A 56,328-nucleotide genomic window follows, 5' to 3' on the forward strand; every position below is an offset into this window, starting at 1 on the left:
TAGATACCGGATCGGTGTCCGGCATGACGGTGTGGGGAGATGCCTGCCTAAAGCGCCACTGAAATTGTATCATGAGCGTCGGCATGCGGCCAAACCGGCAGCAAACCCTTTAACTGCGGCGTCTGACTTCCTACATCTGGTTGAACGCGCGGCATTTGCCCGCATCCGACGACAGGAGAGACCCGTGAGCCAACCGTTCCCAGACAGCGCCCCAGAGCAGGCAACAGGCCGCTATGACGACATTGCGCTGTATGATGGTGTGCGCACCAAACGCATCATGGCTTTCTTCATTGATTACGCCATCGTGCTGGCGCTGTGCGTACCGATGGCAGTGCTGGTGTTCTTCATCGGCGTTTTCACGCTGGGTCTGGGGTTCTTTCTCTACCCGATCCTGTTCCTGCTGGTGGTCATTCCCTATGTCGGCATGACGATGGGTGGACCGAATCAGGCCACACCCGGCATGCGAATGATGGGCATTCGCGTCGTCAGGCTTGATGGCCGCCCGGTCGATTTCATGCTGGCAGTCGTCCACAGCATCTTGTTCTGGGCGCTCAACGCCGTTCTGACCCCGCTGATCCTGCTTGCCACCCTGGTGCTCGATCGCAAGCAGACGGTGCACGACTGGTTGCTCGGGACCGTAGTGGTGCGAGGCTAATTTTCGCCACCGCCCGAACCTTCGGGCCCTAATACCGCCTTTCGTCGTCATCTCGTCCGCGAGCCGACTGACTTCAGCTGTGGCGACGGCGGGGTGAGCCAGCATCCGATAAGATCGGCTGCTCTACCTCTCCGCCCGCGCCTCGCATCCCCTCCCCAGCTATCGCAAATCCGTTCCCCGATGCCATCCTCCCCTGCACCGGGCGTTTCGCCGCATCAGTTGAGCCGGAAATTTTTGCCCTATGCGGGGGAACCGGCATCGCGGTAAAGTGGCTGCAAGTCCGCAGCAACAGGTCACCACGCATTCATGCCCGATTTTCATCTCATTGCGACCTTTGTCATCATCGCGGCAACCATTATCGCCTATGCATCGGAACGCTGGGCCATGGAGGTGGTGTCGCTGGTGTCGCTGGCCGCGGTCCTGATCCTCTTCGGCATCGTGCCCTATTCCGGCATCGATGGCGCCGTGCTGCAGCCCGAGCGACTGCTGGCGGGATTTTCCAATCCTGCGCTGGCCACTGTCATCGCGCTGCTGATTGTCGGTCAGGGCCTGTTTGCCACCGACGCCATGGAGGTGCCTGCGCGCAAACTCGGTCGCATGGGCGGTTCAAGCACATTCCGGCCGATCCTGTTCATTCTGGTCGGTGCTGCGGTGATCTCCGCATTCCTGAACAACACACCGGTGGTGGTGATCTTCATCCCGATCCTGGTGGTGATTGCGGCGCAGCGCTCGATCTCGCCAAGCCGGGTGTTCATTCCTTTGTCCTTCATCACCATTCTGGGCGGCATGACCACGCTGATCGGCTCGTCGACCAATTTGCTGGTGGCCGGCGTGGTGCGCGATTATGGCTATGAGATCGGTTTTTTCGACATCACCGGCATGGGCGTGATTCTGGCGCTGGTCGGCGGCGCCTATGTGCTGGGCGTGCTGCCGCGATTGCTGCCCGAACGCGATGCGGAGCTCTCGGTGGGCGCCAAATCCGGTGCGCAGTTCATTGGCGAGATCACGTTGTCGCGCGACCACCCCTTTGTCGGGATATCGGCCAAGGCCGGCATGTTTCCGGGCCTTGGCGATCTGACCTTGCGGATGTTGCAGCGCCGCGACGTCCCGGTGTTGCCGCCATTCGAGGACATGACCCTGTCGTTCGGCGATACGCTGGTGGTGACCGGGACCCGCAAGGCTTTTTCCAAGGTGCTGTCACGAGGCCGCGCCGGACTAGAAGCCGATGACGGACCATCCGACGAGGTATCGCAGGATACGCCACCAGGACCGGATTACCATCTGGCCGAAGCGGTCATTGCACCGGGATCGCGCTATGCCGGACGCACCATCCAGTTGTCCGGACTGAGGCCTCGTTTCGGCATTTCGGTGCTGGGCGTTCAGCGCAAGAGCCGCATGGCACGCTCGGCGCTCTCCGACATCCGGATGGAACCGGGTGACACGTTGTTGATCGGCGGACCAGTGGAGGCAATCCAGTTGCTCAGGGGCAATCACGATCTGCTGCTGCTTGAGCATTCGGCCCAGGCCGTGCCGCAATCGCGCAAGGCCCGCATTGCAGTGTCGATATTCGCGGCCATCGTGCTGGTTTCGGCGTTTTCCCTGGTTCCGATTGTGGTGGCGGCAATCTGCGGCGCGGTGCTGATGCTGCTCACCGGCTGTCTGTCGTTCCTGCAGGCGGCGCGCGCCTTCGACCGGCAAATCTTTCTGCTGGTCGGGTCATCGGTGGCGATGGCCACAGCACTTGAAGCAACCGGCGGCGCGGCGCTGATCGCGTCAAGCTCGCTGGCGTTGCTGGATGGCGCCCCGCCCGGCGTGATTCTGTCCGGCCTGTTCCTGGTGATGGCGGCTCTGACCAACGTGCTGTCCAACAATGCCACCGCAGTGCTGTTCACGCCGATCGCGCTTGGAATCGCCAAGGGCATGGGCGTGTCGCCCGAACCGTTTATCGCTGCAGTCATTTTCGCGTCCAATGCATCCTTCGCCACACCGATCGGCTACCAGACGAATTTGCTGGTGATGGGTCCCGGCCACTACCGGTTCAGCGATTTTTTGCGCGCCGGCACCCCGCTTGTGATCATCATCTGGTTGACCTTTTCGTTACTTGCTCCATGGTATTACGGACTTTGAACCGTTTCGACACCAAGGCATGATGAACCAGAACGTCAACTCACCGCAGTTCTTTCTCACTGCACCCTCGCCCTGTCCCTACCTGGAAGGCGAGAGCGAGAGGAAGGTGTTTACGCATCTGGTTGGAGCCAAAGCGCCGGCGCTCAATGATCTTTTGACCCAGGGCGGGTTCCGGCGCTCGCAGAACATCGCCTATCGCCCGGCCTGCGAAGCTTGCCGCGCCTGCGTCTCGGTGCGTATTCTGGCCTCCGAATTCCAGCCGACCCGGTCGATGCGCCGCAACCTAGCCGCCAATGCCGATCTGGTCGCCACCGAGTATCATGCCGAACCATCAAGCGAGCAATACAAGCTTTTCCGCCGCTATCTCGACGACCGTCACCAGCACGGCGGCATGGCCGACATGAGCATTGGCGACTACGCCATGATGGTGGAAGATTCGCATGTCGATACCAAAATCATCGAATATCGCATCAAGACCGAGGGCGATGGGCTGCTGGAAGTTCCGGCCGGAGAACTGATCGGCGTGGCCTTGACCGACTATATGGGCGACGGGCTGTCGATGGTCTATTCGTTCTACAAGCCCGAAGAAACAGCGCGCTCACTGGGTACCTACATGATCCTCGATCATATTGCCCGCACGCAGGCGCTGGGGCTGCCTCATGTCTATCTTGGCTATTGGGTCAACGGATCGCGCAAGATGGAATACAAGACCCGGTTTCAGCCCCAGGAACACCTGATGGCCCAGGGCTGGCAGCGCTACGCACCATAGCCGGGCGCCCTTCGCTCACACTGACACGCAGGCAAACATCACCCGATGACTTGGAGCTTGACGGCAGCGGGCAATCCCTGCTCCACCGGACATCAGGCAACACTCCAAATTGCAAACCACCAAGGCCAGCCCCGTCATGCAAGATCCCCTCACCGCTGCGGCCAGCCATCGCAAGGGCCTTCTGATCACCGCCTTTGGCGGCTTGATGCTGACCATAGACATTCCACTGCTTCGCCTTTCACAAAGCGATGCGTGGTCGGCACTGGCAGTCCGCAGCTTGCTGACCTTTTTCGCAGCGGTGGTTGCCTGGAGTGTGCTCCGGCTTGTGTTCAAAAAACATGTGCCGATCATTCCGGGCAAGGCCGGGATTTTGGTGGTGTCACTGTACGGGTTTGCATCAATCACCTTCATGCTGGCGGTGTTCAACACCACCACCGCCAATCTGGTGTTCATCCTGGCGTTCAACCCGATGTTTTCGGCGCTGCTGGCATGGTGGCTGATTGGCGAACGACCGAAGCCCCAGACCTTCCTCGCCATGCTTGTCATGATCGTCGGCGTCCTGCTGATTGTCTTTGACGGCCTGAAGGCGGGAAACATTACCGGCGATCTGCTGGCGCTTGCCTCCAGCTTCATTCTTGCCGGCGCCATCACCGCCAGCCGGAAGGCGCGCACCGACATGGGGTTCGCGCCGCTGTTTGCAGCCGTGGTGCCGGCGATGATCGGGTTGACCATGGTGGGCGGTCCGGCCGGGCTGGTTGTCGACGAACCGGTCTGGCTGGTGCTCAACGGCTTGATCATCATCCCGATCGCGTTCTGGTGCCTGGCCACCGGTCCGCAGTTCATCTCCGGCCCCGAAGTGGCGATGTTCTATCTGCTCGAGACCATTCTCACCCCGATCTGGATCTGGATGATCTTCGCCGAAGCGCCAACACCCACCGGCCTGATTGGCGGTGCCATCATCGTGACCGCACTGGTGACGCATTCCGTGTGGCAATTGCTGCACCACCGGCGCAGGGCGCGGAGCCTGATGCCGCGGCATCCGGTGTAAAACACCTTCTTGCGGCGCGGGTTCTCCTCTTTGCCGCAGAAACGTCGCAAGGCCATGCTTGAACATGCCGGTCCGAAAACACCGGAGGCACACTTTCCCGCATGAAGAAACTCATCCTGTTTGTGGTGTTGTGCTTTGTCGTCCCGGCACTGGCATCGCTTGGCGTGCGCGCAGCCGGTTCGCAACCCGGCTCCTGGCGCAGCGCCGACTGGTCGTCAGCGGGCTTGTTTCCTGATGCAGATATCGATAAGCCAGCCGCGCTCTATGTGATGGCCGCCAGAACCGGTGGACTGAAGGGCGCGCTTGCGGTGCACAGCTGGATAGTCACCAAGGCTGAAAACGAGCGCTACACCCGCTACGACAAAGTCGGCTGGGGCAGCCCGATCCGCACCAATGCCTATCCTGCCGATGGCCGCTGGTATTCCAACGTTCCTGAAATCCTGATTGAGCTTCACGGCGAAGATGCGACGCGTCTGATCCCGAAGATCGAGGCAGCGGTGAAGGCCTACCCGTTTGCCGAGCGTGGTGATTACACCATATGGCCGGGCCCGAATTCCAATTCCTTCGTCTCCCATGTGCTCAGAAATGTACCCGAACTGGGCATAACACTGCCGCCCGAGGCGGTGGGCCGCGATTTCCGCCCCTTTGGCGATTTCGTCACGCTGTCACCTGACTGGCACAATCTCGAACTCTCGCTCGGCGGCTATGCCGGACTTGCGGTCGGAACTCTCTACGGCGTCGAACTGCGGCTCGGCGGACTGGTGTTCGGTTTCGACATCGCAAAACCGGGCATCAAGCTGCCGGGGTTTGGACGGATCGGTGTATGAGGCGGGAAGCGATCCGCCTTGCCTGATCAGCTGAACTTGCCGGACCTCGGGAAGCCCTTTGGCACCAGGCGGCCGGCCTGGGCCCGGTCGGCGATCCATTCGGTCAACTCGTCCTTCTTGCGATTGTGCATGCGGCCGGCGCTGTCTTCCCAGGTCAGCCCCTCCTCCATCGCAAAGCAGCGGATGTCGGCGGCACCACCATCCTTGTAGCGCTGCAGCCGGACGCCCTTGCCGCGGCTCATTTCCGGCAGTTGCGTCAAAGGGAAGATCAGCATCTTGCGATTTTCGCCGATGATGGCGACATGATCGCCGGTCACAGGAACGCACAGCCGGGCTTCGACCGGAAGACTGACATTCATGATCTGCTTGCCCTTGCGGGTGTTGGCCACCATGTCGCTTTCCGCCACGATGAAACCATTGCCGACGGTCGAGGCAATCAGCAGCTTGCGCGCCGGGTCATGAACGAAAGCGGTCAGCACCGCCTGATCATTGTCCATATCGACAATGATCCTGAGCGGTTCGCCATGGCCGCGACCGCCGGGCAGCTTGTCGGCGCCAAGCGTATAGGCCTTGCCGCCAGTGGTGACGATGACGACCTTGTCGGTGGTGTTGGCGTGGAAGGCGAGCTTGAGCTGATCGCCGTCCTTGAACTGCAGCCCGGCATAATCGGCCATGTGGCCTTTCATGCCGCGGATCCAGCCCTTTTCCGAAATCACCACGGTGATCGGTTCTTTCTCGATCATCGACTGCTCGATTGCCGCAAGATCAGCGACCGGTGCAGCGGCAAACTTGGTGCGGCGGGCACCCAGTGCAGTTTCCTTGGAGAAGGTCTCGCGAACCTTGCCGACTTCCCATGCCACCGTCTGCCATTGCTTGGAATCGGAGGCCAGCAATGCCTCGATTTCAGCTTTCTCACCGGTCAAGCCATCGAATTCCTTGCGGATTTCCATTTCCTCGAGCTTGCGCAACGAACGCAGCCGCATGTTGAGGATCGCCTCGGCCTGAATATCGTTGAGCTCGAAGGTCTTCATCAATTCGAGCTTCGGCTCATCTTCCTCGCGGATGATGCGGATCACCTCATCAAGGTTGAGATAGGCAATCAGGTAGCCTGCGAGCAGTTCCAGCCGGCGCTCGATCGCCGCCAGCCGGTGCCGCGACCGGCGTTGCAGCACATCGCGGCGGTGCGCCAGCCATTCGGTCAGCACCTCGGCCAGGTTCATCACCTTGGGCACCTTGCCCATCGACAGGACATTGAGGTTGAGCGGAATGCGGTTTTCCAGGTCCGAAAGCCGGAACAGCGATTCCATCAGCAAGGTGGGATCAACTGCGCGGCTTTTGGGAACCAGCACCAGACGCACGTCTTCTGCAGATTCATCGCGGACATCATCCAGCAAAGGCAGCCTGCGAGCGATCAGCAGTTCGGCGATTTTTTCGATCAACCGGGACTTCTGCACCTGATAGGGCATCTCGGTGATGACGATCTGGTAGCCGCCACGACCGGTGTCCTCGGTCTCCCACTTGGCGCGAACCCGGAAGCCGCCACGCCCGGTCCTGTAGGATTCCAGAATGGACTCACGACTGTCGATAACGACGCCGCCAGTGGGAAAATCCGGTCCTTCGACATATTGCAGAAGGTCTTCCACAGTGGCTTCCGGCTTGCGGATCAACGCCAGTGCTGCGTCGCAGAGTTCGGCTGCGTTGTGCGGCGGGATCGAGGTTGCCATGCCGACGGCAATGCCGGTCGAGCCATTGGCGAGCAGGTTTGGAAACGCGCCCGGCAGCACAACCGGCTCGCTGTTTTCCTCATCATAGGTGGTGCGGAAATCCACCGCGTCTTCGTTGATGCCCTCTATCAGCAATTCAGCGACGGCAGTCATCTTCGATTCGGTGTAGCGCATCGCAGCGGCGCTATCGCCGTCGATATTGCCGAAATTGCCCTGACCATTGGCCAGCGGATAGCGGACGGAAAAATCCTGCGCCAGCCGCACCAGCGCGTCATAGATCGACTGGTCGCCATGGGGATGGAAGTTACCCATCACCTCGCCGACGATCTTGGCGCATTTCTTGAATGACCCGGCTGACTTCAGACCCATCTCGCTCATCGCGTAGACGATGCGGCGATGCACCGGCTTCATGCCGTCACGCACATCGGGCAGCGCCCGGTGCATGATGGTCGACAAAGCATAGGCCAGATAGCGCTCTTCGAGCGCCTTCTTCAGGTCAACGGCTTGAATGTGGTCTCCACCACCGGGCGGAAGCAGGCTTTTTCCCATGGGCACGGGTTAACGGAAGCGCTGATTCGGGGCAAGAGGCGGCAGCGTCAAGCCCTGCCGTGCAGCCGCGTTCCCACACATTAATGCCATCCACGCCATTTTTCCGCCGTTTATAGAGGGATCATGGCTGGACGGTGTGGCGTGACCGATCTAACTTTTAACGCGAATTCGTGAATACCGCCCGGCAAGCCGGACCCGCTCGGCCCTTAAAAGGACAGTCAAATGAATTTCCATCCCCGCTTCATGCAAAAGCTTTTTGTTTCCTCAGTGCTGGGGTTCGCCCTGGCAAGTCCGGCGTTGGCGCTCGACGCAGATGATTTTGCCACCAAGGTCGCAGCCGTGGCCAGTCAGGGCGGCGTCAAGATGAGCTTTGCATCGGTGGAGCCCGATGGCGACACGATCGTGTTGAAATCTGCGCGTTTTGAGGCGCCGGGCGAACCGCCGGTCGACATCGGCAACATCACCTTCAATGGGGTCGAGGATGAAAATGACGGCAGCTATTATGTCGATCAGATGCAGTTTGATGACGTCAACATCACCAAGGACGGCGTCAGCGTCTCGGTTGTCGACATCGAGATGTCGGGACTGACGGTTCCGGCTGATCCGGTTTATGACACGATCGACAACATCATGTTCTACGAGGGATTTTCGACAGGCAAGATCAGAGTTCAAAAAGACCGCAAAGAGGTTTTTTCAATGGCTGGACTGAACCTGGAGGTTGATCGCGCCGATGATGATTCCAGCGTCAGCATGGTGATGGATGGTTCGGACATGGCAATTGATCTGAGCCAGATTGATGACGCCAAAGCCAAGGAAGCCCTGTCGGAGCTTGGCTATACAAAATTAACCGGCGATCTCAAGCTTGACGGCGTCTGGGAGGTAGAGCCCGGCACTTTCAGCCTTCGCGAGTATTCTCTCAGCCTTGACGACATCGGCCAGCTTGCGATGTCGCTGGAAATCTCCGGTTACACACTGGAATTCATCAAGGCAATGCAGCAGGCGCAGGCGGCAGCTGCCGCCAATCCCGACCCCGAAGCAGCGCAACAAGCCATGGGATTTGCCATGCTGGGCATGCTGCAGCAACTCAGCTTCAAATCCGCCGCCATCCGCTTTGATGATGCATCGGTGACTGAAAAGGCCCTTACATTCGCTGGCAAGAAACAGGGCATGAGCGGCGATCAGATGCGGATGGCGATCAAGGGCATGATGCCATTGATGCTGGGGCAACTGGGGCTTCCGGCGTTGCAGCAGCAGATCTTAGCCGCCACCAACATCTATCTCGACAATCCCGGCAACATCACCATCTCTGCCAAGCCAGCCAATCCGGTTGCGGTGCCGGTGATCATGGGCGCTGGCATGGGTGATCCCAAAACACTGGTGGATCTGCTCAATGTGCAGGTCACCGCCAACGACCCGGTCGTTCTCTGCTGCAAGGAATAAGCAAGGCTGATCGCCGCGGTCCCGGTCTTTGATCCGGGCTGCGGCGCTTCGCCGCCGCCTCAAAACGATGTATTGCGGCGCCGCCGATGTTGCTTGTTGGTCGTTGCAAGCGCAGGATGAACCCAGACAATGAGTGATTTGGCGCCCACTTCCCGCGCCAATCGCCGCCCTCGTACACGCATCGGATTGCCCGCATGATTCGCTATCAAGCCACACCGGAAAAAAAGACGGCAGAAACGCCTGCCGCCAAAACAACAAAGGCCGCGGCCAAGGCTCCAAGCAAGGCCAAGGCCGCTGCAGCTACGCCGAAGAAAGACCTGCTCGATATTGCGCCGGAGACCACCGACGACAAGGACTGAGCGAAACTTCGGACAGACCGAGACATCAAGAAAAAGCCCGGGAAACATCAGTTTACCCGGGCTTTTTGATGATTTGATTCCGGTGAAGCCCTATTCAGGCTTGGGCGGAATCGGGCGGATAGAGAGATCGCGCAATTGCGCCGGCGATGCCGGGCTTGGAGCGCCCATCAACAGGTCCTGGGCCTGCTGGTTCATCGGGAACAGCGCCACTTCGCGCAGGTTCTTGGCGCCGACGATCAGCATGATCACCCGATCGACACCGGCTGCCATGCCGCCATGCGGTGGCGCACCGTACTGGAATGCACGGTAGAGACCGCCGAAGCGTTCTTCCACATCGGCCTGGCTCAAGCCGACCTTTTCAAAGGCCTTGACCATCAGTTCGGGCGACTGGTTACGAATCGAACCCGAGGCAATTTCGAAGCCGTTGCAGACGAGATCGTACTGATAGGCCATGAGGCTCAGCGGATCCTGGGTCTCGAGCGCTTCCATGCCGCCCTGAGGCATCGAGAACGGGTTGTGTGCAAACTCGACCTTCTTGGCGTCCTCGTCCCATTCGTAGAACGGGAAGTCGACAATCCAGCACAGTTCGAAACGGTCTTCGTCGACGAGGTTGAGTTCCTCGCCAGCGCGGGTGCGGGCGTCGCCTGCAAAGCGGGCGAACTTCGCCGGATCGCCGGCTGCGAAGAAGCAGGCGTCACCGTCTTCAAGGCCCATCTGGATGCGGAGGGCTTCGGTGCGCTCCGGTCCGATGTTCTTGGCGATCGGGCCGGCACCTTCGATGGTGTCGCCTTCCTTGCGCCAGAAGATATAGCCCAGACCCGGCTGGCCCTGGCCTTGCGCCCAGGAGTTCATCCGGTCGCAGAATGCGCGGCTGCCGCCGGTCTTGGCGGGAATGGCCCAGACTTCAACCTTGGGGTTGTTGGCGATCATGCCGGCAAACACCTTGAAGCCGGAACCGGCGAAATGTTCGGTCACCGACTGCATCTCGATCGGGTTGCGCAGATCGGGCTTGTCGGAGCCGTATTTGCGGATCGATTCGGCATGCGGGATGCGGCGGAATTTCTGTGTCACCGGCTTGCCTTCGGCAAACTGTTCGAACACGCCGCGCATCACCGGCTCCATCGTGTCCCAGACATCTTCCTGGGTGACGAAGCTCATTTCCAAATCAAGCTGGTAGAATTCGCCCGGCAGACGGTCAGCGCGCGGGTCTTCATCGCGGAAACACGGTGCGATCTGGAAGTAGCGGTCAAAGCCAGCGACCATCAGGAGCTGCTTGTATTGCTGCGGCGCCTGCGGCAGGGCGTAGAACTGGCCCGGATGAATGCGGCTCGGCACCAGGAAGTCGCGGGCGCCTTCGGGCGATGACGCGGTCAGGATCGGCGTGGCGTATTCGGCGAACCCGATCTCGGTCATGCGGTTTCGCATGTCGGCAATCACCTTGGTGCGGGTGACGATGTTCTTGTGCAGGGTTTCGCGGCGCAAATCGAGGAAACGGTATTTGAGGCGCACGTCTTCGGGATAATCCGGCTCGCCAAAGACCGGCAGCGGCAGCTCCTTGGCCGCCGAAAGAACTTCGATCTCCTGGGCAAAGACCTCGATCTCGCCGGTGCCGAGATTGGTGTTGATGGTGTCGGCCATGCGTTCCTTGACGACGCCGTCGATGCGGATCACCCATTCGCCGCGAACCTTTTCCGCGGTCTTGAAAGCCGGCGAATCCGGATCGGCGACGATCTGGGTCAGGCCGTAATGGTCGCGAAGGTCGATGAACAGCAGACCGCCATGGTCACGGACACGGTGCACCCAGCCCGAAAGTCGAACGGTGGCGCCGGTATCGCTCTTGCGAAGCGCAGCACAGGTATGGGAACGGTAGGGATGCATGGCATATCCTCGATGGCTGGGACCAATGGGTGGAATCGGCGGATTGGCGGAGTGCAAAAAGAGGTTCGCATCGCCGCCTCGGCGCACGGTAAAAATCGCGCGGAAAAGCGCATGACCCACCCTCTTTGTCAAGGTGAAACGGCGCAATCGCACTGTGCATTGGCGGGATTTCGCCACGACGGGCAGACAAATCCGGTGTAGGACTCGGGTTACTGTTTCTCGTATCGGCCTGTCATGCATTCGCTTCGTCCGCTCATACCACTTTTGACAACCGCAGGCGTGCTGCTGGCCGGCAACGGTCTGCAGGGCACGCTGATCAGCCTGCGTGGCTCGGCGGAGGGGTTTTCGCCGACCGTCATCGGGCTTGCCGGCGCGGGCTATTATTTCGGTTTCATCATCGGCTGCTGGATGACGCCGTGGCTGCTGCGGACCACCGGACACATTCGCGCCTTTGCCGCCATGGCCGCGATTGCGGCTTGCGCCTCGCTCGCCATGGTGATGGTCATCGATCCGTTCTTCTGGTTCCTGATGCGGCTGGTCACCGGGATCTGCTTTGCATCGCTGTTTGCCAATGTGGAAAGCTGGATCAACTCACAGATCACCAACGCCAACCGGGCCAGAACCCTGGCGATCTACCGTTTTGTCGATCTGGGCGCCGTGACCGCATCACAGTATCTGTTGCCGATTTTCGGCATTGGCGGGTTCGAGATCTTTGCAGTGATGACGATGCTGATCATCCTGTCGATTGTGCCGGTGTCGCTCGCAGATCGTTCGAACCCTGCCCCGCCAGCACCCTTTTCCTTCAGCCCAAAACGATTGTGGCTGGTGTCGCCGCTGGCCTCGGCCGGCGCCATCACCGTCGGGCTGACAACGGCGTCATTCCGCTCGGTGGGACCGCTCTATGCGGAAAGCCTCGGCCTGCAGGTCTCCGACATCGCCTCGTTCATGAGTGCCGGCATCATCGGCGGGATCATGCTGCAATATCCGCTCGGCTATCTGTCCGACAAGATCGGCCGCCGTACCGTGCTGCTGATGGCAACCACCGGCTCCACCCTGTGCGGGCTGTTCATGGTCTGGTTTGCGGGCAGCGATGTGGCGCTCAATCTGACCGGCATTTTCCTGTGGGGGGCGTTCACCATGCCGCTCTACTCGCTGTCGGCGGCACACGCCAATGACCGGGCCAAGGACGGTGAATTCGTGCAGATCGCCTCTGGCCTGATGTTCTTCTGGGCCATCGGCGCCTCGATTGGCCCGCTTTTGTCGGCAGTGCTGGTCGACTGGCTCGGCCCGGTGGCGTTTTTCGCCTTTATCTGTGCCATGCACGGCAGCTTCGTTGTCTACACCATCATACGGATCATCCGCGGAGCGCCCGATGAACCCGACCGTGGCCGGTTCACCGGATTGTTGCGCACCTCGCCGGTTTTTGCGCGCATGGCGTCACAGTCAGTCAACCGAATGCCGGACACGGATGATCCAAATCCGTTTCCAGGGCAAGACAAACCGGAAAAATCCCGCTAAAGGCCAATCATGGACATGATTACAACGACCGAGGCGCTTGCCGCCTTTTGCACCCGCCTTGCCAGCCACGACTTTGTCACTGTTGACACCGAGTTCCTGCGTGAGACCACCTATTGGCCCGAGCTCTGCCTCATCCAGATGGCAGGCCCGGACGACGAAGGTATCGTCGACCCGCAAGCTGAAGGGATTGATCTCAAACCATTTTTTGACCTGATGGCGGATTCGTCGGTGATCAAGGTGTTTCACGCCGCGCGCCAGGACATCGAAATCGTGGTCAAGCTCGGAGATCTGGTTCCGCACCCGATTTTCGACACCCAGGTCGCGGCCATGGTCTGCGGTTTCGGCGAATCAATTTCCTATGATCAGCTGGTTTCGCGGATCACCGGCGCACCAATCGACAAATCCTCGCGATTTACCGACTGGAGCCGCCGGCCGCTCAGCGACAAGCAGCTGGATTACGCCCTGGCCGACGTCACCCATCTGCGCGATGTCTATCTCGAGCTTGTCTCCCGGCTGGAAGCCGAAAACCGCGCCCATTGGCTGATCGACGAAATGGCCATACTGGAAACGCGCGCCACCTATGAGGTCGAGCCCGAGGACGCCTGGCGGCGGCTGAAGATGCGGGTCAAGAAACCCGCCGAGCTGTGCGTGCTGCAGCATGTGGCAGCCTGGCGCGAACGCGAAGCCAAGGCCCGCAACGTGCCGCGCGGCCGGGTGATCAAGGACGACGCGATTTACGAGATCGCACAGCAGCAGCCGCAGGACAGCGAAGCTCTGTCGCGGCTGCGGACAATTCCGCGCGGCTGGGAGCGGTCGCAACAGGGCGCCACCATCGTCGAGATCGTCAAGGAAGCGCTTGAAACACCAAAGGACGAGATGCCGCGGCTGCCGCGCCAGAGACAGGCGCCCGAGGGTGCTCAGGCCGCGGTGGAACTGCTGCGCGTGCTGCTCAAGCTGACGGTGGAAAAAGAGAATGTTGCCGCCAAGATCATCGCCACTTCCGATGACCTTGAAGCCATTGCCATTGACGGCGAAGCCGCCGATGTCGGAGCGCTGAAAGGCTGGCGCCGGGAATTGTTCGGCGACCGGGCGCTCAAGCTCATTCGCGGCGAAGTGGCGCTCAGATTTACCGACAAGAAGGTCGAAGCGGTCGAGCTTTAAGGCCGCTTATCTATACAAATCAGCACGGGTCGGCGGCAATCCCGCCGGTCCACGTCTGACGCGCGTCGTCACGGTCTGGTAGAGCCGCACCGTGTTGCGCTCGAACGCAATCGAGCAGCCGCCGAGATAGACAAGCCAGAGCCTGGTCTTGACCTCTCCGACTTCGGCGACGGCGGCGTCGTAATTGGCCAGCAACCGGTCGTGCCAGAGCTTGCAGGTACGCTGGTAATGCTCGCGCCAGTTCTCTACATCATGCACCTCGAAGCCGTGCTGCTCCAGATTCATCACCGTATTGCCGATGTGATCAAGTTCGCCGCCGGGGAAGATGTATTTCGTCAGCAGCGCGAACTCCTTGTTCTTCTTGCGGAAGGTCTTGGCGTCCTTTTTGGCAGGCCGGGTGATGGCGTGGTGCAGATAGATGCCGCCCGGCTTGAGCACGCGGGCGATGGTTGAGTAATAGGTCGGGTAATTGTCGATGCCGATGGCTTCATGCATGCCGATCGAGGAGATCTTGTCGAATTCGCCCTCCACCTTGGCATAATCAAGCAGGATGAAATTCACCCGGTCCGACAATCCAAGCTCCTCGGCTTTTGCCTTGGCAAATTCAAACTGGCGCTCGGACAGGGTGACGCCGGTGACATGAACAGCGTAATTGGCTGCCGCATAGAGCGCCAGCGAGCCCCAGCCAAAGCCGATGTCGAGCATCTTGTCGCCGGGCTGCAGCCGCATTTTGCGGCAGATCATCTCCAGCTTGTCGCTCTGCATCTGGTCAATGTCATTGTCCCAAAGGGTGCAATAGCCGCAGGTGTAGACCATCTGCTCGTCGAGAAAGAGATTATAAAACGCGTTTGAGACATCATAGTGATAGGCGATGTTCTTCTGGTTTTCCTCGGCATTGCCGTCAGACGGTTTCTCGTCGGGCTGATCGCTCAGCGGCCATGGCCCGCCCTTGCCGACAAACATGAATTTGCGCAGCGTGTTGAAAACCAGGAATTTGTTGAGCGTCTTGCGGATCTCGCGGGTACGAACCTTGGGCCGTCGCGCCACCAGGTCGAACATGTCGCCGTTTTCAAAGTCGATGCGCTTGGACACCCAGAGATTGAGCAGGGTTTCGGGATTGGGAGAGCGCAACAGCGCTGCAACCAGACCTTCGTCAGCCAGAAGGATCGTAAAGGCCTTTGGATCAAGATCCTCGGGTACGGTTGATCCGTCCCAGAGCCTGAATCCGATGTCGAGTTCAAGAACCTTGCGTGCATGAGCGACGAGTTTGCGGAAACTTTTCAGACGGCTTTTGGCGCTCATCAACACTCACTCCCGGAAAAATACCATCGCCGAAGCAATAGCACGCCGGTCTTTCGACCGGCCATCAATCAATTGCCCCCCTTTTATGCCACCTGCCCGCCAAGGCAACCTCCAATACCGAAGCGTCATTGTAGCTGGCTGCGGCAATCGCTAGCCGGTGCACCGTTTCTTATTGAACTTTCTTCCCGACGTTGGGCCCGCTCGCATCAACTCCACCCCTGCCATGCGGTCCACAGCACGGTGAAGACCAGCGACGTACCGATTTGCTCTGACCGACGCAGATCTGCCTTTTCAGGTTTCGGTGTCGCCAGACGCGAAGGCCGGATGCGCCAAGCCCCCCCCCCCCCGCGAATAGCGCCTTGCAAAATCCATCTTGCCAACGTACCGACCAGTTGGTATGCTGACCAAAACTGGAACCAATGATGACCGATACGTTAGCCGAAACCGTCCCAACACCACAAAACGCCCGCGACAAGCTGCTGACTGCAGGTCTGGCCGTGATCCGCTCCAAGGGCTATTCCGGCACCACCGTTGATGAGCTTTGCACAACCGCGGGAGTGACCAAGGGCGCGTTCTTTCATCACTTCAAGAGCAAGGAAGCACTTGGGGTAGCTGCTGCGGACTACTGGTCGGAGTTCACTGGTGAGCTATTTGCCTCGGCGCCCTATCACGACCATCCCGATCCGCTCGACCGGGTGCTGGGCTATATCGATTTTCGCCGGCTTTTGCTGGCAGGCGAATTGCCGGACTACAGCTGCCTGGTCGGCACCATGGTGCAGGAGACCTATCTGACAGCACCGGCGATCCGTGACGCCTGCCACGCCGCCATTGCCGGCCACGCGGACACGCTGGCGCCCGACATCCAGGCGGCGATGGACGCGCGGGGCATGAGTGACGCCGGATGGACCGCCGAGAGCCTGGCGCTGCACACGCAAGTGGTGCTGCAGGGCGCCTTCATTCTGGCCAAGGCGGAGGATTCCGTCTCGGTCGCCATCGACAGTGTCGCCCATCTCAAGCGTTACGTGACGCTGTTGTTTTCCCAGCCAGAGGAGAAAGCCGCATGAGCAGTGCATCCGATTACAAGCGCCTGATGCGCGGGGTGATCCCCTACGCCACCGTCGAGGGCGCCGACAAGGCGATCGAATTCTACACCCGTGCGTTTGGCGCCGTGCTGCATGGCGAGGTGGCCCGCAGCGAGGATGGCCGCGTTCTCAATGCCAGCATCGAGATCAATGACGGCATGGTGATGCTGATGGACCCGTTTCCCGAACATGGCAGCGCACGATCGACCGGCAGCAATTTCCTGCTGCAACTGGTGATCGCCGATGGCGATCTGTGGTGGAACCGCGCGGTGGAGGCGGGCTGCGAAGTTGTGTCACTGTTCAAGCTCGAATTCTGGGGCGACCGTTTTGGCCGCGTCCGTGATCCGTTCGGCCTGGAGTGGGCCTTCAACGAACCCGCCGCCGCTAAACAACAAGCCACGGCCAAAAGCCTGGCGGACTGAACGCAACCGCGCATCCGCCCGCCGGGCCGATGCCGCACCACTCATGGAGGAACGCATGAATGCAATTGTCGATGAAGCCAGCTGGAGATCAGCCCGCGCCGATTTACTGGCAAAAGAAAAGGCCATTACCCGGGAACTCGACCGTCTCGCCGCAGAGCGGCGGCGGCTGCCCTTCATGCGGGTGGACAAACCCTACCGGTTCACCGGCCCGCATGGCGAAACTGATCTCGAAGGGCTGTTCGAAACCCGCAGCCAGCTGATTGTGTACCACCACATGCTCCAGCCGGATGACCCAGCACCCTGCGCCGGATGCAGCATGGTCGGCGATCACATGCCGCATCTGGCGCATCTCAATGCACGCGATGTCACACTGGTGTTTGTCGCCCGCGCACCTTCGCCACAGATAGAGGCCTACAAGCGCCGCATGGGTTGGACCATGCCGTTTTACCAGAGCATCGACAGCTTCGGCGCTGATTACGGGATTGATGGCGGCTTCGGCCTCAATGTCTTCCTGCGCACCGACGACGGCATCATGCGGACCTACTACACCAGCTACCGTGGCGTGGAGACGCTGGGCACGCCAATGGCACTGCTCGACATCACTCCCTATGGCCGCCAGGAGAGCTGGCAGGATGCGCCGGAAGGCGTGGCTCAGGACGCGCCTTACCAATGGTGGCGACGCCACGACGAATATGATGCACAACCGTCCGCGCCTAGTGCTGCCCGGCGGCTCACCGGTGCGCACGCCTGACAGCAGAGTTCAATGGAGAACCAAGCCATGCCCACTGCAGCGACGAACTACAAACCTGACACCATGACGCCGGCCACGCCGCCCCTGGACTTGCGTGGCGCGGGCCAACAGGCTCGAGGAGCACGACCATGAGCTTTCAGGCCTATCTTGATACCATCAAGGCAAAAACGGGAAAGACCCCGGACGACTTGCGCCAGCTCGCGGAAGCCAGGGGACTGCTTGAAGGCGGCAAAGTCGCAAAGGGCGTGAAGGCCGGTGACGTGGTCGCATGGCTGAAGGAGGACTTTGATCTTGGTCGTGGCCACGCCATGGCAATCTGGGCGCTGTTTGCAAACATCAAGCAAATGCCGGCCAAGTAGCCAGGCTGAATGGGAGGATCATCATGAGAAAAACCAACGCACATTCCAGACAGATCATCACCCCCTTCCTCTGGTTTGACAGCCAGGCCGAAGAGGCGGCGGAGCTCTATACCAGCCTGTTTGCCGATAGCCGCATCACCCACCTGAGCCACTACAGCGAGGAGGGCCGAGAGGCCCACGGCCAGCCGGTCGGCAAGGTGATGGTGGCGGGTTTCGAACTCGCCGGCCAGCATTTTGCCGGGCTCAATGGCGGACCGGCTTTCAAGCCAACCCCCGCGATTTCACTGTTCGTCGAGCTCGACACCGAGGCAGAAATCCATGCCTTGTGGGCCGGTCTCAGCGACGGTGGCTCGGTACTGATGCCGCTCGGCAGCTATCCATGGAGCACATGCTATGGCTGGCTCAATGACCGCTACGGCGTGTCCTGGCAGATCATGCTGCGCCAGCAGCCAGGTGAAGGCCAGACCATCACGCCGGCGCTGATGTTTACCCAGGGCAATTATGGCCGCGCAGCAGATGCGATCGCGCTTTATACCGGCATCTTCCCGGGATCCGCGACAGGGCCGGTACAGTATCGCGACGCGGCTGAGGGGGAAGACGCTGCCACGGTGCTGTTTGGCCGCTTCACCCTGTTCGGACAGGACTTCATCATCATGGACGGACCGGGGTCGCACGGCTTCAGCTTTACCGAAGGCGTGTCGCTGATGGTGTCGTGCGAGACCCAGGCCGAGATCGACCGTTACTGGGACCAACTCACCGCCGATGGCGGACAGGAGAGCCAATGTGGCTGGCTCAAGGACAAGTTCGGGGTGTCATGGCAGATAACCCCGACCATCATGGACCGGTTGATGGCGCCGACAGACCAGGCCATGGCCGACCGTTTGATGAACGCGATGCTGAAAATGAAGAAACTGGATGTCGCAACACTCGAGGCAGCAGCCAGAGGTTAAACCAGAGAGGAGAGTAGCATGGCATATGTGAGCGGATTCATGGCATCAGTGCCGAATGACAAGAAGCAGGATTATCTCGACATGGCCACGACCGCTGCTGCGGTGTTCAAGGATCATGGCGCCACCCAAGTGGTAGAGGCATGGGGTGATGACGTCCCTGATGGCAAACTGACCTCTATGCCGATGGCGGTCCAGGCCAAAGACAACGAAACCGTGATCTTCTCCTGGGTATGGTGGCCCGACAAGGCAACCCAGACGGCAGGCATGGAAAAGGTGATGAAGGATCCGCGGATGAACTACGATCCGGCAACCTTGCCGTTTGACGGCAAGCGCATGATCTACGGCGGTTTCGACGTCATTCTCGACATTTAGGATCAAGTGCAAAGCCCTTTGGGCGTTGCCATCCCGGGATGCGGTTACCCCTCCAGGCCGTGTCCCGGGGTGAATTCCTCCCCTGACAGATCATTTGGTCCTTAGCTGCCAAAAACATTGAACATTTGCCCTTGCAAAGCGACAGGGAAACCCCATATTGAGATCAACAAAGAAATTTGTCTCCACCCTGACCACGGATGTACTGGCAGGTGTGTTGAGGCAAGTCAGGAAGGTCGGTGCGAATTTCGCCCGGCCTTTTTCTTTGTCCAATCGTCAGGCGTGTTGATCTGACCGGCCGCGACGAACCTCAAACAGCTCCAAAGCATCCTGCGTTTAATGGGTCGTAGCCTCTTGGCTCAAATCCGCTTTTCGACGAGACGGATTGCGAGGGCAGATGCGTCTTTCAAGCCATCCGACGCCGTGGCAAGCCAGGTTTCAGCCAATCCACCGCACGCTTATGCATCCTCTTGATCGGTCGATGTTTCAGCCGACCCTGAATCCAAGCCGCTTGCCGGTCAGTTTGGCGAGTTGCTGAAGGCGGCCTTCCAGCCGTTCGCCGATAAAGGCCTCGCAAGAGCGAGGCACCAGCAGAACAATATCGACATCACCATCGGCGGGTTCTGCCGGTGCAAATGAAAGCTGCGGCACCATTCCGGGCATCGAGGCCGAAAACAGATAGACCACGCGCAGCATGCCGCCGAGCAGTTTGGCATATTCAAGGTATTTCGGACCGGCGATGGCAGCCAGGCCGGAAGACGCGCCGTCCTCGTTGAGACCTTCAAAGCGGAAATAATTGGCCAGCGCGATATAGGCGCGTCCACCATGGGTGATCCCGGTGAAGGTGCCATGGGCAATGATGTTGAGCGCCTGCAGGCCGCGGTAATCAGGATGGGCGCGCCAGGAAATGTCAGCCATCAAACACGCAGCCTGACGGTAACGCGCATCCTCTTCCGATTCATGCACCCCGAACACCGGGAACATGCGTCCGGTCCAAGCGGCCAGTTCACGGGCATGCTCGGGCGAGCGCGCCCGCAGGATCGCCAATTCACCGGCTGCGGTCAGCAGTGGGTCGCGCGCCGCTTCTGCCGTCCCCAGCAGGGAATAGAGATAGCCTTCGCGCACACCGAGCGCCGAAAAGCTGACCCGTGACGCTTTCATGGCAATCAGCGTTTCCTGCAGCGTCACCGCACCATAGGGCAACAATCCACGCCGATTCCGGGAAATCGCCTTGATGGCATTGATCTTTGATTGCTTCATCGCCGCGACTTCAGCCAGGAATTCAATCGCCGGCTTGGCATCGATTTCGTAGGCCTGCATCATGTGAAGCGGATAGCCGTTGATCTCCATGTGCAACTTGGCAATATTGCGCCAGGTACCACCGACGGCATAGAAGGTACGCCCTGCCCCGCCCTGCAGAACCGGAGATTTCTTGAGTTCCCGCCGGACGATGGATCTGGCCTTGGATATGGAATCTCCAGACATTTCGGACAGCCTGAGGCCACCCAGAGGCAGGGTTTGTTCGCCCGAATGCACCGTGTTCTTGACGTCTACAAGTTCAAGCGATCCGCCGCCCAGATCGCCGGCAATGCCATCGGGTTTGTAATGGCCAGAGATAACGCCAAGAGCCGAGAAACGGGCTTCCTCTTCGCCGGTCAGAACCCGGATGCGGCAATCCAGAATGGCTTCAGCTGCTGCAATGAATGTCGCGCCGTTTTCAGCCTCGCGGGCGGCGGCGGTGGCCAGAACATGCATTTCCGAGGCCCGTGCCTGCTCCGATAGAGCGCGGAACCGCCTGAGCGCGGCCAGCGCACGGGCAATCCCGGCTTCGTCCATGCGACGGGTTGCGACAAGCCCCTTGCCCAGGCCGCACAGAACCTTCTCGTTGAACAGCACCGAGGGAGCCCGGCTGAGACCCTCGTAGATCACGAGACGCACCGAGTTGGAGCCGATATCGATCACACATACAGGATGGATACCTGGCAAACGTCCCTGGGCTTCCGATTCCACCATTGCTACTTGCGCTTCGCGGTTTGGTCGACCCGCTCAGCGCGAGCAGAACGAGTTCGGGGACAACAGGTTTGTGTGCTTATATAGGGGATGCGGCCAATCCGAAACCCGGAAATCTCGCCTGTTGACGGCTCTTTCCACAGGCACGTCCCCGCTGGCTTGCGGGAGAGATCGGCGGAAGAACCGCAAGTTGATCAACGCTTGCTACGTGACGTCCGGGCCAAGCGATCGGCAATCAGTTTCGGGGCGTTCGATTTCAGTGCCTCGCCACGGCCCGACAGGCTTGGATTGGTCATGAAATAGAGTTGCGCATTGAACGGTTCCTCACCCTCGCCGGGTTCGATCCGGCGGGAGGTGCCGTCAGGCAGGATTTCATAGCTCTGCTGGTTGTCGATCATGTTGCCCAGCATGATCTGCGAGAGCACCTGCTCGTGCACGGTCTTGTTGACGATAGGCACGAGGGTCTCGACACGCCGGTCGAGATTGCGCGGCATCAGGTCAGCCGAGCCAATATAGACCAGCGCTTCCGACGACGGCAGGCCATGGCCGTTGCCGAAACAGTAAATCCGGCTGTGCTCGAGGAACCGGCCGATGATCGACTTGACATGGATGTGCTCCGAGAGCCCCGGAACCTGTGGACGCAGGCAACAGATGCCGCGCACGACAAGATCGATCTCCACACCCGCCCGGCTGGCGCGGTACAGCGCATCGATGATTTCGGGATCGACAAGCGAGTTCATTTTCATCCAGACGGCAGCAGGCCGGTGGGCCTCGGCATGGACAATCTCGGCCTCAATGTTTTCCAGAATCCGGGTGCGCAGATTGAGCGGGGAAACCGCCAGTTTCAAAAGCCCTTCCGGCTCGCCGTAGCCGGTGATGAAATTGAACACATGGGCCATGTCGCGGGCAATTACCGGATCACAGGTAAAGTAGGACAAATCCGTGTAGATCTTGGCGGTGACCGGGTGATAATTGCCTGTGCCCAGATGGCAATAAGACACCAGCTTGCCCTCCTCGCGCCGGACGATCAAAGACATCTTGGCGTGGGTCTTGAGTTCGAGAAAGCCAAAGACCACCTGCACTCCGGCCCGCTCCAGGTCCCGGGCCCAGCGGATATTGGCCTCCTCATCAAACCGGGCCTTGAGTTCGACCAGCGCAGTCACCGATTTGCCGGCCTCGGCCGCATCGACCAGCGCGCGGACAATCGGACTGTCATTGGAGGTCCGGTAAAGCGTCTGCTTGATTGCCAGCACATCGGGGTCGCGCGCGGCCTGGAACAGGAACTGGACGACAGCATCAAAGGATTCATACGGGTGATGAACCACCAGGTCCTTTTCCCGGATCGCCGCAAACGTGTCACCCATATGTTCGCGGATGCGTTCGGGAAACCGCGCATTGTAAGGTTCGAACTTCAGATCATCGCGCGGCGCCTTGGTGATCTCGGACAAAGTGTTGAGCGCCAGCAGGCCCGGCAGAACCGCGATCCGGTTTTCGGCAACATTGGTCTCGTGAACCACAAACTCCCGCAGGCTTTGCGGCAGTTCCGAATCGAACTCGATGCGGATGACCGAGCCACGGCGGCGGCGTTTGAGCGCACTTTCGAACAGCCGGACCAGATCCTCGGCCTCTTCTTCAACTTCGATATCGGAATCACGAATGATGCGGAATGTGCCCGAGCCGCGGACCTCGTATCCGGGGTAGAGCGAGCTGATGAACAGGCTCACCACATCTTCAAGCGTGATGTAGCGGATGGCGCCATCGAGATCGGGCAAACGCAGGAAACGGTTGAGCGCGATCGGCAAGCGGATCAGTGCTGTCATCGGCTCATTGGCAGCCTTTGAGGCGAGCTGCAGACAGATGGAAAATCCGAGATTGGGAATGAACGGGAATGGATGCGCCGGGTCGATTGCAAGCGGAGTCAGCACCGGAAAAATCGACTGCAGGAACTCGTCTTCAAGCCAGACCATATCGGCCTTGTTGAGAACCGATGGGCGTACGATAAAGATGTTTTCGGCAGCCAGGTTCTGCTGCAAAATCGCAAGGGAAGCCTGTTGTTCGAGCTGCAGGCCGTCAATTTCATCCAGAATCTGATCAAGCTGCTCGTTCGGCGACAGTCCATCGGCTGAACGGTTGGTAATGCCCTCGCGCACCTGTCCCTCAAGCCCGGCCACGCGGACCATGAAAAACTCGTCGAGATTGGCTGCCGATATCGACAGGAACCTCACACGTTCGAGCAAGGGATGGCTGACATTCAGGGTCTCATCGAGAACCCGGCGATTGAACTGCAACCAGGAGATTTCACGGTTGATGAAGCGATTGGGGCTCTCAAGCAAATCCTGTTCCGGCGTTGCTCCGGCAACCGGATCGGTTTCCGTTCCGCTCACGCCCGAGCCATTGCCGCCGACGTCCACGCTTTCGAACTCTTCCATGACCAACTCCAACGCCCTGCTTCAGGTTTTCACCATCTATAGCATATCAACGAAGGAACTATGACAGTTCGATGTCGTCGTTTCCATGGTCCATTTCAGCCATGACTTCGGCGGCCATCGCCCTTGTTATTTTCGACCCCCGGGCCATCGACAACTGGTCGAGCCGGGTGACGATTGCGCGTGCGGCGGCCAATGAGCGTTCCATCCTTGCCACCAGCCAGACAATGATTCGGTCATCGACAGCCACCTGACGATCGGCGAACAACTTGACCAGAACCTGGGCCAACAGGTCCTCATCCGGCTCGGCAATCTCGACCACTGTCGCGGCTTTCAAGCGAGATGCAAGATCCGGCAATGTCACGTTCCATCCTGCGGGCCAGAGCCGTGTGGTAATCAACGCCGCGCTGCCATGCTCGCGGACAGTGTTGATCAGATGAAACAAAGCGGTTTCATCAAATCCCAGACGATCGATATCTTCAATCAGCACCGGCCCCTGAGCAGCGATTTCAAGGACCTGCGGATCAGGTTCGACAATGCTCACCGTCCTGGCGCCGACGCGATTGGCCCAGATGGTCGCGAGATGGGATTTGCCCGATCCCGTCGGCCCGGCGAGGATAACCACCGGTGACGGCCAGTCGGGCCAGCGATCAACAATCGCCACCGCGGCATTGAGCCGGTCAGAGACGATCAACGCGTCACGGCTCGTCGCCGGATCATGGTTGAATTCCAGCGGCAATTGCCGCGTGGGAGGCGATTTGGCCATCAGTCCGACGCAGCCTCAATATCGGCAACCGGCCGTTCGGGGCGTTGATGGCCATGATAGAGATCGCTCTCGAGATAGCGGGAAATCGCAAAGCGCACCAATACGCCGACAGAAGCCGCCGCCGGCACCGCGATCATCATTCCGACGAAGCCGAACAGCGCACCGAATGCGAACAAGGCGAACATCAGCCAGACCGGATGCAGTCCTACCGATTTGCCGACCAGCCTTGGTTGCAGAATGTTGCCTTCAAAAAACTGCCCCACCGCGAAGACTGCAACAACGGCGCCGATCATGATGAAATCCGGCCAGAACTGGACAACCGCAACAATCAACGCCAGCACCAGGCCGACCAATGAGCCTACATAGGGAATAAAGCTGATCAGACCGGCGAATATACCGATCAGAAGGCCGAAATTCAGGCCAACGAGTGACAGCCCGACAGCGTAAATCAGACCGAGAATGAGGCAGACACTGCCCTGCCCGCGCACGAAGCCGGCGATGGCCGCATCGATCTCTCTGGCCAGAGCCCGCACGGTTTCGACGTGATCGCGCGGTACCCATTTGTCGACCTTCTCGACCATATTATCCCAGTCCAGGAGCAGATAGAAGGCGACGACAGGTGTCACCACGAACAAGGCGGCAATATCGAGCAGCGCCATGCCGGAATTCCAGATCTGCTGAAAAATGGTGCCAACCAGACCGGCACCTTCCTTCAAAAGAGCTGCAAAACTCTCCTTGATCTGGCCCAGCTGGTCGCTGATCCAGCCCGGCAAGAGATTGGACTCAGACATCAGAAGCGATTGAAGCTGGGTGATATAGCCCGGTATCCGGCCTCCCAGATCCGCCGCCTGTGTCACCAGAACGGGAATCAGCACAACCAAAGTGATCGCAAAAATCGTAACGAAGACTATCAGGATGGCCAGGGTGGCCATCAACCGGGAAAATCCGCGGCGTTCGAACCAGTCAGCCACAGGATCCAGGAAATATGCCAGCGCCATACCGGCAATAAAGGGCAGCAGGATTGAACTGAACACCATCAGGAAGACAATGAACACTGCGAGCGCCAGCAACCAAAAGAAGATTTGTCGCCGTAGCGCCGACCGGTCGATTCTGGTTGTCATGAACACCTCGTTTGCCGACGCTTCCACCCGTAGTCTCCAACAGCATACTAGTCGGTTTTTGTCTTGCCTGCCATGTGCCTCAGCCAAGAGACGAGATAGGCGGTCGCTGAAGCGATGGTCAAGCCCGCGACCGCATAGATCATCCATCCAATCACAGGGTCAAGCCTGGCCAGACCGGCAAGATCAGCCAAGACAAGGATAAGCAGAATAATCTGGAATACCGTATTGGCCTTTGAAACCATCAAGGGCCGCATCTGAACCGGATTGTTCATCAGGCTCGAAAGCACCACCGCGCCAATGATCAGTCCATCTCGGGACACCGCCAGAAGGACCAGCCACGCGGGCAGCGCCTCGAGCCATCCCAACACGACAAAAACACTCACCAGCAGGAATTTGTCAGCGATCGGATCGAGCCAGGCGCCAAATTCGGATTTCTGGTCGAACCGGCGTGCAATGAACCCGTCGATGCCATCAGAAACCCCGGCCAGCACGAACAGCAAAAAAGCCGCAAGCATGTGGCCATCGATCATCACAAGAACAATCAACGGCACCATGAGGAAGCGGGCAATGGTAATGTAGTTGGGCAAGGTCATCGGCGGCACACTATCCTGACTGTCCTGGATATGGCGATTGAGTGGCGCTTTTCCAACCGCCTGTGCCTCACAGAAGATAGTTTCACCGGGTTATCCCGGTTTTGTGGCGCAGCGAGCCACGCTCCGACTTGCGGAATTGCCAACAAAATGCCATTTCCGGCTCATACGTAGCTCCTTTGACACTCAGGAGGGGAAGCCAACATGGCGGATCCGAAAAACGGCCTCACCTATGCCCAGGCAGGCGTCGACATTGATGCCGGCAACGAGATGGTCAACCGCATCAAGCCACTGGTGCGCTCGACGCGGCGGCCGGGTGCTGATGGCGAAATCGGCGGCTTCGGCGGTCTGTTTGATCTCAAGGCGGCAGGGTTTACAGATCCGGTACTGGTGGCCGCCAATGACGGCGTCGGCACCAAGCTGAAAGTGGCGATCGAAGCCGGGCTGCACGATACTGTCGGCATTGATCTTGTCGCAATGTGCGTCAATGATCTGGTTGTCCAGGGCGCCGAACCGCTGTTCTTTCTCGATTATTTCGCCACCGGAAAGCTCGACCCTGAACAGGGTGCGGCCATTGTCGGCGGCATCGCCCAGGGTTGCCTGTTGGCCGGTTGCGCCTTGATCGGCGGGGAAACCGCTGAAATGCCCGGGATGTACCGTGATGGCGACTATGATCTGGCCGGTTTTGCCGTTGGCGCAGCCGAGCGTGGCAAGCTTCTGCCTTCCGGCGAAATTGCCGAGGGCGACGTTGTGCTGGGGCTGGCCTCCTCCGGCGTTCATTCCAACGGCTACTCGCTGGTGCGCCGCGTTGTCGAGATGAGCGGGCTTGGCTACGATACGCCTGCGCCCTTTAATCCCTCAACCAGCCTTGGTGCCGCGCTGTTGGAACCGACCCGCATCTATGTGAAATCGCTTCTCAATGTGATCCGGCAAACCGGCGCGATCCAGGCATTGGCGCATATCACCGGTGGCGGGTTTCCGGAAAACCTTCCGCGCGTTCTGCCCGAAGGGCTTGCAGCCGAAATCGATCTCGGCGCCATATCGCCCCCGCCGGTGTTTTCATGGATCGCAAAAACCGGCGGCGTCGCGCCTGAGGAAATGCTGCGCACCTTCAATTGCGGCGTCGGCATGATCGCGGTTGTAAGGGCTGCGGACACGGATCGGGTCACCGCAGCACTTGAAGCCGAGGGCGAAAGCGTGGTTCGGCTCGGCAGACTGATCGCACGCGCTGATGGCGCGCCGGGCGTGTCCTACACGGGAACGTTGGGGCTGTGAGCAACAAGCCGAAAGTCCCGGTCGCCGTGCTGATCTCCGGGCGCGGATCGAATATGGGCGCGCTGATCGCCGCATCGCTCGACAGCGCCTTCCCGGCCAAAATCGTGTCGGTGATTTCCGACAAGCCTGACGCCAAGGGTCTGGAGCATGCTCGCGGCTTCGGCATCGAAGCGGTGGCGATTCCGCGCTCTGACTATGACACCAAGGCCGCGCATGAAGCCGCGGTGAACGCCGTGATCGCGGCTTCAGGCGCGCAAATCATCGCATTGGCGGGTTACATGCGGCTGTTGTCGAGTGATTTTGTTCAACGCTACTCGGGCCGGATGATCAACATCCATCCATCGCTGCTTCCTGCCTTTCCCGGACTTGCGACCCACAGCCGCGCGCTGGCGGCGGGTTGCCGGGTTCATGGCTGCACCGTGCATTTCGTCACAGAAGCGATGGATGAAGGACCGATCATCGAACAGGAAGCGGTGCGCGTGGCGCATGATGACACGCCCGAAACGCTGGGCCAGCGCGTGCTTGAGGCCGAGCATCGGATCTATCCCAAGGCGCTGGCGATGCTGGCGCGCGGCGACGTCCGCATGAGCGGTGACGGCCGGACCCGATTCGAAGGCTGAATTTCAATTTCCTAGGCCAATATCTTTGACGGAACCGCCGGATGGGGCTGGACCTGCGCGCGTCATCCTGTTCTTCTAGCGGTTTGTGCAAGGATCAGACCGGGCACCGCAATTTTTGGCGACCCGGACAGGAGACACCATGCTTTCGCTTTACGGCCTGCTCGACAAAGCCATCAAAAAGGGCCGCCTGACGATGACCGACGCCAAGGGCGTTGTGCATAATTTCGGCGGCAAGGAACCCGGACCGGAGGCGGCCATCCGCTTCACCAACAAGGCGTCGGAATGGAAAATCCTTCTCAATCCCGAACTCAATGCCGCTGAAGCCTATATGGATGGCGGACTGGTTATGGACAGCGGCAGCATCCATGATCTGATCAAGGTTTTTTACGCCAACAAACGCCATTTCGACCTGTCGCCCACCCAGATTTTCTGGCGTGGCTTGTCACGCAAGGTCCGGCGGTTTCAGCAAAACAACGTGCTCTCGAGATCTCGCGCCAACGTCAAGGCGCACTACGATATCGGCGAGGATCTCTACAGGCTGTTTCTTGATCGTGACATGCAATATTCCTGCGCCTATTTCCCCGAGGGCACTGAGACGATTGAACAGGCGCAGACGCTGAAAAAGCGCCACATCGCGGCCAAGCTCAACCTGAAAGACGGGCAGCGCGTGCTCGATATCGGCTGCGGCTGGGGTGGAATGGCGCTTTATCTGGCCCATGTCGCCGATGTTGAAGTGTTGGGCGTCACCTTGTCGGAGCGGCAACTGACAGTCGCCCGCAGGCGAGCCGAACTCCTCGGCGTCAGCGACCGGGTCAAATTCGAGCTGATCGACTACCGCGAAGTTGAAGGCACGTTCGACCGGGTTGTGTCGGTCGGCATGCTCGAGCATGTCGGGGTTCAGTATCTGGCCCCCTATTTCCTCACCGTGCGCGACAGGCTGACGACGGATGGCGTGGCGCTGATCCACTCGATTTCCTCAAAAGCGCCCCCCGGCATCACCGGGCCGTTTATCCGCAAATACATCTTTCCCGGCGGCTACGCGCCGTCGCTGTCGGAAACCGTCGAAGCCATTGAACCGACCGGGTTGTGGCTGCTGGATTGCGAAATCTGGCGCTGCCACTACGGTTATACGCTGCAGCATTGGCGCGAACGGTTTCTCAGCAACCGCGCGGCCGCGGTCGACATCATGGGTGAACGTTTCTGCCGGATGTGGGAACTCTATCTGTCGATCGCCGAATGCGTCTTCCTGCAAGGCTCAAGCAACGTCTTCCAGTTGCAGATCGGCCGGGAACGCGACGCCGTACCGATCACGCGTGACTATATCGGTGCTGAAGAAGCCCGCATCGCAGAACGCGAAACCGAATTTCTCGAACGCGTCGTCGCCAGCGCCAAACAGGCGCTGGACGAGTGATACCTGCTGCAAGCTTTTATGCTGATGCCTGCGCCTGCCTCATGAGACCGTGAACTGACCCATCATGCCGGCGTCCTCGTGCTCGAGGATGTGGCAGTGAAACATGAAGGGCTTGTCGCGGCTGGCAGGCTGATCAAATCGCATGATGATCTCGGTCTCGCCGGGGACGAGGACAGTGTCTTTCCAACCGTTGTTCTGAGGCCGTGGCGGTGCGCCGTTTTCGCGAACCACCCGGAATTGCACGCCATGCACATGGAAAGGATGAGGGATCATCGTGCTGCGGATGATCCATCGCTCGACAGACCCCAGCGCTACCTCAAGATCAATCCGGTCCATGGCAAATGCGCGCTGGTTGATGGCAAAGCCACCGCCGCCGCCCATCATCATACCACCCATTCCCATATCGAGTGAGAGTTCGCGTGTGCGCATTTCCGTGCCTGACAGGTCCTCAAGCGCCGATCCGAACCCGTCCGGAAGAACGGTGATCCGCGCAGGCATGGTGTCATCAACTGCAAAATCCAGAACGCCGAAAGGCTGTTCGATGCCGCTCATCAACACAGGCGCTCCGCCAGAGGCAAAATCGACAAGGATCTCGACCCGTTCTCCGGGAGACAGACTCAGAACTGTCAAAGCAACGGGAGCCGGCAGAAACCCGCTATCTGTCGCAACCAGATGCATCAGACGTCCATCATCGAAAGACAAATCATAGCTGCGCGCATTCGAGCCGTTGAGCAGGCGCAGGCGAACAAGTCCCGCCGGTACTGCCGCGACCGCACCGACCTGACCGTTGACCAACATCCGGTTACCCATGAAGCCGTGCATCACATCCATCATCGACGGGTCATAGACCATGCGGCCGTCCCCATCGACCCGGCGATCCTGAAGCACCAGGGTCAGGTCATCGACGCCATAGTCAACCGGCAATCCCCGTTCAGCGTCCCGGCCATCGGTGACCTGAATCACACCGGCCAACCCGCTGTAGACCTGTTGGGCAGTGCGTCCGTGAATGTGGGAATGGTACCAGGCGGTGCCTGGCTGCTGGGCGATATTCATATCGGGGGTCCAGCGCTGACCCGGACTGATCGGCACATGAGGGCCACCATCGTGATCACCGGGCACCAGCAACCCATGCCAGTGAACACTGATCGCTTCCTCAAGCGTGTTTTCCACATCCGCGGCTAGCGGGCCATTCTGCATGATGATCGTCGGGCCGAGATAGTCCTGACTGAAACCGGCCGTGGCGTTTGCGGGACCACCTGACAGGCTCAGGCTCCCTGCCCTTGCCGACAAGGCGAGGCGCCCTGTCTGACGCGTATCCAGCAGCGGCGGCATTTTCAGGCGGGCTTGCGAAGATGGACTTGCCGCCCGGGCTGACCGGCCGCCGAACCCAAATCCGGCTTGGGTCATGGCAAGAGCCGCAGCGGAGGTGGTCAGAAATTGACGTCGTTTCATGCTGGACCTTCTTTCATCACTTCCAAAGCCGCCCATGCAGCGGACACCAATGATATTTCAGGAATGCCGCACCGGCGGCTGCATCAATCACAACATCCAAGAGCCAATCCGGCCCGTCTTTGATGACAAGAGATCAAGCAATCCGCCGGCACCAGGTGTCCTGCAAATCAGCGGGCCAGATCAGTCAACAAGCTTGGCCTTGCGCTCGTCAAACTCCTTGCTGTCGATCTCGCCCTTTGCATAGCGCTCTTTCAGGATGGCCAAAGCGCGGCCCTCGGCCTGAGAAGAGTTGGTCGCGACGCCAAGCCCGCCAAAATGACGCATGATATAGACGACGCCGAGAACAATTCCGACAAGCACGAGAATCATGAAAATCGGCCCGAGAACCATGCCAAACCCTCCCCATTGATCGCCACCCCACATCATTCCGGGGCCGTGGTAATAGGACATGCCCCGGCCTGGTATTTCGCCGGTCTGGGCCAACGCCGATCCGGCCATGGCCAAAGTCATGGTTGCAAGACCGGCTATGCGAGCTACTGAAATTTTATCCATTTTCATCTCCACTACCAACCGGGCGAAGGCGCCTTTGTGGTGGCGGCAGATTACTCCCGATTTTACGCGAGGTGTATTGATCCATATCATTCTCACGGCCTTGTGACCGGTATTGCTTTCGCACCTGTTGGACCGCTGTTTCTGCTTGTGCCGGGTGCGTTTTCCCAACAGTCAGCCAATAACCCAGCAGGGATCGCACGCTCGATCACACGAAGGACGCATTGAAACTTAATGTGCGCACAAGCCTTCAAATCGATTCCGGTTGGAAAGCTTATGCTGTAGGAACGCAGACACCGTTTGCCTGTTAGGAAGTTGCCATGAAGTTTCGCTTTCCCATCGTCATCATCGACGAAGATTTCCGCTCCGAGAATTCCTCGGGTCTGGGCATTCGCGCCATGGCCCAAGCCATTGAGAGCGAAGGCTTTGAAGTGTTGGGGGTGACGGGCTATGGCGACCTTTCCCAGTTTGCGCAACAGCAGTCGCGCGCCAGTGCTTTCGTGCTGTCCATTGACGACGAGGAATTCAGCCCGGGACCGGATCTGGATCCGGCGGTGCTCAATCTCAGAAATTTCATCGAGGAAGTGCGGTGGAAAAACGCCGATGTACCGATCTACATCTACGGTGAAACCAAGACCAGCCGGCACCTGCCCAACGACATCCTGCGCGAGCTGCACGGCTTCATTCACATGTTCGAGGACACACCGGAATTCGTGGCGCGCCACATCATCCGCGAAGCCAAGAAATATCTCGAAGGCATCAAGCCGCCGTTTTTCAAGGCTTTGCTCAACTATGCCGAGGATGGCTCCTATTCCTGGCATTGCCCCGGGCATTCGGGCGGCGTGGCGTTTCTCAAAAGCCCGATCGGGCAGATGTATCACCAGTTTTACGGTGAAAACATGCTGCGCGCCGACGTCTGCAATTCCGTGGAAGAGCTGGGCCAGTTGCTTGACCACAATGGCGCAATCGGTGCGTCGGAGCGCAATGCGGCGCGGATCTTCAACGCCGACCACTGCTTCTTTGTCACCAACGGCACCTCGACTTCCAACAAGATGGTCTGGCACCACACTGTGGCGCCCGGCGATGTTGTCGTCGTCGATCGCAATTGCCACAAGTCTATCCTGCACTCGATCATCATGACCGGCTCGATTCCGGTGTTCCTGAAGCCGACACGCAACCATTACGGCATCATTGGTCCGATTCCACAAAGCGAGTTCGAGATCGAATCCATCAAGGCCAAGATCCGCGCCAATCCGCTGATGGCGGGAGTTGATGCCGACACCGTCAAGCCGCGGATCATGACGCTGACGCAGTCGACCTATGACGGGGTCTTGTACAACACGGAGACCATCAAGGACCTGCTCGACGGCTATATCGAAAACCTGCATTTCGACGAGGCATGGCTGCCGCACGCAGCCTTCCATCCCTTCTATGGCAGTTTCCACTCCATGGGCCGCAAACGCGCCCGGCCGATGCATTCGGTGACCTATGCGACGCAGTCGATCCACAAGCTGCTCGCCGGCATCAGCCAGGCCAGCCATGTGCTGGTGCAGGACAGCCAGGACACCAAGCTTGATCGCCACCTCTTCAACGAAGCCTACCTGATGCACACCTCCACCAGCCCGCAATATTCCATCATTGCCAGCTGTGATGTGGCGGCTGCGATGATGGAGCCTCCGGGCGGCACCGCGCTGGTCGAGGAGAGCATTGCCGAAGCACTCGATTTCCGCCGCGCCATGCGCAAGGTTGACGACGAGTTCGGCGATGGTGACTGGTGGTTCCAGGTATGGGGACCACCTATTGAGCTTGCAGAAGAAGGCATCGGCCGCACCAAGGACTGGGTGCTCCGACGCACTGACGCCGATGGCGTGCATCAGTCAGACGGCGAGGATTCCTGGCATGGCTTTGGCGACATGGCGCCGGGCTTCAATATGCTTGATCCGATCAAGGCGACGCTGATCACGCCGGGCCTGAATCTGGACGGCCGTTTTGAGGAAACCGGCATCCCGGCCTCGATCGTCACCAAGTATCTGGCCGAACACGGCGTGGTGGTGGAAAAGACCGGGCTCTACAGCTTTTTCATCATGTTCACCATCGGCATCACCAAGGGCCGCTGGAACTCGCTGCTGACCGAGTTGCAGCAGTTCAAGGACGACTACGACCAGAACCAGCCGATGTGGCGGGTGATGCCGGAGTTCTGCGCCAAGCAACCGCGCTACGAGAAGATGGGCCTGCGCGATCTGTGCCAGCATGTGCATGCGCTTTACGCCAAATATGACGTGGCGATCCTGTCCACCGACATGTATCTGAGCGACCATACGCCGGCGATGAAGCCCAGCGACGCCTTCGCCCACATTGCGCACCGCACCACGCAGCGGGTGCCGATCGACGAGCTTGAGGGCCGCATCACCACAAGCCTTGTGACGCCCTACCCGCCGGGCATTCCGCTGCTGGTCCCGGGCGAGGTGTTCAACACAAAGATTGTGGAATATCTGAAATTCAACCGCGAATTCGCGCGCGAATGTCCGGGTTTTGAAACCGACATCCATGGCCTGGTACAAGAAGCTGGTGCGGATGGCGTGATGGCCTATTTCGCCGACTGCGTCGCGGCCTGAACCTGAAGCCTGCGTTGCCACGCGCCTGATATGGCCTGGACACACAAAAAAGCCCGGACCATGATCGGTCCGGGCTTTTGTCGTTCATTCGTCAGCTATGCGCGTCGGGTCAGACCAGCTCGGGCGTGATGTTGAGCGTCCCCGAAGTGGCATGCGAATAGGGGCAGACCTTGTGTGCCCCAGCAATCAGATCTTCCGCAACCGATTTCTCAATGCCCGGCAGAGACACCTTGATCTTGACGTCGAGGCCAAAACCCAGATCTTCGCGCGGACCGATGCCGACGGTGACATTGACGGTGGTGTCGTCTGGCACATCGACCTTCTTCTGAGCGGCGTAAAAGCGCAGCGCACCGAGGTAGCAAGCAGCATAGCCGGTGGCAAAAAGCTGTTCGGGATTGACGCCGTCGCCACCCGGGCCACCCATTTCCTTGGGCACCACCAGATTGACGTCAACGGCGCCATCATGGGTGCTGGAATGGCCATCGCGACCGCCGCCGGTGGCTGTGGCGTTTGTGGAGTAGACAATCTTGGTCGGCATGGGAAGCTCCTTATATTGTGTACGATTAGATCGTGTGCGATACTAATGTCGCGACAGGCCAAGTGTCAACTGCTTGCGATCGACCGGTCCGCGAAATAGAGTTGCCAGCAATGGAGTTTCAACATTGAATGAACAGCCCGAGGCCGGTAGCCGCGACATGGCGGTGGAGGAGATGCTCTGCTTCGACCTCTATTCCACCCATCACGCCGTCGGCCAGGTCTACAAGCCGCTGCTGGCGCCGCTCGGGCTGACCTATCCGCAATATCTGGTTCTGACGATCCTGTGGGCCAGCAACAACCTCACCGTCGGCACGATCAGCGAGCGGCTATATCTCGAATCCTCGACGCTGACGCCGCTGATCAAGCGGCTTGAGGTGCAAGGCCTTGTTACGCGCAAGCGCGACACATCCGATGAGCGCAAGGTGCGGGTGACGCTGACCGACAAGGGCGCAGGCCTGCATCAGGCGGCGCGGCACATTCCCGACTGCGTCATGCAAGCGTTTGGGTTGCCGCTTGCCGACCTCGTCAAGCTGCATGACGTGCTGGGAACAGTGCGTGCTGCACTGCTGAAACAGGCGCATGCCGACGAGGCATCACCTACCGCCTGACCAAGGGATATCCATCCGGCAGGGCCCTACGCCCGTTTCACCCACACCTTGGTGTCGTGAAACGCGGTGCCGCCATAGGGCGCGCAGGAATCAGCACCGGTGAGCGTGTTGATCCCCTCCCCGGCGTCAAAGGCGGAGTTTGGCCAGAGACCTTCATGGATGACGACACCGCGGCGCTGGCCCGCATCAAGCCTGGCATGCATCGTAATTTCGCCGCGGGTGTTGCCGAGTTGCACCCGGTCGCCGTCGGCAATCGCGAGTGCTGCCGCGTCGTCGGGATGGATTATTAACTCCGGCCGCTTTTCCTTGGCTTTTGAAGCCGGAGTTTCGGCGAAGGTCGAATTGAGAAACGACCGCGCCGGCGACGTTGCCAGCCGGAACGGGTGATCGGTATCCGCGCTCTCGATCAGATCGACATGATCGGGAAAGTCGGGCAATTGATCCACTGGTCCCTGCGGGCCCATCCGTTTGGGTGGCCTGTTGGCGGCCGGGGTGCCGGTCCAGTCTGGCCGGAAGCGATATTTTCCGTCGTTGTGGCCAAAACCCTTGAGATAATGAGCGGTTTCAAAATCCGGCTGCAGATCAGCCCATTTGTCCACCTTGAAGCTGTCGAAATCGCCCAGGCCGCGTTTTCCCAGCATGAAATCAATGTGCTCACGCTCGGTAAGGCCAAAGCCTTCGTAATCGCTGACGCCCAGCCTCCTTGCCAGTTCTTCGATCACATGATGATTGGGCTTTGGACCTTCCGGAGGATCAACCAGTTTGGGTCCGAGTGTAATGTGCTGATTGCCGCCGCCGCGATAGATGTCGTCATGTTCCAAAAACATCGTAGCGGGCAGCACCACGTCGGCGAGCTTGGCGGTGTCGGTCATGAATTGCTCATGCACGGCAACAAACAGATCCTCGCGTTTGAAGCCTTCGATGACCTTGCGCTGCTCGGGCGTCACATTGGCGGGATTGGTGTTCTGGATCAGCATGGCAGTGACCGGCGGGCCGCCACACAGCGCCTCGGCTTCACCAGTCAGCACCCGGCCGATCTTGGATTGGTCAAGCCAGCGCAAGCCGGGATCGAAATGTTTGCGGCCTTCGAGCAGCGTCTTGTCGAGCCGGAAAATATCCGAGTTGGAATGAAACGCACCGCCGCCTTCATACTGGTAGCTGCCCGTCACCACGGCGAGCGACAGCGCCGCGTGCATGTTGACGGCACCATTGCGTTGACGGGTAAAGCCATAGCCGAGCCGGAAAAACGTCCGCTTGGTGGTGCCGACCAGCCGCGCAAAAGCTTCGATCTCGGCCACCGGCACACCGCAGATCGCCTCGGCCCATTCGGGCGTCCGGTCCTGCAAATGTGATTCAAGACCCGCCGGGTCGTCGCTGTATTTGTTGAGATAATCACGATCGGCCAGTCCCTCGCGAAACAGCACATGCATCACCGCGCAGGCGAATGCCCCATCGGTGCCGGGCTTGAGCAGCACCTTGATGTCGGCCTGTTTCATCGTCGGCGTATCGTAGATGTCGATGACCACGATCTTGGCGCCGCGCTGCTTGCGGGCGCGGATGGCATGGGTCATGACATTGACCTGGGTGGAGACCGCATTGGTGCCCCAGATCACCACGCAATCTGATTTTGCCATCTCGCGCGGATCAGAGCCCCGCAGCGCACCGGCGCCCATGGTGAAGCCGGTCCAGGCCAGATTGGTGCAAAAACTGTCAAACTGGTTGGAGTAACGCTTGGCGTGACGCAGCCGGTGGATGCCGTCGCGTTGCGCCAGCCCCATGGTGCCGGCGTAGTAATTGAGCCAGACCGTTTCCGAGCCGAATTTGTCTTCCGCCCGGTCGAATTTTTCGGCGATCAGATCGAGGGCTGCCTCGAAGCTCGCCTCTTTCCACACGCCCTCGCCCTTGGCACCGGCGCGGATCAGCGGCTTGAGCAGCCGGTCAGGATGATACATTCGTTCGGCATAGCGCGCCACCTTGGCGCAGATGACGCCTGCGGTGTAGCTGTTGTCGGCTGCACCGCGCACCCGGCCGATGCGGTTGTGCGACAACAGTTCGACATCCAGCGCGCAGGTTGAAGGACAATCGTGCGGACAGGCGGAGTGGCCGATGGCGGTCACCGCGGCGGAATCACTTGAATCAATGGGGGTCGCGTCGTTCATGCTTTCTCTATAAGAGATTTTGTAACGCCGCGCCACGCCAGGCCGGAGTCAATCAGTTCAATTCAGGGACGCATCACATCAACCGATGAATTACCGACACAGCTATCATGCAGGCAATTTCGCCGATGTGCTCAAGCACGCGGTGCTGGCCCAGATCATCATCTATCTTCAGCGCAAGGATCAGGCGTTCCGCGTCATCGACACCCATGCGGGCATCGGGATCTACGACCTGTCTTCAAACGAAGCCCAGAAGACCGGTGAATGGCGCGAAGGCATCGGCCGGTTGACCAAGGCAAAACTGTCGCCCGACCTGAAGGCGTTTCTGACGCCGTGGCTCGAAGCGGTTGAGACCCTGAACCCCGATGGCGGCATCCGCCACTATCCCGGATCGCCCAAGCTCGCCCGCATGGTGATGCGCAAGCAGGACCGGCTCACGGCGATTGAACTTCACCCGGCTGACGCCAACCAGCTTCGAAAAGTTTTCGAAGGCGACCACCAGGTGCGGGTGATCGAACTTGACGGCTGGCTGGCGCTGGGCGGGCACTTGCCGCCCAAGGAAAAGCGCGGGCTGGTGCTGATCGATCCACCGTTCGAAGAGGACGGCGAGTATGACCGGATGGTCGACGGTCTTGCGCGCGCCACACGGCGGTTTCCCGGTGGGACCTATATGCTGTGGCACCCGATCAAGGCCGAAAGCCAGTTGGCGGCCTTCGACAAGAAACTGGTGGCACTTGGCCGGCCGCGGACGCTCTCGATACGGCTGTTGACGCGCGACAACAAGATTGCACCCGGCCTGAACGGATCCGGGCTTGTGATTGTCAATCCGCCGTTTACGCTGGAAGCTGAGTTGAAAAAGATACTGCCGGAACTCGCCCGCCTGCTGGCACAGGGCCCGGGCGCCGTATCGGACATGAAGATGCTCGTCGGCGAGAGCTGACCGCCTTGCTGCTTGCCCAAAGGCGGTGGCACGTCTTATACCGTGACTCGCATCCCGTTTGGAGAACCGATAATGACCATGAAGAGCTTGATCCTTGCATTCACCGTGGCCTTCGGCATGTCGCTTTCGAGCTTTGCAAGCCCGGCTGCGGCCTTTACCGGCGGAAATTTCCCGGCCTGCGACGCCCCACAGGTGCTGACCTACATCCAGAAACGGTTCGTCTGGACCGACACGCATCTGCTCCAACGCGGCCTCGCCATCGAGCGTATCGAACGGCCGCATCAAAACCGCAGCCGGGCCGGCCATCAATACTGGTCCATCCCCCGGCTTTACTGCCACGGCACCGCCCATATGAATGACGGCTCCAAACGCACTATCTGGTGGCTGATCGAAGGCGGCATGGGCTTCGCCAGCCTGCGTGACAATCTGGAATTCTGCATTTCCGGCCTCGATCCACTCAAGGTGCATGGCGCCTGGTGCCGCTCAGTCCGCTGACCTGACCGGTGATGCGCGCGCTGCTTCTCAGGCTGATCACGGTTTTTTCGGTGCTGGTGCTTGCCGCCTGCTCCGATGATGGCACCCCCGAGGCGCAAGCCCGCACCGAGGCGGCTGTTTCAGCGCCTGCAGATTTGCCGCTGGGAAGCGGGTTTGATTTTTACGTGCTGGCCTTGTCGTGGTCGCCTGCCTATTGCCTGATCGAGGGTGCAGGTGCCAACCAGCAGCAATGCGCCGATGACCGCGACCTGAGGTTTGTCGTCCACGGGCTCTGGCCGCAGTTTGAATCAGGCTATCCGGAATATTGCCCGACAGGCGAACCCGAACGAGTCCCCTCCGGACTGGGGCGGGATTACAGCGATATCGTGCCCTCCATGGGCTTGATGGGGCATCAGTGGCGCAAGCACGGTTCCTGTTCGGGGTTGTCCCAGAACGACTATTTCCGGGTGCTGCGTGCGGCCCGCGACCAGGTCACAGTCCCTGCAGACTTCTCCATGGGAAATTTGCCGGCACAGATGGGCGCGATGGACGCCGAAGCCGCGTTCGTCGCAGCAAATCCGGGTATGGCCGAAGACGGTATCGCAATTTCCTGCGCGCGCGGGATGTTGCGCGAAGTCCGCATTTGCCTGACGCCCTCGTTGAAATTCCGCGCCTGCGGGGATGTCGACCGGGGCGGTTGCAAGATCAACAATCTCGAAGTTCCCGAGCCGGGCTGACCGATTCGGGCATTTTGACCACGAAAGACGAGACCCATGAAAATTCTCTACTCTCCCGCTTCGCCCTATTCTGCAAAGGTTCGGATGGCCGCGAAATTCGCCGGCATCGATGCTGAGGGTGTCCTGACCGACACCAACGCGGCGCCGGCAGAGCTTGTCGACAACAATCCGCTCGGCAAGATTCCAACCTTGATCACCGATGAGGGCGGCTCGGTTTATGACAGCCGTGCGATCATGCAGTTTCTTGATCGTGCCGGCGGCAAGCGGCTTTACCCGCGCAACTCGGCCAAGCGTACCGACGTCGAGGTCATGGAGGCCTTGTGCGACGGTGTTTGCGATTGCCTGCTGGCGATCATGTATGAGCGGCGTTTCCGCCCAGTGGAGCTCGTGCATCAGGAATGGATCGACAAGCAGTGGGTCAAGGCGACCCGTGCGCTTGACCATCTTGAAGCCAATTTGCCACGAATTACCAAAGCGCCGAATGGCGGGCACTTTGCGCTCGCTGCGCTGCTTGGTTATCTGGGCTTGCGTTTTTCCGGGCAGTGGGAGCGTGGACGGCCGAAGCTCAAGCGCTGGAGCACAAAATTCGCCACCAGCTTCCCCGAACTTGATGCCATGTTGCCAAAAGCGTGACGCCGCGGCCTGATAAAGAGGTCGGGATCGCCCACGTATTTGCCGCCGCCCGCTATTCGCTGGGCGGCGTCAAAAGGCTGTGGGGTGAGACTGCCTTCCGGCACGAGACATTGGCCTTTGTGCTGATCACAGTCGTGTTCGTGCTGGTCGGCGCGCCCCTGTGGGGCTATGTCGGCGCCGCCTTGCTCTATCTGCTAACCGCGTCGATCGAGGCATTGAACACCGCCGTGGAAGAAATCACCGATCACGCATCTCCGGACTATTCCGAGATGGCCAAGCACGCCAAGGATCTCGGCTCCTTCGCGGTGTTCTGTCTGCTCTTGGCCAATGCGGTCTGGGCGGTATTTGTGCTGTGGACCCACTGGCTGGCCGCTGCCGCCTGATCGATTGCCAATCAGGCCGGTGTGCTGATCCGCGGCTGCGTTGGGCTGATCCGCAGTCGTTCGAGATCCTCAACCATGTCTTCAGCCAAGGCCGTGATCTGGGATTGCTCCATGCCGCGATGCAATTCGATCCTCAGCGCATTGATGTTGGACTGGTAGCGCCGCGCCAACCGCCCGGAATCAAGCTCCGACGGCAGTTCGCCGATCTGCTTGGCGCGCTCGAAGGCGGCGGCGAAATCCGCCTGTATCTCTTCGAGATAGCTATTCGCCTGGGCGGCAATTTCGGCATCCGTCGTCGTCGTGTCGATGAGGGTCTTGGTCAGCATGCAGGCCCTGCCCTGCGGCACTTCCGAGCGGGACCTGGCAAGTTGGCGAAGATACTCCGACAGCGCCGCCAGCGGCGACACTGCATTCTCCATTCCGGATGCAAAAGCCTTTCGCGAGCTGTCAAAATAGCGTTCGAGCGCAGCCAGATAAAGCGCCTGCTTGCTTGAGAACGCCGCATAGATGCTGCCGGGCTTCATGTGCAGCGCGGCTTCAAGGTCCTTGAGCGACGTCGCATGATACCCCTTCGTCCAGAACAGGTTCACTGCCGCGTCCAGCGCGGCGTCTCGGTCATATGGTCGGGCGCGTTTCATCGTCCCTCCTAGATAGGCGAGAAATTCCGATTTGTCTCGCACAACGCTTCACCTCCATGGGTCACGTTTGAGTGATTGCTCAAATCACATATTGAGTGATCACTCAAAGTACACATATACAGGCGACGCCCGAAACGGGGCGCATCCAATTTTCAGGAGACTGCAATGACCGACTTTCCGCTTCACGACGAGGCCACTGCCCCCGAAGACAGCAAGCCGCTGCTTGCCGGCTCGATGAAGCAGTTCGGCATGATCCCCGGCCTGCACGCCACGATGGCCGAAGCCCCCGGCCTTCTTGCCAGCTACCAGTTCGTCCACGAGCAATTCGCCAATTCAAGCTTCGACAAGGACGAATTGACCGTCGTATGGCAAACCGCCAATGTCGAGCACGCCTGCCACTACTGCGTTCCGGCACATACCGGCATTGCCAAGAGCATGAAGGTTGATGACGCAATCACCGATGCACTGCGCAATGAGACACCGCTGCCAAACGCCCATCTGGAAGCGTTGCGCAACTTCACGCTGAACGTTGTGCGGAACCGTGGCAATGTTGATGATGACGCGGTGCAGACGTTTCTCGATGCCGGGTTCACCAAACGTCAGATTCTCGAGGTCGTTCTCGGTGTTTCGCAGAAGGTGATGTCGAACTACACCAACCATCTGGCTCAGACACCGGTCGATGCGCCGTTCCAGAAATTTGCCTGGCAGAAAACCGCCTGATCTGATTGTGCGGGTCTGGACCAGACCGGACCCGCACACTTGCACTTAGAGCATCGTACGATAACTATGACGCATTCTGCCGCAATGATAGGATTTGGACCATGAACCCAGCATCAGATCAGCAAAGATCACTCATCCTTGATATATGGCAATCCTACCGGTCGCTGCCAGGATGGGTTCAGATCTGGGTGGCCTTCGTACTGGTGCCGGTCAACGTCGCCAGCGTGGCTTTCATTGAAGAGCCGCTGGGCCTGTGGGTCGCAGTCCTGGCCAATATCGCGATGGTGCTGAATTTGCCGGTGATGCTGTATGAGCGCGGATTCTCCAAGCTCATGGCGCTTCCCCACCTGATTCCATGGACTTTGCTGCTTTTGGTAATCCTTGTGATCAGACCACCGCTGACCGATCTCTATGGATACTACCTGTGGGTATTGTTTGCGGTCGATTTCATCTCGCTTGTCCTGGATTATCCCGACGCGGTGAAATGGCTCAGGGGTGACCGTGCCGTTGCCGGACGATAGCTGAGCCGCCTGCCCGGCTGTTACCGGGTCCGGGCACAAGCTGACGCCCGCCAAGGTCCAACGGCTTCTGCCTGCCAGAGAGCGAAACAAGGCCGGAAAGGAATTCCGATGAATAATGACAAGCCCGTTACAACCATCGTTTTCGATGTTAACGAAACGCTGCTCGACATCACCTCGCTGGAGCCGCTGTTTGAACGTCTGTTCGGCGACCCGGCTGTTATGAGGGAGTGGTTTGCGCAACTGATCCTGTATTCGCAGACGCTGACACTGTCTGGCATCTATACCCCGTTCGGCAAGTTGGCCGGTGGCACGCTGCGGATGATCGGCACCACCCGCGGTGTCGCGATTTCCGACGGCGACATTGCGGAGCTGGCCGATCGAATCGGCACCATGCCGGCGCATGCCGACGCGGTCCCAGCGCTGACACGGTTGCGCGACGCCGGATTCCGGCTTGTGACATTGACGAATTCAGCAAGCGCAGCACAGCCAACCCCGCTGGAACGGGCAGGACTTGCCGAGTTCTTTGAACGCTCCTTCAGCATCGAGACTGTCGGCAAATTCAAACCGGCGCCAGAAACCTACCGGCACATCGCTGATGCGATGAAGCTTGAGACATCTCAGCTGTGCCTGGTCGCCTGCCATTTGTGGGATACGATCGGCGCCCAGGCAGCCGGCTGCCGGGGCGCCCTTGTCACGCGGCCGCACAACGCGCTGTTGCCGGCGCCGGAGGTTCCGGTTCCCGATCTTTTCGCGCCAGATCTCGGCGATCTTGCCGAGCAGATTGCCGGGCGCTGGAATTTTGCTTGAAGCGCATTACCTGTGACAGCAATCGCCAATCAAACTTCAGACGATAGGACCTATCATGACTGACAAACCCGAACCGCTGCGGATCGATATCGTCTCCGACGTCGTCTGCCCCTGGTGCATCGTCGGCTACCGGCAACTTGCGCAAGCGCTTGAAGACACCGGCACCGCCCATGAAATCCACTGGCATCCGTTCGAACTGAACCCCGAAATGCCGGCTGAGGGCCAGAACCTTGGCGAGCACATCACCGAGAAATATGGCAGCACGCGCGAACAGTCGCTTGAAAGCCGCGCCAGACTGACCGAACTGGGCGAAGGCCTCGGATTTGCGTTCAATTTTGCCGACGACATGCGCATGCACAATACCTTCAACACCCATCAGTTGATCCATTGGGCAGAAACCCAGGGACGAAGCCATGATTTGGAGCAGGCACTTTTTGCAGCCCATTTCACCGATCGCCGGGATCTCTCCGACATCAATGTGCTGGTCGACGTGGCGCAGAGCATCGGCCTTGATGCCGCGGAGGCAAAGGCAGTGCTTGAAGACCAACGCTTTGCCGACGCAGTCAGGCAGAAGGAAAGTTTCTGGGTCCAGCAGGGCATCTCCGGCGTACCGGCGGTGGTGTTTGACCGCAAACACCTCGTCACCGGTGCACAGGGCACCGAGAACTACACCAGCATTCTCAAGCAGCTGGCTGATCTTCGGAACTGACCCAGCGCGCGACCTCATAGGTGGTAATTAGCTCGCCATCCAGGCTTTAAGCCAAAACAAAAAAGCCCGGACGATTGCTCGTCCGGGCTTCTTTTTGCAGTCTCGGTTCTAACAGATTAGAACTTCATGCCAACGCCGAGGCGAACCGAATGATCGTCAAAGCCTGATGACACATTGGTGCCGCCGAGGTTGTAGTCCTTCGACTGATAATCCGAGTAACGATACTCGATACGGGTGGTGATGTTCTCGGTCACGAAGGCTTCTGCACCAGCACCGGCAGTCCAGCCGAAATGCGTGTTGCTATCCGAACCCAGGGCATTGGTGAGCTTGGCCTCTGTGGCCGCGACACCGCCGGTGGCGTAGATCATGAACGGGTTGACATCCATACCGATGCGAGCGCGCAACGAACCGTTGAAACCCTGCTCGCCGCTTACGGCACCAGCAGAGAAATCAGCGCCCGAATAGCCGACGTCGGCTTCAGCACCATAGACGATGTTGTCGGACTGCCAGTTGTAGCCGCCATAGACGCCGCCGCCGAAACCGTCAGCGTCCTGGGTCGCAGCTGCGTCGAACTCGCCCCATTTGTACTCACCATAACCACCGATGTAACCACCCGACCATAAGAAGGTCTGTGGTGCGATGTCAGCGATTGGTGCTTCCGGGGGCTGTTCGAGGATCGCGTCCGCGGCCAGCACGGGGGCGGCGAGCGACACGGAAAAGGCTGCAGCCAGCAGTGCCAGTTTACGAATACGCATTTTATTCTCCTTGGTTGTTCCGGCCCTTCACAAGGCCGTGGACCTGAAATGTCGAGGCGATTGGGAAGGCCGCCTCTGACAGACCTCAAGATGGAGACCGAATGCGGCGGGCACGAAGCGGGAATGTGGAAACACAGCGGCAGAAAAAGGGCACTCCGGACTGTTGCTTTCCTGCAACAAACTCAGGACCGGCAGGAACCTGCCTCCTGACCGAAATGACAGCACAGGCCTTGTTCCATTGCGCATATCAATGCGTGGCCTATATGTGGATTGACCCGAACTGAAAATGAGAGCGTTGATTCCAAAGCATGTTGAGCATTTTGACCCTGATCGCGGGCTTGGTCGTCCTTGTCTTTGCAGGTGACTATCTGGTGCGAGGCGCTGTGGCGCTTGCAGAAAAACTGTCTATCGATCCGCTGATCATCGGTCTGACAATTGTGGCTTTTGGCACCTCGGCTCCGGAAATGTTCGTCTCATTGCAGGCAGCGTTTGACGGTGTTTCCGGAATTGCCGTTGGCAATGTTGTCGGCTCGAACATTGCCAACGTGCTTCTGGTGCTTGGTGGCCCCGCCTTGCTGATGAGCATCAGTTGCCGCGAAAAAGGCATTGGCATGTCGCTCGCGGTGATGATCTTCATGACGTTGACGCTGATGGTGATGATGTGGTTTGGCCCATTGAGCCGGCTCGACGGCGCCATCTTGCTGATCATGATGGGCTCCTATCTCGGCTGGCAGATCAAGGCCGCCCGGGAATGTGGCATGGGGCCTGCGTCAGACTACCATAGTGAAGTTGCCGACGTTCCCCAGGAAAACTGGAAGACCGGCGCCTTCATTCTGGGCGGATTGATCGGCCTGCCGATCGGCGCCTGGCTGACGGTGAACGGCGCATCCCACATTGCGCGGATGCTCGGCGCCTCCGAAACAGTCATCGGGCTGACCATTGTCGCCATCGGCACCTCGCTGCCGGAACTGGTGACATCGGTGATGGCCGCCTGGCGCAAGTCCGGCGCAGTCGCCATCGGCAATGTGGTCGGCTCCAACATTTTCAACATCGGCCTGATTCTCGGCGGTACCTCGGTGATCCTGCCACTTGAGGTGGATCCGCGCATTACCTCGATCGACATGTGGGTGATGCTTGCCGCCGGTCTGCTGGTGGTTGGACTGGCGCATTGGAACATCGCCATCAAAAAGCTTGGCGGCGTGGCTATGCTTCTGGTTTTCGCGGCCTATATATTTTCAGTATTCTGAGGGTAATTGATCGCCATCTTCTTGGCGCCTACGGGCTGGGAAAAGCATGAAATCTTGCAAAGCAACAGCCTTGGTCACCGGTGCGGGCCGCCGTATCGGAAAGGCCATCGCGCTGGATCTGGCGGCACATGGTTATCAGGTTGCCATTCATGCCAACCGCAGCCGCGCGGAAGCTGAGGCCGTGGCCACGACCATCCGCGACGCAGGCGGCGTGGCGGAGGTGTTCATCGCCGATCTTTCCGAAAGTGCGGCAACACGCCAGCTTCACCGGGACGTTTCAGCCCGGTTGGGGTGGCCCGACATCATCATCAACAATGCCTCGGTGTTTGAAGGTGATGATGTGCGCGCCTTCGATGAAGCGCTGTTCGACCGGCATTTCGCTATCCATCTGAAAGCACCGGTGATGCTGGCTGAGGCTATGGCGGCAGGCCTGCCGGACAACCGCGACGGCCTGATCGTCAACATCATCGATCAGCGGGTCTGGCGGCTGACCCCAAAATTCTTCTCCTACACCCTGTCTAAATCCGCGCTCTGGACAGCAACGCAAACCATGGCCCAGGCGCTGGCGCCGCGGATCCGGGTCAACGCCATCGGGCCCGGCCCGACGCTCGCCAATGAGCGCCAGAGCGCAACGGATTTTGCCCGGCAGGCGGCATCGGTGCCGCTCGGTCACGGGCCCGACCTGTCTGAAATCGGTGCAACCATCCGCTATTTGCATGATGCACGCTCGGTGACCGGACAGATGATCGCGCTCGATGGCGGCCAGCATCTGGCGTGGGAAACACCGGATGTCAGCGACGTCGGCGAGTAAGCGGTCTGCATCCAACCGCGACAGAACGGTCTGCGCGCTTGATAAACACCTCCGCTGACGCCAGATGACAGGATCTTACGCAAACACTCTCTTGCCCGCATTGCGCCGGAAGTGGATAAGATCGCTAAATGACTCGCACGCCGAATCCGACCTCCCCCGAAACATCCAAAGCCGCGGTGCAAACCGACGGCGGCGTGATCTATAAGGAAACAGATCAAGACGATGACGAGCAGCCCGCCATGGAGGCTCCCCTGCCCGCCGACGTCGCCAATGTCGCCAGCATAGAATGGAACGAAAGCCCAGGCCTTGCCGAGGGCCTGAAGGGCGCCGAGGTCATCCAGGCCTTCGTCAAACACCTGCCCAATCAGCCCGGCGTCTACCGGATGATGAACGAGGCTGGCGATGTGCTTTATGTCGGCAAGGCGCGCAGCCTGAAAAAGCGGGTGACTAACTACGCCCAGGGCCGCGGCCATACCAACCGCATCACCAGGATGATCGCCCAGACGACGAACATGGAATTCGTCACCACGCGGACCGAAACCGAAGCACTGCTGCTTGAAGCCAATCTGATCAAGCGGCTCAAACCACGCTTCAACGTGCTGATGCGCGACGACAAGTCGTTCCCCTACATCCTGATCACCGATGAACATGAAGCCCCGGCAATTCTGAAGCATCGCGGCTCGCGCTCACGCAAAGGCTCGTTTTACGGACCCTTTGCGTCGGCGGGTGCTGTCGGCCGCACCATCAACGCGCTGCAGCGGGCGTTCCTGCTGCGCACCTGCACCGACAGTGTTTATGAAAGCCGCACCCGGCCGTGCCTGCTCTACCAGATCAAGCGCTGCTCCGGCCCCTGCACCAGCGAGATCGACACAGATGGCTATGCCCGGTTGGTCGACGAGGCCAAGGATTTTCTCTCCGGGCGCAGTCAGGCGGTCAAGGCACAACTCTCGACCGCCATGCAGGCCGCCTCCGAGGACCTCGATTTCGAACGTGCCGCTGTTTATCGCGACCGGCTTTCGGCGCTCAGCCATGTGCAGAGCCATCAGGGCATCAATCCGCAGACCGTCGAAGAGGCCGACATCTTTGCCATTCACCACGATGCCGGCATGGCCTGCATCCAGGTTTTCTTCTTCCGCACCGGGCAGAACTGGGGCAATCGCGCCTATTTCCCCAAGGCCGATCCGTCGCTGGCGCCGGGTGAAATTCTCGGTGCCTTCATCGGCCAGTTCTACGATGACAAGCCGACGCCGCGGATGATCCTGATCTCGGATGATTTCGAGGACAGGTCGTTGCTGCAGGAAGCGCTGAGCGTGCGCATGGATCGCAAGACCACCATCACCGTGCCGCAACGCGGTGAAAAGCGCGAACTGGTCGATCAGGTGCTCACAAATGCGCGGGAAGCCCATGGTCGAAATCTGGCCGAGACCGCTTCGCAAACGCGGCTCCTGGAGGGGCTTGCCAAGACCGTCGACCTGCCGCATCCGCCGCGCCGCATCGAGGTCTATGACAACTCCCACATCATGGGCACCAATGCCGTCGGCGGCATGATTGTCGCCGGGCCGGAAGGCTTTGCGAAGAACCAGTACCGGAAGTTCAACATCAAATCGACCGACATCACCCCGGGCGATGATTTCGGCATGATGCGCGAAGTCATGCAGCGCCGCTTCTCTCGGCTGATCAAGGACCATGGCGACGCTGGCCCGACGCTGCCGGACGCCGTGGATGGCGCCGATCCCGATGCCGTGAGCCAGTCAGGCATGCCGGCCTGGCCGGATCTGGTGCTGATTGATGGCGGCAAAGGCCAGATGAGCGCGGTGCGAACCATCCTCGAAGATCTCGGCATCGCCGACAAGGTGACCGCCATCGGCATCGCCAAGGGTATGGATCGGGAAGCCGGACGCGAGCGGTTTTTTGTCAAAGGCAAGCCCGATTTCACCCTGCCTCCGCGCGATCCGGTGCTCTATTTCGTGCAGCGGTTGCGCGACGAGGCCCACCGCTTTGCCATCGGCACCCACCGGGCGCGGCGCAAGAAAGAATTGATCAGCAATCCGCTCGATGAAATCGCCGGAATTGGTCCAAGCCGAAAGCGCGCGCTGCTGCATCATTTCGGAACCGCAAAGGCGGTGTCGCGCGCCGGTGTCGATGATCTGACCACGGTTGAAGGCATCTCCGAGACCGTGGCCGAACTGATCTATAACCATTTCCATGAGGACAACCGGTGACCTCCGGATATAGTGATCACATATCTGCGACATTAGAGCGCTAAGTCGATGCGCAGCGGTTGACCTGACCGGCTTGTCCCGCGCATCTTGCGCAAAATTCTCGATTGGGGTGCTCCATGGCGTCGCGCGCGCTTAACATACCGAATTTGCTGACTTACGCGCGTATTCTCGCGGTACCGCTGATTGTGCTATGCTTTTTCATCGAAGGAAGGCTGCATGGTTCCGATTTGGCGCGCTGGAGCGCATTGGGGATATTTACCGTCGCATCGGTGACCGATTTCTTCGACGGCTACCTGGCCAGGATCTGGGACCAGACCTCCAATATCGGGCGCATGCTCGACCCGATCGCTGACAAATTGCTGGTTTCCGCGATCCTGTTGCTGGTTGCCGCCGACGGCACCATTGCCGGCTGGTCGATCTGGGCGGCGATCATCATCCTGTGCCGTGAAATCCTGGTGTCCGGGTTGCGCGAATATCTCGCCGCATTGAAGGTCTCTGTGCCGGTCACCTGGATCGCCAAATGGAAGACCACATTGCAGATGGTTGCGCTCGGGTTCCTGCTGGCTGGGCCTGCCGGCGACAAGGTGCTGCCTTACACCACCGAACTTGGAATCGGATTGCTGTGGATCGCGGCGATCATCACGATGTACACTGGCTATGACTACTTTCGCGCCGGATTGCGGCATATGGTGGATTGATGAGCGTACGAATTGTCTATTTCGCCTGGGTGCGCGAACGCATCGGCAAGGGTTCGGAAGAGCTTGAACTTCCGGCAAGTGTGATGACCGTGGGTGATCTGATCGCCCATCTGGCCACGCTCGGCGAGGAATATGCGCAAGCCCTTTCTGTTCCCGGCGTGATCCGCGCAGCCATTGATGAAGAGCACGCCGACCACGATGAAACCATCGGCAGCGCCCGGGAAATTGCGCTGTTTCCACCGATGACGGGAGGCTGAGATGTCTGCGCGCGCGCCCTCGGACATCCAGACGACGACAGTCACCGTGCGCATTCAGGCCGATGACTTTTCCATTGCTGACGAGGTTGCAACGCTGACCACGGGCCGCGGCGATATCGGCGCGGTGGTGAGTTTTTCCGGCCTTTGCCGCGACGAAGGCGGGCGACTGGCCACGCTCGAGCTTGAGCATTATCCCGGCATGGCCGAACGGGCGATTCGTGCCATTGCGGAACAGGCAGTGACGCGTTTTTCTCTCTCCGGCATCACCGCGATTCACCGTCATGGCGCCATTGCGCCGGGGGGGAACATCGTCCTTGTCGTCGCAAGCGCTTCGCACCGCCAGGCAGCCTTCGATGGCGCGGCATTCTTGATGGATTACCTCAAGACAGACGCGCCGTTCTGGAAGAAGGAACATCTTGCCGATGGCGGCACTGGCGAATGGGTCTCGGCCAAGGATGCCGACGATGCAGCCAAGGCGCGCTGGCGGCAGTCGTGATGAACGGAACCGTCAAGCTAGAAGAGAGCTGGAAGGCGGCGCTGGCAGACGAGTTTTCAAATCCCTATCTGGCCGACCTCAAGGCATTCCTGGCCGCCGAAATCCACGCTGGCAAGCAGACCTTTCCCAAAGGCTCGGAGTATTTCGCCGCTCTCGACCTGACGCCGCTCGACAAGGTCAAGGTCGTCATTCTGGGTCAGGACCCCTATCATGGCGACGGACAGGCGCATGGCTTGTGTTTCTCAGTCCAGCCCGGCGTGCGCATCCCGCCATCGCTGAAAAACGTCTACAAGGAACTTGAGACCGATCTCGGCATTCCCCCGGCGAGCCACGGCTATCTCGAAAGCTGGGCCAGGCAGGGCGTGCTGCTGCTCAACAGCGTGCTGACGGTCGAGCGCGGACTGGCCGCGTCGCATAGGGGCCGCGGCTGGGAGCGTTTCACGGACGCAGTGATCGCCCAGGTCAATGAGTTGCCGCATCCGGTGGTGTTTCTGCTCTGGGGCGCTTACGCGCAAAAGAAGGCAGGTTTCGTCGACACCAAACGCCATCTGGTGCTCAAGGCGGCTCACCCCTCTCCGTTATCCGCCCATAACGGCTTTTTCGGCTGCCGGCATTTCTCCCAGGCCAACGCCTTCCTCGAGGAAAACGGCATGGAGCCGATTGACTGGCGCCTGCCGGCATCACAACAATCCTCAGCCATTGTAAATGACTAAGCATGTCATGATGGGGCGAAGGCAAAGCGGAACGACGTTGGGAAGTTCGATATGATGGCCAAAATTCTGTGCAGAGCCGCTTTTTGCCTTTCGCTGGTATTTACCAGCGTGGCCGCAGCAGCGCCCGTGACGGGAGATGGAGGGCCGGTTCACTGGCTCACGGATGACGGCACGTTGCTGGTTTACAATCTCCCTGCTGCGGTCAAGACCGAAAGCGGATACGTCGTGGGCTGGACTGACAGCAAAGGACTGCTGACCGTCACCGAGTTCGACCAGAACTTCGAGCCACTCGCCGGGACGAAATTGCGCCAATACAAGAAACAGGACGATCACAGCGCACCGGCGCTCCATGTCATTCAGTCCGGTCCGCTGAAAGGCCGGATACTGGCCGCCACCTCGCACCATCGTTCGCAGATGTTTGTCTATTTGAGCAAGTCGGGCAGGATTGAGGACGGTTTTGACCAGGTGGCCAAGCTTGATCAGCGAAATACAACATATCCGCGCCTGGTTGAATTTTCCGACGGCTACCTGAGATTGCTCTACCGCGGGCATCCGGACAAGAACAAGTTTGATTTCGGCATCCTGTCCTCCAATGTGATCAGGTACAGGTCAGGCAGCATCGAAATCGGCGCGCGCGAGGACCTGTTGATGACCGATGGCCCAGGCTACGTGTATCCGGCTATGCCGCGATTTGATCCCGCGAGCGGCGGCTACGCCATAGCCTGGGGGCGACTTCCGCGAAAAGAAGGCGGTAACATCCCCAACGCCTGGTACGACGTCTTCATCTCCCGGTTTGACAGGGAAAACCAGCCAATCGCAGCGACAAGGCTCGACCCGGCCCCGATGCGAGCACTGGGCTTTGGTGCGGAAAAACGCGTTCTCGGCATGCTTTCGCCAAAGAAAGACGGCAGGTCTCGCCTGCTGCTGCAAATTCCCAAGAGCCGCAGCGGACCATTGCGCAACAGCGAGATCTATGTCGCAACCGTGGATGAATCGGGGAAGACCGATTACACGCTGGTGACTGAAACAGTTCACCCCTACTATCCGCTCTCCGCGGTGATCGACCCTCGTGATGACGCTATTCTCGCTTCAGTCGCGGGTCGCGATGGGCGCATCCGGATTGACCGGTTCATGCAAAACGATAGTGGCGGATATGCCAGCACGGGCGCAATCACCTGCAGCGACAAGCCATTGCTTCCGCAAGCTGTGATCGATGGCTTTCTGATTGCCGAGGAAGTCGAATACTACAAGGCAGTTCGCGACTTCCGGACCGCTCTGTTTGCCGTCAACATGGATCACCGTGGCGACTGTTGAGGTGCCCGTAACGTCCTGCCCGCTGGCGCCAGTTCAGCTCGCGGAAGACGCCGCCTGCCCTATTGCGCTCAACCCGGACCGTTGCATCAAAAGGCAAAAACCAAAACGGCTGCCGAAGGAGCCGTTCTGCATTCAATCAAAACAGACTTTTGCCTAGGCATAATACCATTCTTCAATTCAGATTGATTTGAAGGGGTATCCGCGATTGAGTAATCAATTCCGATCCCAGGCACCCAGCAGGCGTTTGTCCTGCCTGCGGTTTTCGGCACGAAATTGCGCAGTTCATGCGCCCTGTCCGCAACCCCGTCCACTTCGTCCAACTGCCCGAAAAGCCGAGCAGGATTGATCTGAGACAACTCACGCCTCTGCAGATGGCCGTATGACCAAATGATTCCGGGTGACGGACCGAGCGCATGATCTCGGCGACGGATATGCGAGATCGGCAAAAGGACATTGGCAATGAAGAACATCAAACTTGTCTTCTGGGGCGTATTAGCCGTCATCAGCCTTCTCTGGTTTGCCGCCGATCCGGCGGTGTTTGAGGCCCGCACCGTATTCGCACTGCGTGATTTCATGATGCAGTACAGCGGCGTGCTGGCGATCAGCGCCATGAGCATCGCCATGGTTCTGGCGCTGAGGCCACGCTGGCCGGAACAGTGGCTGGGCGGGCTCGACAAGATGTACCGGCTGCACAAATGGCTGGGCATATCCGCGCTGATTTTCGCCGTCGTCCATTGGCTGTGGTCCGAGACACCGAAATGGGCCATCGGTCTTGGACTGCTTGCGCGCCCGGAGCGTGGTGAACGACCGGTTGTGGTCAACCCGGTAGAGCAATTCCTCTCCGGCTTGCGCGACCCGGCCGAAGGTCTCGGCGAGTGGGCCTTTTATGCGATCGTGCTGCTGATTGCCGTCGCGCTGATCAAGCTCATTCCCTACAGACTGTTCTTCAAGACCCACCGGGTCATCGCTGTGGCCTATCTGGTGCTGGTGTTTCATACCGTGGTGCTAGCGGAATTTGCCTACTGGACTTCGCCCCTGGGACTCATTCTCGCGCTGCTGCTGATCGCCGGCAGCTTGGCGGCTGTGGTTGTATTGTTCCGGCGCGTGGCCCACGGACGACAGGTGACGGGTGAGATTGTCGAGCTTCAGCATTATCCCGGTGTTCGGGCGCTGGAAAGCCGGATCAAACTGCAGCCCGGCTGGCCCGGTCATCAACCCGGCCAATTTGCTTTCGCCACCTCCGACAATCAGGAAGGCGCTCACCCCTATACAATCGCCTCTGCATGGGATCCGGCCAACCCGAAAGTCACCTTCATCATCAAGGCGCTTGGCGACCACACCAGCAGGCTTGCGAGCGAGCTGAACATCGGCCAACAGATCAAGATCGAAGGGCCCTATGGCTGTTTCACCTTCGATGACGGAGCGGCGCGACAGATCTGGATTGGCGGCGGCATCGGCATCACACCCTTCGTCTCGCGCATGAAATATCTCGCGCAGACCAGAAACCAAAAGCCTGAAGGTGCCGCGCAGACCATCGACCTGTTTCACAGCACGGCCGAACTCGATGAGGGCGCGCTGGCGCGGCTGGCCACTGATGCCACCGATGCCGATGTCCGTCTGCATGTCCTGATTGATGCAAAGCACGGCAGGCTGACGGGTGACCGTATCCGCGAAGAGGTGCCAGACTGGCGCGACGCCAGTATCTGGTTCTGCGGCCCGGTTGGTTTCGGCGACGCGCTGAGAGCCGACTTCGCCGCCCATGGCCTGGACGTCAACACCAAGTTCCACCAGGAGCTGTTCAGCATGCGGTGATCGGTTCGGCTACGACGCGAGCACAAAAAAGGCGGCCCGGAGGCCGCCTTTTGCATTTGGATCGGACGCGCTGGAGAACCAGCCGCGCTGTCAGTCAGATTTAGCCGACGATTTCTGTGCCGGCGAACCAGTAGGAGATTTCTTCGGCTGCGGTTTCAGGCGCATCGGAGCCGTGGACCGAATTTTCGCCGATGGACAGCGCATGGGTCTTGCGGATTGTGCCTTCGGCAGCATCTGCAGGGTTGGTGGCGCCCATGATTTCGCGGTTCTTGAGGATGGCGTTCTCACCTTCGAGAACCTGAACAACGGTCGGGCCGGAGGTCATGCCTTCAACCAGTTCGCCGAAGAACGGGCGTTCCTTGTGCACAGCATAGAAGCCTTCGGCTTCGCGTGTGCTCATCCAGACGCGCTTGGATGCAACGACGCGCAGGCCGTTGTCTTCAAATACCTTGGTGATCGCGCCGGTCAGGTTGCGCTTTGTGGCATCGGGCTTGATCATCGAAAATGTGCGTTCAATCGCCATGGTCTCATTCCTTTAGCGGTATCCCGCATGAATGCGGGCCAAATGGGGTGCAAAAAGCCGGGCCGAAAGGGTTTCGGTCCCGGGTTGCGGCCTAAATAGCCGCATGACCTGCTATCCGCAAGAGGCGATGCGCAGGTCGCAGCATCCACGGTCATGGTTTGCCGCCGCAGTTAGCTGACCGAGACGCCGCAGAATTCTTGGCCTGCCCCGCATTCCGTTGTAGGCTGCTGGCATGTCTGACGCGGTGATAGCCTCGGGTGTCGTAGCCGTCGCGGTTTTGGGGTTTGCCCCGCAAAACCGCGCGATGCTGGCAGCTGGTGCCGGACACACGTTCAAGCCTGTCATCGACGGCATGATCGCCAGCCTGTGCGGCTGGCTGTTGCTGTTTGCGCTGGCTCTGGCTGCGCTGCACTTGTCGCCACCATGGATGAGCAGCGTGGGCATGGTGCTGGCATCACTGTTGCTGGCGCTGGCGGGGCTCAGCCGTTACCTCGCAGACCCGGCGCAACCAAGAGAGCCTGCGCCGCAAGCCGACCAGTCCTCGCTTCCGCTGCACCTTCTTCAAAGCCCGGAAAGTTGGGCGGTCGCAGTGTTTCTTGCCGGGTCGGCGCTGAGTGGCACTGTAACGCTTGCCGCCGCTTTTGTCGGTTTGACCTTGTTGACGGCGTTCGGTCTCAGCCTCTGGGCGATGGCCGGCTGGTCGGGCTGTGCCTATCTCATCTCCGGCTGGCACCGGAGGCATCTCGACTGGGCCTTCGGCATCCTGATGTTCATGGCAGCCATCGCCTCGCTGGTTCCAGCAGCCTGATGGTTTCAGGCGGCTTGTGGAACGGAGCGGCCCAATCCGTCATACAGATCAAGACAGCGCTCGAACCAGTCCTGGACGGGATCATCCGCTTCGAGCAGCTTGGCGTTCGAGGTCAGCCGAACCCATTGCAAGGCGCCAAAGACCATGTAATCGGCAAAGAGCGGTGAGGATCCGCCGATCCACGGCTGGGATTTGAGCGTCACGCGCACTGGCATGAGGGTTCCGGGCAGCGCTGCGAGCGCTGCCTCACGCCCCTCGACCATCTGCTCCAGGGTCTTGCCCACACGCGCTTCGCGGCTTGAACGAAAATAGGCCTGGTCCACGGGTGCCAGCGCGTCGTGGATACCCTTCATGGCGATGTCCCGCATGACGCCGTGCAGCACCGTGTTGGTCCAGGATTCGATGAAACGGGCCATCGCTTGACCGCCCTGCCCGCCAAACAGCGACGGCCGATCGGGATAGGTTTCCTCGAGATAGGCGGCGATCATGAAGCTGTCGGAGACGACCTGGCTGCCATCGCGGATCACCGGCACGGTTTTGGACACGCCGCCTTCAATCTCGGGCACCTTGGTGAAACAGACGTTGTTGCGCTCGAAGGGCAGCCCCTTGTGCGCCAGCGCCATGACTGCCTTCCAGCAATGCGGGCTGAAGGGACGGGCCGGATCAGCGCCGACAAGCTCGTGA

General features: G+C 59.5%; 56 protein-coding genes (1 of these 56 cut by a window edge). 39 read left to right on the forward strand and 17 right to left on the reverse strand.

Features of this window, described 5'->3' with window-relative positions; all coding sequences use genetic code 11:
- The first annotated feature begins 241 nt into the window (after positions 1–241).
- The 5 genes from IMCC20628_RS11790 to IMCC20628_RS11810 all read left to right on the forward strand — a co-directional run bounded on the left by IMCC20628_RS11790 (position 242) and on the right by IMCC20628_RS11810 (position 5,426).
- The gene (locus IMCC20628_RS11790) at positions 242–655 is read left to right on the forward strand and encodes an RDD family protein (RefSeq protein ID WP_156174676.1); all 414 of its coding nucleotides are present in this window, start codon (positions 242–244) and stop codon (positions 653–655) included.
- A gap of 306 nt (positions 656–961) precedes the next feature.
- Positions 962–2,782 (forward strand): SLC13 family permease, encoded by a 1,821-nt coding sequence (locus tag IMCC20628_RS11795; protein WP_047030382.1) that lies wholly within the window; start codon positions 962–964, stop codon positions 2,780–2,782.
- Positions 2,783–2,801: 19 nt separating this feature from the next.
- Positions 2,802–3,551: an arginyltransferase gene (locus IMCC20628_RS11800; RefSeq protein ID WP_047030383.1), complete on the forward strand. Its 750-nt coding sequence runs from the start codon at positions 2,802–2,804 to the stop codon at positions 3,549–3,551.
- Between the two features lie 136 nt (positions 3,552–3,687).
- Positions 3,688–4,599 (forward strand): DMT family transporter, encoded by a 912-nt coding sequence (locus tag IMCC20628_RS11805; RefSeq protein ID WP_047032498.1) that lies wholly within the window; start codon positions 3,688–3,690, stop codon positions 4,597–4,599.
- 101 nt (positions 4,600–4,700) lie between these two features.
- Positions 4,701–5,426 carry a DUF3750 domain-containing protein gene (locus tag IMCC20628_RS11810; protein ID WP_047030384.1) on the forward strand — a complete coding sequence of 242 codons (726 nt, stop codon included), beginning with the start codon at positions 4,701–4,703 and terminating at the stop codon, positions 5,424–5,426.
- A 26-nt stretch (positions 5,427–5,452) separates the two neighbouring features.
- On the opposite strand, the gene parC is transcribed toward IMCC20628_RS11810, so the two are convergent.
- Entirely contained in the window at positions 5,453–7,699 is a 2,247-nt protein-coding gene (gene parC / locus IMCC20628_RS11815) for a DNA topoisomerase IV subunit A (protein WP_047030385.1), read from the reverse strand.
- A gap of 222 nt (positions 7,700–7,921) precedes the next feature.
- Here parC and IMCC20628_RS11820 point away from each other — a divergent pair, with 222 nt between their 5' ends.
- Both IMCC20628_RS11820 and IMCC20628_RS25130 read left to right on the forward strand, forming a co-directional pair.
- Positions 7,922–9,139, forward strand: coding sequence for a hypothetical protein (locus IMCC20628_RS11820; protein WP_047030386.1), 1,218 nt, complete (start codon positions 7,922–7,924; stop codon positions 9,137–9,139).
- A 194-nt stretch (positions 9,140–9,333) separates the two neighbouring features.
- Complete coding sequence (locus IMCC20628_RS25130; RefSeq protein ID WP_156174492.1) at positions 9,334–9,498, forward strand: hypothetical protein; 165 nt, start codon at positions 9,334–9,336, stop codon at positions 9,496–9,498.
- Between the two features lie 90 nt (positions 9,499–9,588).
- Here IMCC20628_RS25130 and aspS read toward each other — a convergent pair whose 3' ends face one another.
- On the reverse strand, positions 9,589–11,376 hold the full coding sequence (gene aspS / locus IMCC20628_RS11825; protein WP_047032499.1) for an aspartate--tRNA ligase: 1,788 nt from the start codon (positions 11,374–11,376) through the stop codon (positions 9,589–9,591).
- A 234-nt stretch (positions 11,377–11,610) separates the two neighbouring features.
- On the opposite strand from aspS, the gene IMCC20628_RS11830 reads away from it, so the two are divergent.
- Together IMCC20628_RS11830 and rnd are read left to right on the forward strand one after the other, a co-directional pair.
- Complete coding sequence (locus IMCC20628_RS11830; protein WP_047030387.1) at positions 11,611–12,894, forward strand: MFS transporter; 1,284 nt, start codon at positions 11,611–11,613, stop codon at positions 12,892–12,894.
- 15 nt (positions 12,895–12,909) lie between these two features.
- Positions 12,910–14,055: a ribonuclease D gene (rnd, locus tag IMCC20628_RS11835; protein ID WP_047032500.1), complete on the forward strand. Its 1,146-nt coding sequence runs from the start codon at positions 12,910–12,912 to the stop codon at positions 14,053–14,055.
- A 6-nt stretch (positions 14,056–14,061) separates the two neighbouring features.
- On the opposite strand, the gene IMCC20628_RS11840 is transcribed toward rnd, so the two are convergent.
- Positions 14,062–15,357 (reverse strand): cyclopropane-fatty-acyl-phospholipid synthase family protein, encoded by a 1,296-nt coding sequence (locus IMCC20628_RS11840; RefSeq protein ID WP_047030388.1) that lies wholly within the window; start codon positions 15,355–15,357, stop codon positions 14,062–14,064.
- Between the two features lie 422 nt (positions 15,358–15,779).
- On the opposite strand from IMCC20628_RS11840, the gene IMCC20628_RS11845 reads away from it, so the two are divergent.
- From IMCC20628_RS11845 to IMCC20628_RS11870, 6 genes are all read left to right on the forward strand, one after another.
- Positions 15,780–16,421: a TetR/AcrR family transcriptional regulator gene (locus IMCC20628_RS11845; RefSeq protein WP_047030389.1), complete on the forward strand. Its 642-nt coding sequence runs from the start codon at positions 15,780–15,782 to the stop codon at positions 16,419–16,421.
- Positions 16,418–16,861 (forward strand): VOC family protein, encoded by a 444-nt coding sequence (locus IMCC20628_RS11850; RefSeq protein WP_047030390.1) that lies wholly within the window; start codon positions 16,418–16,420, stop codon positions 16,859–16,861. The genes IMCC20628_RS11845 and IMCC20628_RS11850 overlap by 4 nt, the downstream gene beginning before the upstream one ends.
- 55 nt (positions 16,862–16,916) lie before the next feature.
- A complete protein-coding gene (locus IMCC20628_RS11855; RefSeq protein ID WP_047030391.1) occupies positions 16,917–17,612 on the forward strand; it encodes a DUF899 domain-containing protein in 696 nt (231 codons plus the stop codon).
- 128 nt (positions 17,613–17,740) lie between these two features.
- Positions 17,741–17,971, forward strand: a complete 231-nt coding sequence (locus IMCC20628_RS11860) for a DUF4287 domain-containing protein (protein ID WP_047030392.1) — start codon at positions 17,741–17,743, stop codon at positions 17,969–17,971.
- Between the two features lie 23 nt (positions 17,972–17,994).
- Positions 17,995–18,921 (forward strand): VOC family protein, encoded by a 927-nt coding sequence (locus IMCC20628_RS11865; protein ID WP_047030393.1) that lies wholly within the window; start codon positions 17,995–17,997, stop codon positions 18,919–18,921.
- Positions 18,922–18,939: 18 nt separating this feature from the next.
- The gene (locus IMCC20628_RS11870) at positions 18,940–19,293 is read left to right on the forward strand and encodes a DUF1428 domain-containing protein (protein ID WP_047030394.1); all 354 of its coding nucleotides are present in this window, start codon (positions 18,940–18,942) and stop codon (positions 19,291–19,293) included.
- Between the two features lie 483 nt (positions 19,294–19,776).
- Here IMCC20628_RS11870 and IMCC20628_RS11875 read toward each other — a convergent pair whose 3' ends face one another.
- The 5 genes from IMCC20628_RS11875 to IMCC20628_RS11895 all read right to left on the reverse strand — a co-directional run bounded on the left by IMCC20628_RS11875 (position 19,777) and on the right by IMCC20628_RS11895 (position 26,206).
- The gene (locus IMCC20628_RS11875; RefSeq protein WP_047030395.1) at positions 19,777–21,303 is read right to left on the reverse strand and encodes a Ppx/GppA phosphatase family protein; all 1,527 of its coding nucleotides are present in this window, start codon (positions 21,301–21,303) and stop codon (positions 19,777–19,779) included.
- A 191-nt stretch (positions 21,304–21,494) separates the two neighbouring features.
- Positions 21,495–23,729: an RNA degradosome polyphosphate kinase gene (locus tag IMCC20628_RS11880; RefSeq protein WP_245307766.1), complete on the reverse strand. Its 2,235-nt coding sequence runs from the start codon at positions 23,727–23,729 to the stop codon at positions 21,495–21,497.
- Between the two features lie 58 nt (positions 23,730–23,787).
- Complete coding sequence (gene hdaA / locus IMCC20628_RS11885) at positions 23,788–24,492, reverse strand: DnaA regulatory inactivator HdaA (RefSeq protein WP_047030396.1); 705 nt, start codon at positions 24,490–24,492, stop codon at positions 23,788–23,790.
- Positions 24,492–25,613 (reverse strand): AI-2E family transporter, encoded by a 1,122-nt coding sequence (locus IMCC20628_RS11890; protein WP_047032502.1) that lies wholly within the window; start codon positions 25,611–25,613, stop codon positions 24,492–24,494. The genes hdaA and IMCC20628_RS11890 overlap by 1 nt, the downstream gene beginning before the upstream one ends.
- A 47-nt stretch (positions 25,614–25,660) precedes the next feature.
- On the reverse strand, positions 25,661–26,206 hold the full coding sequence (locus tag IMCC20628_RS11895; protein ID WP_047030397.1) for a CDP-alcohol phosphatidyltransferase family protein: 546 nt from the start codon (positions 26,204–26,206) through the stop codon (positions 25,661–25,663).
- 201 nt (positions 26,207–26,407) lie between these two features.
- On the opposite strand from IMCC20628_RS11895, the gene purM reads away from it, so the two are divergent.
- From purM to IMCC20628_RS11910, 3 genes are all read left to right on the forward strand, one after another.
- Entirely contained in the window at positions 26,408–27,478 is a 1,071-nt protein-coding gene (gene purM / locus IMCC20628_RS11900) for a phosphoribosylformylglycinamidine cyclo-ligase (RefSeq protein WP_047030398.1), read from the forward strand.
- On the forward strand, positions 27,475–28,098 hold the full coding sequence (gene purN, locus IMCC20628_RS11905) for a phosphoribosylglycinamide formyltransferase (RefSeq protein ID WP_047030399.1): 624 nt from the start codon (positions 27,475–27,477) through the stop codon (positions 28,096–28,098). The genes purM and purN overlap by 4 nt, the downstream gene beginning before the upstream one ends.
- Before the next feature lie 139 nt (positions 28,099–28,237).
- Positions 28,238–29,509 carry a cyclopropane-fatty-acyl-phospholipid synthase family protein gene (locus IMCC20628_RS11910; protein ID WP_047030400.1) on the forward strand — a complete coding sequence of 424 codons (1,272 nt, stop codon included), beginning with the start codon at positions 28,238–28,240 and terminating at the stop codon, positions 29,507–29,509.
- Between the two features lie 39 nt (positions 29,510–29,548).
- Here the strand turns inward: IMCC20628_RS11910 and IMCC20628_RS11915 are convergent, their stop codons facing one another.
- The gene (locus IMCC20628_RS11915) at positions 29,549–30,961 is read right to left on the reverse strand and encodes a multicopper oxidase domain-containing protein (protein ID WP_082128324.1); all 1,413 of its coding nucleotides are present in this window, start codon (positions 30,959–30,961) and stop codon (positions 29,549–29,551) included.
- A 180-nt stretch (positions 30,962–31,141) separates the two neighbouring features.
- The gene (locus IMCC20628_RS11920; protein ID WP_047030401.1) at positions 31,142–31,513 is read right to left on the reverse strand and encodes an SHOCT domain-containing protein; all 372 of its coding nucleotides are present in this window, start codon (positions 31,511–31,513) and stop codon (positions 31,142–31,144) included.
- A gap of 317 nt (positions 31,514–31,830) precedes the next feature.
- On the opposite strand from IMCC20628_RS11920, the gene IMCC20628_RS11925 reads away from it, so the two are divergent.
- On the forward strand, positions 31,831–34,125 hold the full coding sequence (locus IMCC20628_RS11925) for an arginine/lysine/ornithine decarboxylase (RefSeq protein WP_047030402.1): 2,295 nt from the start codon (positions 31,831–31,833) through the stop codon (positions 34,123–34,125).
- Between the two features lie 109 nt (positions 34,126–34,234).
- On the opposite strand, the gene IMCC20628_RS11930 is transcribed toward IMCC20628_RS11925, so the two are convergent.
- A complete protein-coding gene (locus tag IMCC20628_RS11930) occupies positions 34,235–34,663 on the reverse strand; it encodes an organic hydroperoxide resistance protein (protein WP_047030403.1) in 429 nt (142 codons plus the stop codon).
- Positions 34,664–34,787: 124 nt separating this feature from the next.
- Here IMCC20628_RS11930 and IMCC20628_RS11935 point away from each other — a divergent pair, with 124 nt between their 5' ends.
- Positions 34,788–35,270 carry a MarR family transcriptional regulator gene (locus IMCC20628_RS11935; protein WP_245307767.1) on the forward strand — a complete coding sequence of 161 codons (483 nt, stop codon included), beginning with the start codon at positions 34,788–34,790 and terminating at the stop codon, positions 35,268–35,270.
- A gap of 26 nt (positions 35,271–35,296) precedes the next feature.
- Here the strand turns inward: IMCC20628_RS11935 and IMCC20628_RS11940 are convergent, their stop codons facing one another.
- Positions 35,297–37,447, reverse strand: a complete 2,151-nt coding sequence (locus IMCC20628_RS11940; RefSeq protein ID WP_082128326.1) for a molybdopterin-dependent oxidoreductase — start codon at positions 37,445–37,447, stop codon at positions 35,297–35,299.
- A 67-nt stretch (positions 37,448–37,514) separates the two neighbouring features.
- Between IMCC20628_RS11940 and rlmJ the strand changes: the two genes are divergently transcribed.
- The 5 genes from rlmJ (at position 37,515) to IMCC20628_RS11965 (ending at position 40,593) form a co-directional block, all read left to right on the forward strand.
- Positions 37,515–38,366 (forward strand): 23S rRNA (adenine(2030)-N(6))-methyltransferase RlmJ, encoded by an 852-nt coding sequence (gene rlmJ, locus IMCC20628_RS11945; protein WP_047030405.1) that lies wholly within the window; start codon positions 37,515–37,517, stop codon positions 38,364–38,366.
- Positions 38,367–38,438: 72 nt separating this feature from the next.
- Positions 38,439–38,861: a hypothetical protein gene (locus IMCC20628_RS11950; RefSeq protein ID WP_052766401.1), complete on the forward strand. Its 423-nt coding sequence runs from the start codon at positions 38,439–38,441 to the stop codon at positions 38,859–38,861.
- Between the two features lie 11 nt (positions 38,862–38,872).
- Entirely contained in the window at positions 38,873–39,577 is a 705-nt protein-coding gene (locus tag IMCC20628_RS11955; protein WP_047030406.1) for a ribonuclease, read from the forward strand.
- Positions 39,578–39,613: 36 nt separating this feature from the next.
- Positions 39,614–40,210, forward strand: a complete 597-nt coding sequence (locus tag IMCC20628_RS11960; RefSeq protein WP_047030407.1) for a glutathione S-transferase — start codon at positions 39,614–39,616, stop codon at positions 40,208–40,210.
- Positions 40,207–40,593 carry a diacylglycerol kinase gene (locus IMCC20628_RS11965; RefSeq protein WP_047030408.1) on the forward strand — a complete coding sequence of 129 codons (387 nt, stop codon included), beginning with the start codon at positions 40,207–40,209 and terminating at the stop codon, positions 40,591–40,593. Before IMCC20628_RS11960 ends, IMCC20628_RS11965 begins: the two co-directional genes overlap by 4 nt.
- Positions 40,594–40,604: 11 nt before the next feature.
- Here the strand turns inward: IMCC20628_RS11965 and IMCC20628_RS11970 are convergent, their stop codons facing one another.
- Entirely contained in the window at positions 40,605–41,231 is a 627-nt protein-coding gene (locus IMCC20628_RS11970; protein ID WP_047030409.1) for a TetR/AcrR family transcriptional regulator, read from the reverse strand.
- A 165-nt stretch (positions 41,232–41,396) separates the two neighbouring features.
- On the opposite strand from IMCC20628_RS11970, the gene IMCC20628_RS11975 reads away from it, so the two are divergent.
- From IMCC20628_RS11975 to IMCC20628_RS11990, 4 genes are all read left to right on the forward strand, one after another.
- Entirely contained in the window at positions 41,397–41,951 is a 555-nt protein-coding gene (locus IMCC20628_RS11975) for a carboxymuconolactone decarboxylase family protein (protein WP_047030410.1), read from the forward strand.
- Between the two features lie 101 nt (positions 41,952–42,052).
- Positions 42,053–42,472, forward strand: coding sequence for a hypothetical protein (locus IMCC20628_RS11980; protein ID WP_047030411.1), 420 nt, complete (start codon positions 42,053–42,055; stop codon positions 42,470–42,472).
- A gap of 108 nt (positions 42,473–42,580) precedes the next feature.
- Positions 42,581–43,279, forward strand: coding sequence for a haloacid dehalogenase type II (locus IMCC20628_RS11985; protein ID WP_047030412.1), 699 nt, complete (start codon positions 42,581–42,583; stop codon positions 43,277–43,279).
- A 55-nt stretch (positions 43,280–43,334) separates the two neighbouring features.
- Positions 43,335–43,988 carry a DsbA family oxidoreductase gene (locus IMCC20628_RS11990; RefSeq protein ID WP_047030413.1) on the forward strand — a complete coding sequence of 218 codons (654 nt, stop codon included), beginning with the start codon at positions 43,335–43,337 and terminating at the stop codon, positions 43,986–43,988.
- A 116-nt stretch (positions 43,989–44,104) separates the two neighbouring features.
- Here IMCC20628_RS11990 and IMCC20628_RS11995 read toward each other — a convergent pair whose 3' ends face one another.
- Entirely contained in the window at positions 44,105–44,743 is a 639-nt protein-coding gene (locus IMCC20628_RS11995) for an outer membrane protein (protein WP_047030414.1), read from the reverse strand.
- Between the two features lie 308 nt (positions 44,744–45,051).
- On the opposite strand from IMCC20628_RS11995, the gene IMCC20628_RS12000 reads away from it, so the two are divergent.
- From IMCC20628_RS12000 to IMCC20628_RS12035, 8 genes are all read left to right on the forward strand, one after another.
- Positions 45,052–45,990 carry a calcium/sodium antiporter gene (locus tag IMCC20628_RS12000; RefSeq protein WP_047030415.1) on the forward strand — a complete coding sequence of 313 codons (939 nt, stop codon included), beginning with the start codon at positions 45,052–45,054 and terminating at the stop codon, positions 45,988–45,990.
- Positions 45,991–46,036: 46 nt separating this feature from the next.
- Positions 46,037–46,801, forward strand: a complete 765-nt coding sequence (locus IMCC20628_RS12005) for an SDR family oxidoreductase (RefSeq protein WP_047030416.1) — start codon at positions 46,037–46,039, stop codon at positions 46,799–46,801.
- 128 nt (positions 46,802–46,929) lie between these two features.
- Positions 46,930–49,023, forward strand: coding sequence for an excinuclease ABC subunit UvrC (gene uvrC / locus IMCC20628_RS12010; protein WP_047030417.1), 2,094 nt, complete (start codon positions 46,930–46,932; stop codon positions 49,021–49,023).
- A gap of 116 nt (positions 49,024–49,139) precedes the next feature.
- Positions 49,140–49,721: a CDP-diacylglycerol--glycerol-3-phosphate 3-phosphatidyltransferase gene (gene pgsA / locus IMCC20628_RS12015; protein WP_047030418.1), complete on the forward strand. Its 582-nt coding sequence runs from the start codon at positions 49,140–49,142 to the stop codon at positions 49,719–49,721.
- Positions 49,721–49,978, forward strand: coding sequence for a molybdopterin converting factor subunit 1 (gene moaD, locus IMCC20628_RS12020; RefSeq protein ID WP_047030419.1), 258 nt, complete (start codon positions 49,721–49,723; stop codon positions 49,976–49,978). Before pgsA ends, moaD begins: the two co-directional genes overlap by 1 nt.
- Position 49,979: 1 nt before the next feature.
- On the forward strand, positions 49,980–50,474 hold the full coding sequence (locus IMCC20628_RS12025) for a molybdenum cofactor biosynthesis protein MoaE (protein ID WP_047030420.1): 495 nt from the start codon (positions 49,980–49,982) through the stop codon (positions 50,472–50,474).
- On the forward strand, positions 50,474–51,187 hold the full coding sequence (gene ung / locus IMCC20628_RS12030; RefSeq protein ID WP_047030421.1) for a uracil-DNA glycosylase: 714 nt from the start codon (positions 50,474–50,476) through the stop codon (positions 51,185–51,187). Before IMCC20628_RS12025 ends, ung begins: the two co-directional genes overlap by 1 nt.
- Positions 51,188–51,238: 51 nt before the next feature.
- Positions 51,239–52,501, forward strand: a complete 1,263-nt coding sequence (locus IMCC20628_RS12035; RefSeq protein WP_047030422.1) for a BNR-4 repeat-containing protein — start codon at positions 51,239–51,241, stop codon at positions 52,499–52,501.
- A gap of 86 nt (positions 52,502–52,587) precedes the next feature.
- Here the strand turns inward: IMCC20628_RS12035 and IMCC20628_RS25135 are convergent, their stop codons facing one another.
- On the reverse strand, positions 52,588–52,974 hold the full coding sequence (locus tag IMCC20628_RS25135) for a hypothetical protein (protein WP_156174495.1): 387 nt from the start codon (positions 52,972–52,974) through the stop codon (positions 52,588–52,590).
- On the opposite strand from IMCC20628_RS25135, the gene IMCC20628_RS12040 reads away from it, so the two are divergent.
- Positions 52,961–54,313 carry a ferric reductase-like transmembrane domain-containing protein gene (locus IMCC20628_RS12040; RefSeq protein WP_047030423.1) on the forward strand — a complete coding sequence of 451 codons (1,353 nt, stop codon included), beginning with the start codon at positions 52,961–52,963 and terminating at the stop codon, positions 54,311–54,313. The two genes, IMCC20628_RS25135 and IMCC20628_RS12040, sit on opposite strands and share 14 nt — an antisense overlap.
- A 100-nt stretch (positions 54,314–54,413) precedes the next feature.
- On the opposite strand, the gene ndk is transcribed toward IMCC20628_RS12040, so the two are convergent.
- On the reverse strand, positions 54,414–54,836 hold the full coding sequence (ndk, locus tag IMCC20628_RS12045) for a nucleoside-diphosphate kinase (protein WP_047030424.1): 423 nt from the start codon (positions 54,834–54,836) through the stop codon (positions 54,414–54,416).
- A 232-nt stretch (positions 54,837–55,068) separates the two neighbouring features.
- Between ndk and IMCC20628_RS12050 the strand changes: the two genes are divergently transcribed.
- Complete coding sequence (locus IMCC20628_RS12050) at positions 55,069–55,644, forward strand: hypothetical protein (protein ID WP_047030425.1); 576 nt, start codon at positions 55,069–55,071, stop codon at positions 55,642–55,644.
- Positions 55,645–55,649: 5 nt separating this feature from the next.
- Here IMCC20628_RS12050 and IMCC20628_RS12055 read toward each other — a convergent pair whose 3' ends face one another.
- Positions 55,650–56,328 carry the 3' portion of a glutathione S-transferase family protein gene (locus IMCC20628_RS12055; RefSeq protein WP_047030426.1) on the reverse strand. It continues 14 nt past the right edge of the window, so the window shows 679 of its 693 coding nt (coding positions 15–693); its start codon lies off the right edge, out of view; it ends in the stop codon at positions 55,650–55,652.

Origin of the sequence: Hoeflea sp. IMCC20628 (assembly GCF_001011155.1) — a bacterium.
Taxonomy (GTDB): domain Bacteria; phylum Pseudomonadota; class Alphaproteobacteria; order Rhizobiales; family Rhizobiaceae; genus Hoeflea.

Bases quoted from the DNA above. Each gene is read 5' to 3' on its own strand.
- IMCC20628_RS11795 (WP_047030382.1), top strand. From the start codon at position 962: ATGCCCGATTTTCATCTCATTGCGACCTTTGTCATCATCGCGGCAACC.
- IMCC20628_RS11800 (WP_047030383.1), top strand. From the start codon at position 2,802: ATGATGAACCAGAACGTCAACTCACCGCAGTTCTTTCTCACTGCACCC.
- IMCC20628_RS11805 (WP_047032498.1), top strand. From the start codon at position 3,688: ATGCAAGATCCCCTCACCGCTGCGGCCAGCCATCGCAAGGGCCTTCTG.
- IMCC20628_RS11810 (WP_047030384.1), top strand. From the start codon at position 4,701: ATGAAGAAACTCATCCTGTTTGTGGTGTTGTGCTTTGTCGTCCCGGCA.
- parC (WP_047030385.1), bottom strand. From the start codon at position 7,699: ATGGGAAAAAGCCTGCTTCCGCCCGGTGGTGGAGACCACATTCAAGCC.
- IMCC20628_RS11820 (WP_047030386.1), top strand. From the start codon at position 7,922: ATGAATTTCCATCCCCGCTTCATGCAAAAGCTTTTTGTTTCCTCAGTG.
- IMCC20628_RS25130 (WP_156174492.1), top strand. From the start codon at position 9,334: ATGATTCGCTATCAAGCCACACCGGAAAAAAAGACGGCAGAAACGCCT.
- aspS (WP_047032499.1), bottom strand. From the start codon at position 11,376: ATGCATCCCTACCGTTCCCATACCTGTGCTGCGCTTCGCAAGAGCGAT.
- IMCC20628_RS11830 (WP_047030387.1), top strand. From the start codon at position 11,611: ATGCATTCGCTTCGTCCGCTCATACCACTTTTGACAACCGCAGGCGTG.
- rnd (WP_047032500.1), top strand. From the start codon at position 12,910: ATGATTACAACGACCGAGGCGCTTGCCGCCTTTTGCACCCGCCTTGCC.
- IMCC20628_RS11840 (WP_047030388.1), bottom strand. From the start codon at position 15,357: ATGAGCGCCAAAAGCCGTCTGAAAAGTTTCCGCAAACTCGTCGCTCAT.
- IMCC20628_RS11845 (WP_047030389.1), top strand. From the start codon at position 15,780: ATGACCGATACGTTAGCCGAAACCGTCCCAACACCACAAAACGCCCGC.
- IMCC20628_RS11850 (WP_047030390.1), top strand. From the start codon at position 16,418: ATGAGCAGTGCATCCGATTACAAGCGCCTGATGCGCGGGGTGATCCCC.
- IMCC20628_RS11855 (WP_047030391.1), top strand. From the start codon at position 16,917: ATGAATGCAATTGTCGATGAAGCCAGCTGGAGATCAGCCCGCGCCGAT.
- IMCC20628_RS11860 (WP_047030392.1), top strand. From the start codon at position 17,741: ATGAGCTTTCAGGCCTATCTTGATACCATCAAGGCAAAAACGGGAAAG.
- IMCC20628_RS11865 (WP_047030393.1), top strand. From the start codon at position 17,995: ATGAGAAAAACCAACGCACATTCCAGACAGATCATCACCCCCTTCCTC.
- IMCC20628_RS11870 (WP_047030394.1), top strand. From the start codon at position 18,940: ATGGCATATGTGAGCGGATTCATGGCATCAGTGCCGAATGACAAGAAG.
- IMCC20628_RS11875 (WP_047030395.1), bottom strand. From the start codon at position 21,303: ATGGTGGAATCGGAAGCCCAGGGACGTTTGCCAGGTATCCATCCTGTA.
- IMCC20628_RS11880 (WP_245307766.1), bottom strand. From the start codon at position 23,729: ATGGAAGAGTTCGAAAGCGTGGACGTCGGCGGCAATGGCTCGGGCGTG.
- hdaA (WP_047030396.1), bottom strand. From the start codon at position 24,492: ATGGCCAAATCGCCTCCCACGCGGCAATTGCCGCTGGAATTCAACCAT.
- IMCC20628_RS11890 (WP_047032502.1), bottom strand. From the start codon at position 25,613: ATGACAACCAGAATCGACCGGTCGGCGCTACGGCGACAAATCTTCTTT.
- IMCC20628_RS11895 (WP_047030397.1), bottom strand. From the start codon at position 26,206: ATGACCTTGCCCAACTACATTACCATTGCCCGCTTCCTCATGGTGCCG.
- purM (WP_047030398.1), top strand. From the start codon at position 26,408: ATGGCGGATCCGAAAAACGGCCTCACCTATGCCCAGGCAGGCGTCGAC.
- IMCC20628_RS11910 (WP_047030400.1), top strand. From the start codon at position 28,238: ATGCTTTCGCTTTACGGCCTGCTCGACAAAGCCATCAAAAAGGGCCGC.
- IMCC20628_RS11915 (WP_082128324.1), bottom strand. From the start codon at position 30,961: ATGAAACGACGTCAATTTCTGACCACCTCCGCTGCGGCTCTTGCCATG.
- IMCC20628_RS11920 (WP_047030401.1), bottom strand. From the start codon at position 31,513: ATGGATAAAATTTCAGTAGCTCGCATAGCCGGTCTTGCAACCATGACT.
- IMCC20628_RS11925 (WP_047030402.1), top strand. From the start codon at position 31,831: ATGAAGTTTCGCTTTCCCATCGTCATCATCGACGAAGATTTCCGCTCC.
- IMCC20628_RS11930 (WP_047030403.1), bottom strand. From the start codon at position 34,663: ATGCCGACCAAGATTGTCTACTCCACAAACGCCACAGCCACCGGCGGC.
- rlmJ (WP_047030405.1), top strand. From the start codon at position 37,515: ATGAATTACCGACACAGCTATCATGCAGGCAATTTCGCCGATGTGCTC.
- IMCC20628_RS11950 (WP_052766401.1), top strand. From the start codon at position 38,439: ATGACCATGAAGAGCTTGATCCTTGCATTCACCGTGGCCTTCGGCATG.
- IMCC20628_RS11955 (WP_047030406.1), top strand. From the start codon at position 38,873: ATGCGCGCGCTGCTTCTCAGGCTGATCACGGTTTTTTCGGTGCTGGTG.
- IMCC20628_RS11960 (WP_047030407.1), top strand. From the start codon at position 39,614: ATGAAAATTCTCTACTCTCCCGCTTCGCCCTATTCTGCAAAGGTTCGG.
- IMCC20628_RS11970 (WP_047030409.1), bottom strand. From the start codon at position 41,231: ATGAAACGCGCCCGACCATATGACCGAGACGCCGCGCTGGACGCGGCA.
- IMCC20628_RS11975 (WP_047030410.1), top strand. From the start codon at position 41,397: ATGACCGACTTTCCGCTTCACGACGAGGCCACTGCCCCCGAAGACAGC.
- IMCC20628_RS11980 (WP_047030411.1), top strand. From the start codon at position 42,053: ATGAACCCAGCATCAGATCAGCAAAGATCACTCATCCTTGATATATGG.
- IMCC20628_RS11985 (WP_047030412.1), top strand. From the start codon at position 42,581: ATGAATAATGACAAGCCCGTTACAACCATCGTTTTCGATGTTAACGAA.
- IMCC20628_RS11990 (WP_047030413.1), top strand. From the start codon at position 43,335: ATGACTGACAAACCCGAACCGCTGCGGATCGATATCGTCTCCGACGTC.
- IMCC20628_RS11995 (WP_047030414.1), bottom strand. From the start codon at position 44,743: ATGCGTATTCGTAAACTGGCACTGCTGGCTGCAGCCTTTTCCGTGTCG.
- IMCC20628_RS12000 (WP_047030415.1), top strand. From the start codon at position 45,052: ATGTTGAGCATTTTGACCCTGATCGCGGGCTTGGTCGTCCTTGTCTTT.
- IMCC20628_RS12005 (WP_047030416.1), top strand. From the start codon at position 46,037: ATGAAATCTTGCAAAGCAACAGCCTTGGTCACCGGTGCGGGCCGCCGT.
- uvrC (WP_047030417.1), top strand. From the start codon at position 46,930: ATGACTCGCACGCCGAATCCGACCTCCCCCGAAACATCCAAAGCCGCG.
- pgsA (WP_047030418.1), top strand. From the start codon at position 49,140: ATGGCGTCGCGCGCGCTTAACATACCGAATTTGCTGACTTACGCGCGT.
- moaD (WP_047030419.1), top strand. From the start codon at position 49,721: ATGAGCGTACGAATTGTCTATTTCGCCTGGGTGCGCGAACGCATCGGC.
- IMCC20628_RS12025 (WP_047030420.1), top strand. From the start codon at position 49,980: ATGTCTGCGCGCGCGCCCTCGGACATCCAGACGACGACAGTCACCGTG.
- ung (WP_047030421.1), top strand. From the start codon at position 50,474: ATGAACGGAACCGTCAAGCTAGAAGAGAGCTGGAAGGCGGCGCTGGCA.
- IMCC20628_RS12035 (WP_047030422.1), top strand. From the start codon at position 51,239: ATGATGGCCAAAATTCTGTGCAGAGCCGCTTTTTGCCTTTCGCTGGTA.
- IMCC20628_RS12040 (WP_047030423.1), top strand. From the start codon at position 52,961: ATGAAGAACATCAAACTTGTCTTCTGGGGCGTATTAGCCGTCATCAGC.
- ndk (WP_047030424.1), bottom strand. From the start codon at position 54,836: ATGGCGATTGAACGCACATTTTCGATGATCAAGCCCGATGCCACAAAG.
- IMCC20628_RS12050 (WP_047030425.1), top strand. From the start codon at position 55,069: ATGTCTGACGCGGTGATAGCCTCGGGTGTCGTAGCCGTCGCGGTTTTG.